At 60.8% G+C, this 46,179-nt stretch carries 34 protein-coding genes; 19 read left to right on the forward strand and 15 right to left on the reverse strand.

The features are described 5' to 3' along the window. The first annotated feature begins 96 nt into the window (after positions 1–96). Positions 97–384, forward strand: a complete 288-nt coding sequence (locus I2I05_RS20500) for a 1-deoxy-D-xylulose-5-phosphate synthase (protein WP_196284136.1) — start codon at positions 97–99, stop codon at positions 382–384. Positions 385–432: 48 nt separating this feature from the next. Here I2I05_RS20500 and I2I05_RS20505 read toward each other — a convergent pair whose 3' ends face one another. Next, positions 433–768, reverse strand: coding sequence for a hypothetical protein (locus I2I05_RS20505; protein WP_196284137.1), 336 nt, complete (start codon positions 766–768; stop codon positions 433–435). On the opposite strand from I2I05_RS20505, the gene I2I05_RS20510 reads away from it, so the two are divergent. Beyond that, complete coding sequence (locus I2I05_RS20510) at positions 751–1,350, forward strand: SMI1/KNR4 family protein (RefSeq protein WP_196284138.1); 600 nt, start codon at positions 751–753, stop codon at positions 1,348–1,350. The two genes, I2I05_RS20505 and I2I05_RS20510, sit on opposite strands and share 18 nt — an antisense overlap. A gap of 376 nt (positions 1,351–1,726) precedes the next feature. Here I2I05_RS20510 and I2I05_RS20515 read toward each other — a convergent pair whose 3' ends face one another. Continuing rightward, positions 1,727–1,987, reverse strand: a complete 261-nt coding sequence (locus I2I05_RS20515; RefSeq protein WP_196284139.1) for a hypothetical protein — start codon at positions 1,985–1,987, stop codon at positions 1,727–1,729. 213 nt (positions 1,988–2,200) lie between these two features. On the opposite strand from I2I05_RS20515, the gene I2I05_RS20520 reads away from it, so the two are divergent. From I2I05_RS20520 to I2I05_RS20545, 6 genes are all read left to right on the forward strand, one after another. Further along, on the forward strand, positions 2,201–2,656 hold the full coding sequence (locus tag I2I05_RS20520) for a hypothetical protein (protein ID WP_196284140.1): 456 nt from the start codon (positions 2,201–2,203) through the stop codon (positions 2,654–2,656). A gap of 1,731 nt (positions 2,657–4,387) precedes the next feature. After that, positions 4,388–6,007, forward strand: a complete 1,620-nt coding sequence (locus tag I2I05_RS20525; protein WP_196284141.1) for a type I restriction-modification system subunit M — start codon at positions 4,388–4,390, stop codon at positions 6,005–6,007. Then, on the forward strand, positions 6,004–7,263 hold the full coding sequence (locus tag I2I05_RS20530) for a restriction endonuclease subunit S (RefSeq protein WP_196284142.1): 1,260 nt from the start codon (positions 6,004–6,006) through the stop codon (positions 7,261–7,263). Before I2I05_RS20525 ends, I2I05_RS20530 begins: the two co-directional genes overlap by 4 nt. A gap of 186 nt (positions 7,264–7,449) precedes the next feature. After that, complete coding sequence (locus I2I05_RS20535) at positions 7,450–9,063, forward strand: T9SS type A sorting domain-containing protein (RefSeq protein WP_196284143.1); 1,614 nt, start codon at positions 7,450–7,452, stop codon at positions 9,061–9,063. A 55-nt stretch (positions 9,064–9,118) separates the two neighbouring features. Then, complete coding sequence (locus tag I2I05_RS22405) at positions 9,119–12,352, forward strand: type I restriction endonuclease subunit R (RefSeq protein WP_196284144.1); 3,234 nt, start codon at positions 9,119–9,121, stop codon at positions 12,350–12,352. 4 nt (positions 12,353–12,356) lie between these two features. Continuing rightward, positions 12,357–13,049, forward strand: coding sequence for a M48 family metallopeptidase (locus tag I2I05_RS20545; RefSeq protein WP_196284145.1), 693 nt, complete (start codon positions 12,357–12,359; stop codon positions 13,047–13,049). 100 nt (positions 13,050–13,149) lie between these two features. Here I2I05_RS20545 and I2I05_RS20550 read toward each other — a convergent pair whose 3' ends face one another. The 3 genes from I2I05_RS20550 to I2I05_RS20560 form a co-directional block, all read right to left on the reverse strand. Beyond that, positions 13,150–13,611 (reverse strand): hypothetical protein, encoded by a 462-nt coding sequence (locus I2I05_RS20550; RefSeq protein ID WP_196284146.1) that lies wholly within the window; start codon positions 13,609–13,611, stop codon positions 13,150–13,152. A 275-nt stretch (positions 13,612–13,886) separates the two neighbouring features. After that, positions 13,887–14,846 carry a tyrosine-type recombinase/integrase gene (locus I2I05_RS20555; protein ID WP_317192388.1) on the reverse strand — a complete coding sequence of 320 codons (960 nt, stop codon included), beginning with the start codon at positions 14,844–14,846 and terminating at the stop codon, positions 13,887–13,889. A gap of 245 nt (positions 14,847–15,091) precedes the next feature. Further along, positions 15,092–15,955 carry a sigma-70 family RNA polymerase sigma factor gene (locus tag I2I05_RS20560; RefSeq protein ID WP_196284147.1) on the reverse strand — a complete coding sequence of 288 codons (864 nt, stop codon included), beginning with the start codon at positions 15,953–15,955 and terminating at the stop codon, positions 15,092–15,094. An 857-nt stretch (positions 15,956–16,812) separates the two neighbouring features. On the opposite strand from I2I05_RS20560, the gene I2I05_RS20565 reads away from it, so the two are divergent. The 5 genes from I2I05_RS20565 (at position 16,813) to I2I05_RS20585 (ending at position 21,166) form a co-directional block, all read left to right on the forward strand. After that, positions 16,813–17,604: a ParA family protein gene (locus tag I2I05_RS20565; RefSeq protein ID WP_196284148.1), complete on the forward strand. Its 792-nt coding sequence runs from the start codon at positions 16,813–16,815 to the stop codon at positions 17,602–17,604. 47 nt (positions 17,605–17,651) lie between these two features. Beyond that, positions 17,652–17,933 (forward strand): hypothetical protein, encoded by a 282-nt coding sequence (locus I2I05_RS20570; RefSeq protein WP_196284149.1) that lies wholly within the window; start codon positions 17,652–17,654, stop codon positions 17,931–17,933. 370 nt (positions 17,934–18,303) lie between these two features. Further along, positions 18,304–19,479, forward strand: a complete 1,176-nt coding sequence (locus tag I2I05_RS20575; RefSeq protein ID WP_196284150.1) for a replication initiation protein — start codon at positions 18,304–18,306, stop codon at positions 19,477–19,479. Between the two features lie 11 nt (positions 19,480–19,490). Continuing rightward, positions 19,491–20,447 carry an alpha/beta hydrolase gene (locus I2I05_RS20580; protein ID WP_196284151.1) on the forward strand — a complete coding sequence of 319 codons (957 nt, stop codon included), beginning with the start codon at positions 19,491–19,493 and terminating at the stop codon, positions 20,445–20,447. Between the two features lie 440 nt (positions 20,448–20,887). Continuing rightward, positions 20,888–21,166 carry a hypothetical protein gene (locus tag I2I05_RS20585; protein WP_196284152.1) on the forward strand — a complete coding sequence of 93 codons (279 nt, stop codon included), beginning with the start codon at positions 20,888–20,890 and terminating at the stop codon, positions 21,164–21,166. A 97-nt stretch (positions 21,167–21,263) separates the two neighbouring features. Here I2I05_RS20585 and I2I05_RS20590 read toward each other — a convergent pair whose 3' ends face one another. The 3 genes from I2I05_RS20590 to I2I05_RS20600 form a co-directional block, all read right to left on the reverse strand. After that, complete coding sequence (locus I2I05_RS20590) at positions 21,264–22,730, reverse strand: FG-GAP repeat domain-containing protein (RefSeq protein ID WP_196284153.1); 1,467 nt, start codon at positions 22,728–22,730, stop codon at positions 21,264–21,266. A 197-nt stretch (positions 22,731–22,927) separates the two neighbouring features. After that, positions 22,928–24,103 carry a hypothetical protein gene (locus tag I2I05_RS20595; RefSeq protein WP_196284154.1) on the reverse strand — a complete coding sequence of 392 codons (1,176 nt, stop codon included), beginning with the start codon at positions 24,101–24,103 and terminating at the stop codon, positions 22,928–22,930. Between the two features lie 417 nt (positions 24,104–24,520). Continuing rightward, positions 24,521–27,397 carry a T9SS type A sorting domain-containing protein gene (locus I2I05_RS20600; protein ID WP_196284155.1) on the reverse strand — a complete coding sequence of 959 codons (2,877 nt, stop codon included), beginning with the start codon at positions 27,395–27,397 and terminating at the stop codon, positions 24,521–24,523. 504 nt (positions 27,398–27,901) lie between these two features. On the opposite strand from I2I05_RS20600, the gene I2I05_RS20605 reads away from it, so the two are divergent. Beyond that, complete coding sequence (locus I2I05_RS20605) at positions 27,902–28,237, forward strand: hypothetical protein (protein ID WP_196284156.1); 336 nt, start codon at positions 27,902–27,904, stop codon at positions 28,235–28,237. Between the two features lie 1,288 nt (positions 28,238–29,525). Here the strand turns inward: I2I05_RS20605 and I2I05_RS20610 are convergent. The 5 genes from I2I05_RS20610 to I2I05_RS20630 form a co-directional block, all read right to left on the reverse strand. After that, entirely contained in the window at positions 29,526–31,016 is a 1,491-nt protein-coding gene (locus I2I05_RS20610; protein ID WP_196284157.1) for a T9SS type A sorting domain-containing protein, read from the reverse strand. A 265-nt stretch (positions 31,017–31,281) separates the two neighbouring features. Then, complete coding sequence (locus I2I05_RS20615; protein ID WP_196284158.1) at positions 31,282–32,010, reverse strand: transposase; 729 nt, start codon at positions 32,008–32,010, stop codon at positions 31,282–31,284. A 465-nt stretch (positions 32,011–32,475) separates the two neighbouring features. Continuing rightward, positions 32,476–35,862: a beta strand repeat-containing protein gene (locus I2I05_RS20620; RefSeq protein ID WP_196284159.1), complete on the reverse strand. Its 3,387-nt coding sequence runs from the start codon at positions 35,860–35,862 to the stop codon at positions 32,476–32,478. Between the two features lie 162 nt (positions 35,863–36,024). Further along, positions 36,025–38,910 carry an FG-GAP-like repeat-containing protein gene (locus tag I2I05_RS20625; RefSeq protein ID WP_196284160.1) on the reverse strand — a complete coding sequence of 962 codons (2,886 nt, stop codon included), beginning with the start codon at positions 38,908–38,910 and terminating at the stop codon, positions 36,025–36,027. A gap of 821 nt (positions 38,911–39,731) precedes the next feature. Further along, a complete protein-coding gene (locus I2I05_RS20630) occupies positions 39,732–40,037 on the reverse strand; it encodes a hypothetical protein (RefSeq protein WP_196284161.1) in 306 nt (101 codons plus the stop codon). A 109-nt stretch (positions 40,038–40,146) separates the two neighbouring features. Between I2I05_RS20630 and I2I05_RS20635 the strand changes: the two genes are divergently transcribed. Beyond that, entirely contained in the window at positions 40,147–40,554 is a 408-nt protein-coding gene (locus tag I2I05_RS20635) for a hypothetical protein (RefSeq protein ID WP_196284162.1), read from the forward strand. Between the two features lie 296 nt (positions 40,555–40,850). Here I2I05_RS20635 and I2I05_RS20640 read toward each other — a convergent pair whose 3' ends face one another. After that, positions 40,851–42,263: an RCC1 domain-containing protein gene (locus tag I2I05_RS20640; RefSeq protein ID WP_196284163.1), complete on the reverse strand. Its 1,413-nt coding sequence runs from the start codon at positions 42,261–42,263 to the stop codon at positions 40,851–40,853. Between the two features lie 415 nt (positions 42,264–42,678). On the opposite strand from I2I05_RS20640, the gene I2I05_RS20645 reads away from it, so the two are divergent. The 3 genes from I2I05_RS20645 (at position 42,679) to I2I05_RS20655 (ending at position 44,581) form a co-directional block, all read left to right on the forward strand. Continuing rightward, positions 42,679–43,428: a DUF6843 domain-containing protein gene (locus I2I05_RS20645; protein ID WP_196284164.1), complete on the forward strand. Its 750-nt coding sequence runs from the start codon at positions 42,679–42,681 to the stop codon at positions 43,426–43,428. A 212-nt stretch (positions 43,429–43,640) separates the two neighbouring features. After that, a complete protein-coding gene (locus tag I2I05_RS20650) occupies positions 43,641–44,099 on the forward strand; it encodes a hypothetical protein (protein ID WP_196284165.1) in 459 nt (152 codons plus the stop codon). A gap of 137 nt (positions 44,100–44,236) precedes the next feature. Continuing rightward, positions 44,237–44,581: a hypothetical protein gene (locus tag I2I05_RS20655; protein WP_196284166.1), complete on the forward strand. Its 345-nt coding sequence runs from the start codon at positions 44,237–44,239 to the stop codon at positions 44,579–44,581. Positions 44,582–45,142: 561 nt separating this feature from the next. Here I2I05_RS20655 and I2I05_RS20660 read toward each other — a convergent pair. Beyond that, entirely contained in the window at positions 45,143–45,604 is a 462-nt protein-coding gene (locus tag I2I05_RS20660) for a hypothetical protein (RefSeq protein ID WP_196284167.1), read from the reverse strand. 215 nt (positions 45,605–45,819) lie between these two features. Between I2I05_RS20660 and I2I05_RS20665 the strand changes: the two genes are divergently transcribed. Continuing rightward, entirely contained in the window at positions 45,820–46,080 is a 261-nt protein-coding gene (locus I2I05_RS20665) for a hypothetical protein (RefSeq protein WP_196284168.1), read from the forward strand. Positions 46,081–46,179: the final 99 nt, after the last annotated feature.

A 46,179-nucleotide genomic window follows, 5' to 3' on the forward strand; every position in this document is an offset into this window, starting at 1 on the left:
GTAGCGGGCTTGTGGACAAGCCCATGTGAAATCAAGGACCGCATTCACCTGTTCAGCAAAAGGGTCCGAAAAGTAAAACGAGCGTTAATATGCGCTATGAAAACGCGGATTATGTACATCGAAAACAAGGAAACGGGCGAAGCACACATCGGCCGGGTCACGTTTTCGCGCACGATGCAGACGGTTTATTACCAAGACAAAGTCTTGCAGCGGGGCGGGAGTGAGAGCATCAAAGGCAATTTTTTCGACGTCGCTACCAATGAAGAATACTGGGTGTCTGGCCCCAAAAAGCGTGGGGGCGACGCGCATTATGAACGAGTAACCCTGCTCATCGACGAGGACGTGAAAGAAGAGTACTGGACCACCATTCGCGCTCCTCAGTAAAAATCGGGCCTTGCGCGTTCAGCAAAACGGTGGATTAACGCACTGTATTTATTCAGTCCCCAGCAGCCAGTTGGGCAGGTGCACGAACAGGGCGTAGTCCGTCAGTTTTTCCGCCTCCTCGGGGCCGAAGTGCTCGGCGTACAGGATCTGGTTGCGCGTGGTGTTGTAGGTCAGCTCGGCGAAGAAACCACTCGGCATTTGGTACAGGTGCACGGCCTCGTCGACTTCCTGCCAGCGCCGGGCCAGGTAGCGGCCGTGGGCCACGACGGCGGCGATTTGGTCCTCTTCCGACAAGGCGTGGAATAGCGCACGGTTCATGCCGCCAAAGTACGGCCCGCCCAGCAAAACGAGCGTTACTTTAACACCATGAGTAATGATGGACAAACACTCGTTCGAGAATACGTAGACGCGGCCTTAGCCTATTTGGCCGCCCACGAGTTGATGCGGGAGCCCGCATTTATCGTGGATGCCGCTATGCTGGACTCTTCGCAACCGATAACGGCGGGCTTGTTGGGCGACATGGTTGCCTGGAAGCCTATCGCCAGCACCGCTACCGAGGCGGATATCCACGAGTTGGAAGCCGCCATCGGCCACTCCTTCCCGGCGCTGTACGTCGCATTCCTGCGGTACCGCCACTTTTATGAACTGGATGAAGCGGCGGGCATCTCGTTCATCATGCACGACGTCAAAGAGTGGAAAGCAGGCCTGTGGGACCACTACTTCTTTTTACATGAACCGGGCACCCTGCGGCAGCAGGGGTACATTCAGTTCGCGTACGACCTGGACTTGAAGCCCATTTGCTTTGACTTTGCCCACTGCACACCGGACGGGCAGGATTGCGCCGTGGTTCGCGTGCTGGATCTCTACCAAGACCCAGCGCCTACGCAGCGGCTATATGGTTCGTTTTTCGACCTGCTGCTGGACATGCGTGCTGCACAAGTGCAACGAGACGCACTTGACAAGTAAGCTGGCAACTTTCCGAAGGGTGTTCACCTAAACGGTCGTACCGGTAGGCAGAACCGTTTGGTAGCCGCTTCTAAGCGTTTCTAAACGGTTACCCGAACGGTTTACGCGGGGGTATTCTCCCAATTGGGCGGGCGGGCGAACACCTCTTAGTGAGCGGCACCGGTCAGTTAAACGGTCCGAAGCGAAACGCGCTCCGATCAGGGAAAGAAGCTTTATTCAAAATCCTTGGATTTTAGTCGGCGGCTGATGCTTCGGGGAAGTGGCCCCCCACTCCGGTAGGCGCGGTCGGCCTCGTCCTCCTTATTCTCGTTGAAGCGTATTTTCTTGCCAATGCCAATGGCGGCAGGAATGCCGCCGAACACGGCATACGTGAGGGCTACCCGGTGGCGTTGTTCCCCGTGCCCCCAGCAAGTACCCCCCGTGTGATGGCTCCGGTGAAAGCAACGCCAAGGATTATCCACCGGTTACCGCCACGGCGCCGGCGGTCGTACATGTTGCCAAGGGCTTTTAGGGTGTCGCGGCGGCCGACTGACAGTTCCCCAGGAACAGGGCGGGGCGTAGCCAGCGGGGGGGGCGTTTGGGCGTGGGCAGACAACGAGAATAGGCTCAGCAGCAACAGCAGGTAATATTTGGTCATTCTTTCTTGAAAGTAGTAAACGGTTCGGCTGACGAAAGTAGAGGGTGGTTGTCCATCGTAGGCCAGGCAAGGCAGCAACAAGGTATCCGTAACCGAGGCATACAACCAGGCCTAGACGACGCCATGTTTAAGCAAACGGTCCGAATAGTAAAACGAGCGTTCCTTTGATTGCGGTGAATGGGCTGGCCGGGCCCAAACCGCTCGACCAATCCCATGCGCCTTTACGTTGTCTACCTGCTGGCGGCTTTTTTGAGTGTCTGGCTGGTGCTTTTCTACCGCGGCCTCTCGGCTGGATTGGTCAATCCCCTCCCCCTTATTGCGTTCGTCGGGGGCGTGCTGCTCTCGGCCGGGGCGGCCCCGGTCCTCGTCTACCGGGCCCGGGCGGGGCTCTGGCTCGGCACCCTGGGCTATGTCTTGCTGCTGCCCTACAGCGCCGTGTTGTGGGCGTACGTGCTGGTGGACTGGAAGGGGCACTGGCTGTCGCCCGTGGTCCTGCTGCCCGGCGTGCTCGTCTTGGTCAGCAGCTATGCCACGGCCCGGTCCTTGCACCGGCCCTCTACATACTGGTTGCGTTTTCCCGCTGCTGCGTGGGGCAAGCGCGGCCTGGCGCTGCTGCCCTTGCTGCTATGGGGAAGCTATTGCCTGAGCACGTGGGCGTTCTGGTTGTAACGCCCACGCGGCGCGGCTCTCCAGTAGTGAATTCATCTACGACTTCTGTTCAGCCAAACGGTCGGAAATGCAAACCGAGCTAGTGGAACGGCGACACCCGTTCACCCTTGTTCGCCACGACGTGCGGGGGTATTCTCCCACCTCCCCCGGGAGAATACCCCCGCACGTCGTGGCGAACAAGGGTGGCGTGTTGAAAAAAAAGCTTATGTACTATAAAATATTGATAAGCAAACGGTTAACTTGGACTCAAATAGAGGGCAAGCGTCGGCGCATATCAGGGTGATTCCGATAACAATAATTTGCTAATCAATGATTTATGACCTGGTGGCACCGAACTGGACGGATGCGTAGGGATTCGGGCATGTTACCGCTGCGCGCGAAACGCCGTTTCTTATGTAGGATAACGCACTGATTATCAAGGTTCCCAGGCACTTAAGAACCGCCGTTTGGCCGTGTTCGCCGGGCTGTTTCTTATGTGCTGTATCGTCCTGATTACGTACAGTTTACTGTTAATAGAACGAGGCAACGGCAGGCGTTGAAACGCCCGGGGAAACGGACGCGCCGTAGAACACGGTCTAAACCCACGGTTCTTAAGTGGCTGTAGGCCCTGATTACAAGCGCGTTATCCTACTTAAGAAACGGCGCTGCGGCGCGCATGGCCCAACGGGCGACGTATTGTGCGCCACAACCCGTTTCTTACGTGCCGGTAGCCCTTCACTACCAGGACGTTAGGCTACTTAAGAAACGTGCCGTGGCGCGCGGTTCCGGAAAAAACCCGTTTGGCGTCCCTTTCGGACGGTTGTTAAGTGGCTGGGGAGCTTGACCACCAGCGCGTTATCCTACTTAAGAAACGCGCCCCCCAACGCCCCGGTTGGAGGGCCCGAACGGCGTTTCTTAAGTGCCTGGAAGGCCTGATTGCCAACGCGTTATCCTACTTAAGAAAAGACGTCTGGCGTGCCCTGAAAACGAACTTTTCGCTGCACGAAGTAGGGCCACTAGCTGATAGCCAAGTGGTTACCCGTTGTTATTTCGGTTAAAGCAGCCGATTGCATCCACCCGAAATGCCCGTTTTTTGCGTGTATTTATTGATTGCAAACTACTGATAATCAAAATATTATGCCACTTAAGCGCGTGTGGCGTGGTCGTACACCGCAAAAAGGAGAAAATAGCGCCGGCGTTTGCGTTCGCCACCGACGGGCGGGGGGATCCAACTGAAAACACACGTCGTTTTTTCGTTCGATTCCCCGGCGTGCCCCAGACAGCGGCCCTTTCGGGCGTCGTACCTCTGCCGACCACTGGGATACCGAAAGAGGCCTGCCACCACCGTTCGCAAAACCCTTTCGCCGAACGCCCCGAAAATACGGGTTGTTGAGGCCTTTGGCGGGGGTAGCGGGACGGTTCGGGAATGGGTAGAATTTCGAACGAACCATGATGACAGGTCTTTTTATTAACCCATGGAAGCTGGGCGTTTTTGCGGTGGCCAGTGCTGTAAAAACTCAGACAGCAATACCTAATCTTGCTGCAACCCGGTTCGCAAGCGGTGAACGAATACTTTTTGGATACTACCGTTACACGGTGCCTTTGGAAGGGAAATGGCTGGCACTCTACTGCCTGTAGAACCTGTGGCCGCATCTGGCTTCCTTTATTAGTCAGCAGGGGTTACATCCCGGCAGTGACGGCGTTACTTTTGGTAAATTGCCCAAGTCAGCCCCGGGCTGAATGACTTCCCCTATGTCCCAACTGGATTTCTTCGCCAGCGCCCCGACGCCGGCGATTCCTAAGCCTGCTACCACCGTGCCCCAACTTGACCTGAAAACCCTCGAATCCTGGCTCTGGGATTCGGCCAACATCCTGCGCGGCAGCATCGACAGCTCCGACTTCAAGAACTACATCTTCGGGCTGCTCTTCCTCAAGCGGGCCAACGATGTGTTTGAGGAGGAAGTGGACGCCATTGTGGCCCGCGACGGGGTGAGCCGCGAAGACGCCGAGGAAGACACCTACTTCCACATTCCGGCCGAAGCCCGCTGGGCCGAGGTGAAGAAGGCCACCGAAAACATCGGCGTGGTGCTAGACAAGGCCTTTGCCGCCATCGAGCGCGACAACACCCAGCTGGAGGGTGTGATGACGGCCACCAAGTTCGGCGACAAGGAAAAGCTCTCCGACCACACGCTGCAACGGCTGCTGAGCCACTTCAACCGCCACTCGCTGCGCAACGCCGACCTCTACACCCCCGACCTGCTCGGCGATGCCTACGAATACCTCATCAAGCAGTTTGCTGACGACGCGGGCAAGAAGGGCGGCGAGTTCTACACCCCGCGCGGGGTGGTGAAGCTGGTGGTTGGCCTCATCAAGCCCGAGGCCAAGAACCGGGTGTACGACCCCACCTGCGGCTCGGGCGGCATGCTGATTGAGGCGGCGCGCTACATTGCCGAGCAGCCGAACGGCAAGGTGGGCAACAATATCAACGTGTCGCTCTACGGGCAGGAGAAAAACCTGGGCACCTGGGCCATTGCCAAGCTCAACATGCTGCTGCACAATTTCGACAGCGCCGACCTGCGCAAGGGCGACACCCTGGTGAGCCCCGCACACAAGAACGGCGACAACGAGCTGATGCTCTTCGACCGGGTGATTGCCAACCCACCCTTCTCGCAGGACCGGTGGTGGACGCCCGCCGAGGTGAGCCAGGAAAAGAAGCTCGACAAGCACGGCAAGGAGAAGGAAATTGCGCCGAACTACGCCAGCGTGGTGGTCGACAACTTTGGGCGGCTGCACTACGGCATTCCGCCGCGCGGCTACGCCGACATGGCCTTTCTACAGCACATGCTGGCCGTGCTGAAGCAGGACGGCCGCATGGGCGTGGTGCTGCCCCACGGCACACTGTTTCGGGGCGGGGCCGAGGGCAGCATCCGCCAGAAGCTGCTCGAAGCCGACCTCGTGGAAGGCATCGTGGGCCTGCCCTCGGCGCTGTTTTACAACACGGGCATTCCGGCGGCCATCTGGGTGCTGGCCAAAACCAAGACGCCCGCCCGGCGCGGCAACGTGCTGCTGCTCGATGCCAGCCAGGAATTCAAGCCTGGCAAAAACCAGAACGAGTTGGAAGACCACCACGTCGAGCGCGTGTTGGCAGCATACAATGCGGGCCAGGACGAAGATAAGTATATGCGAGTGGTATCGCTGGCTGAAATCAAAGCCAATGATTACAACCTGAACGTCTCTCGATACATTGACCGTAGCGAAGAAGCAGGAAGCATTGACTTGGATTTTGTTAAAGCCTCTTTACAGGAATTGGAAGAAAAGGAAGCAGAAGTTGATGCTAAGCTTAATGCTCTGTTGGAGGAACTAGGGATATGATGAGCTCTAATAATAAGCTTCCGGAGGGTTGGGCATGCGTCACCCTTGGTGAGCTGACCAAAAACGTCAGTATCAAAAACGCAGATAAGAAAGTGGAGCACGTTGTTTCTGTGACTAAGCATAGAGGCATCGTCAACTCACTGGATTTCTTCAAAAAGCAGGTTTATAGTAAAGAACTATCGACTTATAAAATCATCAAGAAGGAGCAATTTGCCTACGCAACCATTCATCTAGATGAAGGCTCGATTGGTTTCCTAGCAGATTACGATGAGGCTGTTTTGAGCCCCATGTACACTGTTTTTGAGGCAAAGAAGAATAAAGTTGATACCCAGTTTCTATTCACTGTGCTTAAATCGGAGCGCCTCATAAATATTTATAACCACATAGGGTTGGGTAGCATAAATCGTCGTAAATCCATTCCTTACTCTGTATTCGCTAAGATTGAAATCCTGCTTCCTCCGCTTTCCGAGCAGCGGAAAATAGCCGAAATCCTATCAACGGTGGATGAGAAAATGGCCGTAATTGACGAACAGCTAGCGCAAACCCAGGAGCTGAAAAAGGGCCTGATGCAGCGCCTGCTGACGAAAGGCATCGGGCATACCGCGTTTAAAGATTCGCCGCTGGGGGAGATACCGGAGAGTTGGGAAGTCAAGCGAATAAGTGAGGTGTCAAGCTATGTTGATTACCGTGGCAAAACCCCTCCTAAAGTGGATTCTGGTGTGTTTCTGGTCACAGCTAGAAATATTAAGAATGGGAAAATCGACTACTCTCTGTCAAAGGAGTTTGTGCCTATCGATGAGTATGATGAGATTATGAGCCGTGGCAAACCTCAAATTGGTGACGTGCTAATTACAACTGAAGCACCAATGGGAGAAGTTGCTGCAATTGATAGAGAAGATATTGCCTTGGCGCAACGCGTTATCAAGTACCGGGCCGATAGTTCACAACTTGATAGCGGGTATTTCAAGTATTTTCTACTTGGACCTCAGTTCCAAACAGCCTTAGATAAAGAATCAACAGGTTCAACAGTGAAAGGCATCAAAGGAAGTAGACTGCACAAAATGCAGTTAATAATTCCTTCTTCCTTGGCAGAGCAGCGCCAAATAGCCGAAATCCTGACCACCGTCGACGACAAGCTGCAAGTCCTCACCGACAAGAAAGCCCAGTACCAGGAGCTCAAGCGCGGGCTGATGCAGCAGCTGCTCACGGGGCAGCGGCGGGTGCGGGTGGCGCAGCCGGAAGCAGCGCTGGCGTAAGCACGCCTTCTAGCCCGGGCGTGCTTCAATCAAGGTTGGACCCAAGCCTTGCGAACCTACAGTTTACCTTAAGCCTCTATGAAGCTACCACTACCCCTTTCTTATGTTGGTGCACTAGGTTGGTGCGTGTTTGCTGGATTGTCACTCGGGTTGGGAGCAACTGTCCGAGCGCAGACCTTTGGGCCAATGACCCCCTATTCGGTTGGGGTTGGCCATGCGCCGTTGGGCATTGCGCTGGCCGATATCAACAACGATGGCCACCTGGACCTCTTGACTGCCAATGACCCAACCCATACCGTGAGCGTACTGCTCGGGCTGGGCAAGGGCTCACTGGGCTCAGCCGCCGCTTTCCCTACCGGGACAGCCGGCGCCGTGGCCCTGAAAGTGGGCGACATCAACCGCGACGGTCGCCCCGATGTGGTGATGGCGGGCAGCACCACGGGCGGTCTGCTGCTGGGCATGCCCAACGGCACGCTCACGCCCCCTATGGCTCAGTTTCCCTTGAACATGACCAGCAATCCTGGCGCCCTGGCCTTGGGCGACGTAGACGGGGACGGCTTTCTGGATATCGTCACGGCGTACGGCGCCAGCACCACCAGCGGCAATTTCGACCAAGCCACGGTGTTGTTGGGCCGCGAGTTTAATGCGTTTGCTCCGGCTGTGGCGTACCCGCTGGCCCCGGGCAGCCGGCCCGAAGCCGTGGCCTTGGGCGACGTAAACAACGACGGTTGGCTGGACATTGCCACGGCCAATGCCAATGGCGATGCCGTTGGGTTGTTGCTGGGCCACGGCAACGGCACGTTCGGCCCCGCGTCGAGCCTCTCGGTGGGGGCAGGCACCGGGCCGCTGGGCATCGCGGTGGTCGACGTAAACGGCGACCTTCGGCCCGACTTGGTCACCGCCAACCACGCCGGGACCGTGAGCGTGCTCCTGAACGCCGGCGGCGGCACGTTTAGCCCCGTGGCCACGTACCCGGTCGGCTCCTTCCCCGTGGGCATCGTGCTGGGCGACGTGAACAACGACGGCTACCCAGACGTCGTGACGGCCGGCTTCGGCAGCAACCAGTTATCGGTGTTGCTTGGCAAGGGCACCGGCGCGTTTGGCCCGGTGACCACTTACGCCACGGGCCCCACGAGCGGCCCGCTCAGCGCTGCCATTGGCGATGTAAATGGTGATGGGGCAGCAGACCTTGTTTCGGCCAACTTTAACGCGGGCAATGCCGGGGTATTCGTGAGCGCAGTGCCCGTGCTCACGCTCACGGGTTCATCCAGCAGCAGCGCGGGCGCACCGCTTACGCTGCAAGGAACCCGTTTGGCCGGTGCCACCCAGGTCACCTTCACCAATCTGGCGCAAGTGGTGACGGCCGTGCCCGCCACCCAATTTACCAGTACCAACTTCACCGGCACACCCAATACCATCGGGCTTACGGTGCCGGCCAGCCTGACGGTTGGCTCCTATCGGGTGGCCGTTGCTACGCCGCGCGGCAATAGTCCCACTGCCAGCTTCACCGTGACTGCTCCGCTGGGGGTGAACAAACGCTTATTAGGGAATTTAATTGATATTTTCCCGAGCCCAGCTCACGCGAGGGTGACCGTGCGGGTGCAACCCCTGACGGGGGTAAGCACCGTTCGCTTAAGTCTGCGCGACGCGCTGGGGCAAACCGTGCGTTTGCAAAATGCGACGCTGTCCCCTGCCGGTCTGCGGCAAGAATTTGACCTGCAGGGTTTGGCTCCCGGGGTGTACCTGTTGCAAGTGCAGGCCGGCACGGCCCTGACGACGCGTCGATTCTTGGTGCATTAGACCGCTTCACTTTCCCTAAAGCCAGATTTGTCACGACCTCTATTCTTTCCACTGCGTGTCTTCTACCCCTGAGTTTCTTACTTCCGAGCAACCGGCGTTGGTGCTGCTGCAAAAGCTGGGCTACCAGCACCTGAGCGGTGCGGCCCTGGCGGCCGAGCGGCCCGATATCACGCAGGTCGTGCTGCCCCAGCGCCTGCGGGCTGCCATTGCCCGCCTCAACCCGCTGCTCGATGCGCATAACCAGCAAAAGGCCTACGACCGGGTAACGTCCGGGCCGGGCTCCTCGCTGATGGAGGTAAACGAAGAAGTGTGGAAGCTGCTGCGGGGCAATGCTGAGTGGTCGCTGAAGCAGGATGTAGCTGGCAAGCCCGAAGACCTGCCCATCCGCTACCTCGACTACCAGACGCCCGCCAACAACGACTGGCTGGTGGTGAACCAGCTCAAGTTTCACGGCAAGGCCGGCAATTCCATCCCCGACCTGGTGGTGTATGTCAACGGCCTGCCGCTGGCCGTGGTGGAGTGCAAGGCCAGCGGCGTTATCAAGGAGCCCATCAGCAGCACCTGGAGCGAGCTGAACTTTTACCAGGGCAATTCCGAGCGGCTGTTTCACTACAACCAACTGTGCGTGGGCGCCTGGGGCGTGGGCGGGCGCTACGGGGCCATTGGCACGCCGCAGCCGTTTTACTCCCGGTTTCGCGCCCCCGACGACGAGCCCGAACTGCTGGCCCTGCTGGGCGGTACTCAGCCCACGGCGCAGGACCAGCTGCTCTTCCACCTCTTCGAGCCCACGCGGTTGCTCGACCTCGTGCGCCACTTCGTGCTGTTCGAACTGGAAGAGGGCGGGCGCGTGGTGAAGAAACTGCCGCGCTACCAGCAGGTGCGGGCCGTGAACAAGACCATCGCCAAGCTCCGGGCCCACCAGCAAGGCGGCGTGGTGTGGCACACCCAGGGCAGCGGCAAATCGCTCACCATGGCCTACCTCACGCGCAAGCTGCAAGCCCAGGAGTACGGCTTCGACAACCCCACGGTGCTCATCCTGACCGACCGCCAGGAATTGGACCGGCAGATTACGAAAACCTTTCGCAACGTCGGCTTCAAGCGCGTGCAGCAGGCCACGTCGGTGCGCCACCTCGACATGCTGCTCCGCAACGACTACGGCGGCATCATCACCAGCACGCTCCAGAAGTTCCAGCAAGCTGACCAAGACGCCCCCGATACCGCCGACGCCTCAGTTGAGTCGGATGACTTGACCACGCCCGTCGATGCCACCGCGCCCGCCCCACGCCCGGGACGCACTTCCCAAGCCATCGAAGGCAATAGCCTCGTCACGGTGGAGGAAGAATTGGTAGCTGGCAAATGGCGGGAAGTCAGCCGCACCACCATCGAACTGGTGCCGCTGAGCCGCAAGCAGAACCTGTACGTGCTGGTGGACGAGGCCCACCGCAGCCACTACGGTTTCCTGGCCGCGTTCATGCGCACGGTGCTGCCGGAAGCCAAGTTCATCGCCTTCACCGGCACGCCCATTTCCAAAGAAGACAAGTCGACGCTGGCTGAGTTCTACGGCCAGGACTATCTCGACGTGTACACCATCGTGGAGTCGGTGGCCGACGGCGCCACCGTGCCCTTGCTCTACGACGCCGGCATTGCCCGCCTCGACGTGAAAAAGGAAGCGCTGGACCAGGAATTTGAAGAGCGGTTCGGACACGAATCCGAGGAGAAGAAGGACAAGCTAAAAGACGAGGCGCTGCTGAAATACCAGCGCTCCGCCGGCCGCATCCGCGACATCAGCCTGCACCTGCTGGAGCACTTTAAGGGCAAGATTTACCCCGATGGGCACAAGGCCCTGCTGGTGTGCTCGGGCCGGCAGGCTGCCCTTGATTACCAGCAAAACATGCTGGCGCTCCGGCAGTCCGGCTTCCACGATTTCACCACGAAAGTGGTGGTCAGCCTGGGCTCGCCCAAGTCGGACCCCATTGCCCGCGATTATTTCGAGCGCCTGGCCTGGAACCGCGAAAACCCGCACGACCCGCTGCCCTTGCTCGTCACGCCCACCGAGGACATCAAAGGCGTCACCGAGGATTTTAAGCTGCCCTTCGGCGATGAGTCGCAAATGGACCAGTCGGGCAAGCGCAAGAAGCACGACAACACGGCCATCCTCATCGTGTCGGACATGCTGCTCACGGGCTACGACGCGCCCATCGCCGCCTGCCTCTACCTCGACAAGCCCTTGAAAGAGCACAACCTGCTCCAGGCCATTGCCCGCGTCAACCGCACTTACAAGAGCAAGGCGGCCGGTTACATCATCGACTACAACGGCGTCACCCAGCACCTCATCAAGGCCCTGGAGATTTTCAGCGGCGACCTGCGCCCCGACGACCTCCTGCGCAACCTGAGCGAGGAAATCCCCCAGCTGGAGCTAAACCACGCCAAGCTGCTGGCCTTCTGCAAGCCCCTCAAGGCCAACAAGGGCTACCAGCGCGAGGCCTTCATCGAAGAGTGCATCCGGTTCATTGAGCCCTTCCACCGCCGCGACGAGTTCAAGGCCTTGCTGCGGGTCTTCAACAAGTCGGTGAACATCGTGCTGCCCCATAAAGCAGCGCTGCGGTACGAAGGCGACTTCAAGCTTTTCAACGAAATCAAGGTGCGCGCCCGCAACACCTACCCCGATGACGAAGAGCTAAAGGTGAGCCCCGACGAGAGCAAGATGCTGCAACAACTCATCAACGACCACCTCACCTCTCAAGGCGTACAAAACCTGCTGGCCGAGCCCGTCAGCATCATCGACCGGGAGCAGTTCAAGCAGGAAATCCTGAACGCCTCGCCCGGCACCAAAATGCTGAAGATGCGCAATCAGCTCAAGCACGTCATCCGGCTGGGCATGGACCGCAACCCCGATTACTACAAGCCCCTGGCCCAGCGCCTCGAAGAGCTGCTGAAAGAATACGAAGCCCAGCGCATCGACCAAGCGCAGCTATTGCTGGCATTCACGCAGTTGCAGGACGACGTTATCAACGAAAACCAGGAGGGCAACGCCCACGGCTTCCTCACCGAAGGCCAGGTGGCCGTATTCAATTCGATGAAAACCGTCTTCGACGGCGAGGCCGCCACTGCCACCACCAAGCTGTTTGAGCTGGTGAGCGGCGAGCTGGAAATCGTGGGCTGGCGCGACAAAGGCGAAGTCCGGAACGACATGGAAAGTAAAATCCGCAAGCTGCTCGTGGGCAAGCTGGATCGTTCGGAAGCGCGCCTGAAAGCCCGCGACTTGGTCGAAATCCTCCGTAAAAATTAGCCAAATGCGCAGCGTACAATACGGCGACCGCACCATTGCTTACTCCGTGCAGGAGCGCCCCGACCTCAAGGCCCACTACCTCAGCGTCGATAAAGACCAGGGCGTGGTGCTGAAAGGCTTGCGCCTGCCCGCCCCCCAGTCCGATAAACTAGTGCTCCGCAAAGCCCGCTGGATTCTGGAGAAGTTGGCCCTGGTACAAGCCGTAGCCGCGGAAGACATCGTAACGGGCTCCCGCATCACCTACCTGGGCCGGCAGTACTACACCGAAGTCGTGGTTGATGAAGCCGAGCCCAAGGCACGCATCACCTTCAACCACTCGCGCTTCCGCATTCACGTCAGCCCGGCTGTTGCCGACCGGCAAGCCGCCATTCAACAGGCGCTCACCGCCTTTTTTCGAGCCAAAGCCGAGGAGAAGCTTACGCCTCGGGTGCGGCAATGGGCGGCTAAAACGGGGTTGGCTTACGCTGATTTCAAGGTTCGCACGATGGAAAAGCGTTGGGGCAGCTGCACCGGTGCCAATACCATTTTGCTGAACCCGAATGTGGTAAAACTGCCCTATACATTGATTGACTACGTCATCGTGCACGAGTTGTGCCACACCAAGGTTAAGGACCACTCCAAAACCTTCTGGACGGAACTGAGCCAGCATTTGCCCCAATGGAAGCAATTAGACGCGCAGTTACAACTATTTAAGTAGCAGAAGGAGGAAATAGTCGATGTAAGAATTTGAGTAAGCGGGTAATTAACCTGTTTTACGTGCTGTAAACGTCCTGTCAAATAACAATTACTTCAACTCCCTATAAACGAAAACCTCCATCGTTGCCGGTGGAGGTTGTTTTCGTGTAGATTATTTCGTGTTTGCTCTTCTCGATCGTGTAGTTTGGTAGATTCAGGTACTTGGAATAAAGTTTGAATCGTTCTTCAACCGAATGCGGTTGTTTGATGAAATGCAATACAATGTCAGGTTTTATTTCTTCAAAAAACTTCCTTTTGACGGAAAACACAATTTGCCAAAGTGCCGCTTTGATTGCTTTTGGATACCTGCTAAGATTGCTAGGTATTTTCCGTCCCTTCTTGAAGAAGAGGAACTCACTACCATAAACCAACCGGCCTTCAAAGTCCACTGATTCTACTGTGTACGACTGAATTAGCACATCAAAATCTGGGTGCAAATCACTTATATCGTATTCAAGGCTGCCGCCACTTACATCCCAATCACATGCTAGGATGCGTTCTTCTAAAAATACAAGCTCGCTCATGCGTTCGTCAATAGGCGAAGAGCTTGCTTTTGGATTCGTTCGGCACCATTCAGCCCAGTGTCCTTACGCAACTTTTCATAGCGACTTACTACGCTAGCAGCAGCGTATTTACGCCTTGCTTCTCGTAAAGCCTGCTCGTTTTCTGGGAATAATTTCTCAGTATTCTTCATTTTCGGTCTCCTTATGACAGGCATAGCCTTCTCCTGAACGAAGGGAAGCTGCGAAAAGTTAATCACTTACTTACGAAGTTACAAACAACAAAGTAAATTGGTGATTTACAGGCCCAGTTCCTTGGCCGCGTTGTGCTGGCGGACGTTATCCAGGCGGGTGTAGCGGCGGATCATGGCCGAGGTCTTGTGCTTGGTCTGGTTCATGACCTTGGAGTCGTCGGCCCCGTTGAGCTTGGACACCGTCACGAACGAGGCCCGGAGCGAGTGGGCCGTGTAGGGCGCCCCCAGGTGCTGCTGGACAATGAGGTTGATGTACTTGGTCGTCATCCGGCGGGTGGTCAGGCGCTGGTGTTTGCGCAGGGAGACGAACACACATCCCGCGTCCCGGTCCAGCACCCGCAACCAAGCTTGGAGCGCGCGAATCGGGCACAGGGCCGGGTCGGGGGAGTAAAAGATGGCCTTCTCTTCGGCCTGGCCCAGCTGGTTGGTTTTGCTCTTGTCCAGTGACACGACGAGGCCCTCCTCGTCGAAGGCCAAATCCTCGATGTTCAAGGCTTCCAACTCGGACCGGCGAAAGGCCCCGGTAAAGCCCAGCAGCAGCAGCGCCCGGTTGCGCAGCCCGGTGGGCGTCGAGACGTCGATGGCGCGGATGGTGCGCTTGAAGCTGGCCAGCGTAAAGGCCGCCGCTTGCTTGATGCGGGTCTTTTTCTCCCGGGCGATGCCTTTCAGCAGCACCTTGATCTTCTTATCCGCGGTGGGCGAGTCGTGGCCGGCCAGCGCGTGGGCCTTGGCGATGGCCGCGGCGTGGCGCTGAATGGTGGCCACCTTTTTGCCGGCGTCGGCCAACTCGGTCAAGAAACCGGCCAACGCGTCGACCGGCGCGGGCAAGGACGCCAGCTGGTGGAGCGCGCACCAACTGGTAAACCGTTTCCAGTCCCCGGCGTAGGCGCGGACGGTGTTGGCCGCCCCGCGCAGGCCGGTTTCGACGTAGCGGGTGGAGGAAGCGAGCAGGTGCGCCGGGAGCTGGGCGTTGGGCAGGGATGGTGCAAGAACTTCGGACGACACGGAGCAGGCAAAACAGCCCGCAAGTGTCGGGCTTTTCGGGGGCAAGATAGGGAACGATAATGGGGTGTTATCAGGCCTTATTAGCCCAATCAAAGTAGCGCCCCCCTCTACTTATCGCTCCCTGTCTGAAGCTTAGTTGCTGTAGTTCCTTATGTGCTGCTTTGGCAAGAGGGACCGGCTGCCCCATGCCGGAGTTGTCAGGCTTCCGCCTGGACGGGGCGATGAACGGAAAGCGGACAACAGGACTAGCCCAGGTACGATTTCAGCGACTGCGAGCGCGAGGTGTGCTGCAGGCGCCGAATGGCCTTCTCCTTGATCTGCCGGACTCGCTCGCGGGTCAAGCCAAACTGCTCGCCGACTTCCTCGAGCGTGCGCGCGGCCTGGCCATTGAGCCCGAAATGGAGCGTGAGGACGTCGGCCTCCCGCCGGGTCAGGGTCGAGAGCGCGCGCTGCACCTCCCGGCGCAGGGAGTCCCGCAGCAAGCCGGCGTCCGGCGTGTCCGCCGCCTCGTCCCCCAGCACATCGAGCAAGCCATTTTCCTCGCCCTGCACGAAGGGCGCATCCATCGAGACGTGGCGGCCCGAGATTTTCATGGTGTCCGTCACTTCGGCGGTGCTCAACTCCAGCAGCTCGGCAATCTCGTCAGCCGAGGGCTCGCGCTCGAACTTTTGCTCCAGCTCGGCGAACGAGCGGCTGATTTTGTTGAGCGAGCCCACCCGGTTCAGGGGCAGGCGCACGATGCGGCTCTGCTCGGCCAGGGCTTGCAGGATGCTCTGGCGAATCCACCACACGGCGTAGGAGATGAACTTGAAGCCCTTGGTTTCATCGAAGCGCTTGGCCGCCTTGATCAGCCCCAGGTTGCCCTCGTTGATGAGGTCGCCCAGCGTCAGGCCCTGGTTCTGGTACTGCTTGGACACCGACACCACGAAGCGCAGGTTGGCCTTGGTCAGCTTTTCGAGGGCCATCTGGTCGCCCTCGCGGATGCGCTGGGCCAGCTCGACTTCCTCGTCAATCGACACCAGGCTCACTTTGCCAATCTCCTGGAGGTACTTGTCCAGCGACTGGCTTTCGCGGTTGGTGATCTGTTTGCTGATTTTGAGCTGTCTCATGCGGGAACGGTGCGGCTTAGGAGGGGAAGAGCCCCCTATAACTCCCGGTGTGGCGGCTTGGTTCGACGGCCCTGGCGGCGATGCTTCGCTGAAGGGAGTCCGTTTGGGGCAAAAGCCTGACCGACTGAGGTCATTCAGGATGAATCAACTGCTATTTAGCGCTACCCACGTAACATTGGCGGAGCCACGTTTAACTAACGTTATAATCTTTTTCCTTGAGCCATTCAACCGAGCAGCACCTAGCGCCGGAACGCTTGGCGGACCCTGTGGCTGTGCTGCGGCGGGCCCATCCCCATTTCCTCGTAACTTATACTGGCCCCTCCCCACCCCAGCCGCGTAATGGGTCAAATTCTCCGGCCCTTCTTGGCATAAGTTTTTCGAACCATTGATTATGCGTTCAACAGCGCATGTATTCAGCTTTTCTTCCCTGTGTGCAGCTATGTAGATTGACTACAGTTCTAGGATACCAATCATTCGAGTATGAGCTATGGCCTGTTTATGGAAGGTTTTGCCGAGGCAAACAATATTCGTCTTCCCTATGGACCGCTTTGCATGTATGTTCAGTAAACTCGAATTCCAACATAACTAGTGCTTTTCGCTTCGATTAATGACTTACAGGCAGGAACCAGTTTCTGCCTGCATTTTTGAAAAGACCATAAATGCGTGTTCTGAAGGATTCAGGGTCTTTTCAGTTCTTGCAAGTAATAAAATAATTACTTGAAGCACATGTATAACATTTATTACATGAATTGCTTTTATTACATGTAATAAATGTACTTATTTTATTACTTGTTTTAGAAGCAGTGCTTTGCATACATTTGTTGCTGTCAATACTTCTACAGTAAGCACTGCAATCTATGAAAGCAAAAAAGACCGGCCCGCCGCCAATGCGGGTGTTGGCCATAACTAATAACAAGGGGGGGGTTGGGAAGACCACCAGTGCCGTCAGCATCGGCGCAGCGCTGCAACGTCAGGGAGCCCGAGTGCTGATGGTGGACCTAGACATGCAAGCTAATCTAACCAACAACCTTGGCGGCGAGTTGGAATTGGCTTTGCACGTGGGGGACGCACTGGTAGGGGCGGTGCCATTGGCTGAAGTGATTCTCACCACTGAGGCCGGATTGGATTTGGTGCCGGCCGATTTCCGTCTAGCCAGCTACGAGCCTATCATCTACAAGCAGAAGGACTACCATACGCGGCTAGCTACGGCCTTGGCAACAGTGCAGGGTACTTACGACTACGTGGTGGTCGATTGCCCGCCTTCGCTGCAGACTTTTACCTATATGGCTTTGGCGGCGGCCGACGCATACCTGATTCCCACAGAGCCGGAGAAGTTTGCCTTCGATGGTCTGCGCTTGGTAAAGGAATTAGCTGACCAAATTGAACGACGTATCAACCCTGGGCTGCAGTTCCTGGGCGTATTCTTCACCCGCTACAACGCCAAGCAACGCAATTCCATGCACGCGGCAGTGGTGCAGGCCGTGCGGGAGGAGTACGGTGAGGAATCGCTGCTGCCCAGTGTGCGGCGCGACGCAGCTGTAGTGCAGTCTCAAGTACACGTAAAGACCATTTATGACCACAAACCGGACTCTAATGCAGCGATGGATTATGCTGCTTTGGCCGAAATCGTCCGGGCCAAGCTGGCCTAATTCATGACCAGCCTCCATTATCTATCCCACCTCATTTCAAAATTCTAATGAACACGCCTCCCAAAGCCACTCAGGATGCTGTCTCCATGCTCCGCAAACCGGGCACCAAGGCCCAGCCCTCGCACCAAGCGCCGATAGGCTCGCCTAAGCCCGGAAAACGGGTTTATTCGCCTTTTAGCTCGCGCATTACAGCTGAGAACCAACTGTGTCTAGAGCAACTGGCCTATTGGAGCCGCGAAGCGAAGGTGGATATCCTCAACGATGCACTTGAAGCCTATTTTGCTTCGCGGCCGGACAGCCATGAGGCAATACCTGCCAAGCAACGGTAACAGTAAGGAAGCTAACACATTGTTTTACAGTAGAAAATGGTATAAAAAGCGCCGGCGAAAATTTCACTTTTGTGCTTTTTTTTACCTTAAAAGCTTCTCTTATCTGCTACAAAAAAGACGTAGTCTTAAAAAAATAAAGCTGCTTTATTCTTATTAGTTTACTATTATAAAGTATTATAGGTGCCGTAACTACTTGATTGCCAATGCACCCAGAGGGTCATCTGCTACAAAAAAGACGTGTATCTGCTACAAAAAAGACGTTGTGAGCAGTATATCTGCTACAAAAAAGACGTGTATCTGCTACAAAAAAGACGTTGTGACAAATTCACCTGCTACAAAAAAGACGTGCTGCTACAAAAAAGACGTTTAAATGGAAAGTCTTGATAAAACTGTGGCGCAACACAATGCGCTCATAAACGCCCGTTTCAGCTTTGTGCCGCTACAGATGCGCCTGTTTTTGGGGCTGCTGTCGCGTATTAGGCCCGATGACACCGACTTTAAGGAGCACTTCGTTCCCTTGAACGAGCTGGTGTTTGACCGTCGGGGCGGGTCGGCCTATGAGCAGGTAGATGACATGTGCAAGAAGCTAGCATCATTCACGCTATACATCGAGGACTTGGAGGAAGGTACCCGGCGCCGACGCCGCAAGCCCAGCTTTACCTACATCCCGCTGATGTCAGAGGCCCGCTACACGGCTGAGCAGGGGGGAGTGCTAGCAAGTTTCAACCCCAAGATTATGCCCTATCTGCTTCAATTGCGGGAAAGCGGCAACTTCACCACCGCAGATTTGAAGGAGGTGCTAAAGCTGAAAAGCCCACACGCGTTGCGGATTTACTGGCTGCTGAAAGAGTACGCGGACTTTGGCCGGCGCACAATGACGGTGGAGCAGTTGCGCTTTGTGCTGGACGTGCAGGAAGGAGAGTACCCCCGTTTCAGCAACTTTAAGGCTCGCATCTTGGACAAGGCACAAAACGAACTCGCGGAAACCGACATGCCGTTTACGTTCGAGCTAGAACGGGAAGGGAAGGTAGTAGAACGCATCAAGTTTTTGTTTCATCTGGCGCTATCTGCTACAAAAGAGACGTTGCCCACGGCGGAGGCGGAGTGGGGCGCGGCACTCGCCCAAATTGGGCTCAATGCCCGTAGCATCGCTCGCATCGGGCAGCAACTAGCGGAGGGCGACTACGACCTTGGATACGTCGATTTTGTTCTTGACCGCATCCAGAAGCAACATCAATTGGGCAAGGTCAAGCGCATGGCTGGAGCTATTTATAAAGCTTTGGTGGAGAAGTACTTGTTGGAGGACTATCAAGAATTGCTGAAAGCAAGGGAAACGAAGAAAAAGCCCAAAGCAGTGGCCGCTAAACCGGTAGAAGTGGCTGCTTACAGAATTGCCGAAGTGCGAGAAATGTATGATAACCCCGGGCCGTATGCAAAGCTGTTGGAGCGCGCCCCAACATTTGAAGAGCACCTGCAGCAAATCTATTTCAACCAAGGATTCGCGTACGAACAACGGGACGGTGAAGAGTGGCTGGTGAAGCAATAGACCGGACTATTATGCATACCACATCCTACCATCCCGACGTTCTCGGCTTACCTTTTGAGCAACTGGTATTGCCACAATTGCCCGACTACGAAGGCGCCGTGCAAAGCACGCTGGTCCGGCTCAGAAACTCGACTCATGGTACGAAGGCAGTGCTATACCTGCATGGTTTCAACGATTATTTCTTTCAGGAGGAAATGGCTCGGCGTTACCAGGAACATGGGTACCGGTTCTACGCCCTAGACTTGCGCAAGTACGGGCGCTCATTGCTGCCACACCAACTCGCCAATAACGTCCGCGACTTGCGCGAATACTACGCCGATATCGACGCTGCTCTGGCCGTATTGCGTGCGGAAGGCTGTGCAATGGTGATTCTCAGCGGCCACTCCACTGGAGGCCTGATAGCGGCGCTATATGCGCAGGAAGGGTCCCAACGTCACACCTTAGCAGCACTGGTACTCAACAGCCCGTTCTTGGCCTTCGCTCAAGGCTGGATGGCCCGGCACCTGGCAGTACCGTTTGCGGCGGCGGTGGGTCGGTTAGCGCCCAACTTAAAAGTGCCGGGCAGCTTGCCCATCCATTACGGCGCCAGCTTGCACCGGCAGTACCGGGGCGAATGGGGGTACGACTTGGCGTGGAAGCCTGTGAAAGTATTTCCCATTACCATGGGCTGGTTACGGGCCATTCACACTGCCCACCGACGCCTTCAACGCGGCGAAGAACTCACTCTACCAGTACTGGTGCTGCACTCTGACCGCTCCGTGCGCGGGAACGGTTGGAGTGAGGAATACTTCTGCGCCGACGGCGTGCTCAGAGTGCGCGACATTGAAACGCTTTCCCCTCGGCTCGGCAAGCGCGTTACCGTAACCAGCATTGCAGGCGGCATTCATGACTTAGTGCTCTCGCCTTTACTAGTGCGTGAACAGGTATATGAGAAGATGTTCACTTGGCTCACGCACACACTTGGATAGGATAATCTAGCTTATGTCCGCCCGGGCTTGGGCTCAGCATCGGCCACGTTGGGAAGTGCCACGGCCCGGGCGCAGCGGGCCCATGAGCCAGTAGGGGAGGAGCGAGGAGCCGTACTATCATGTCTGGTACGCTGCTTCCGATGGAGCCTGACAATGCGCACCCGTACGGAATGTCGAGGTAGCAGAATAATAGAACTAAGCGCTTTAAGCCAATTTTCAATCAACTGTAATCACAGTTGATTGAAAATTGACGATAGTAAACCGAATCGACCCTTTCGCTGTACCATTTTCCTGCTCGTGCTAGTTTTGTCGAGGGGGCTGGCGACTGCCGCCCTGTTCCCGTACCCGTCCACAAAGGCCCCCACGCACCATCCCTTCCGATGCTTCGTCGACTCGTGCGACCCCGTTTTTGGGGGTGGTTAATTCTTCCATTCCTCTTTGTGCAGACCCGGGGCTTTTACACGAGCACGCCGGCCACCCGCGTTCCGTATCACTTGTTCGACAACGGCGGCGCGCACCTGGTCCAGCCCTGGGGGGCCATCGCCCCGCTTCGGCGAATGCTGCCGTATTACATCAACCACTACGGGGCGTTCGGCCTCAACTTCAGCCCGCAGGCCTTCGGCGTCGTGGAGGACACCATGCTGGCCCTGCCGTTGGTGGTACTGGTCATCTACGCCCACAAGTACCTGTGGCCGCGGTTCCTCCGCTGGAATCCATGAACTTGCCCCAAGGGGCACACATCGAGCCGGCCGAGCACCTGACGTGGGCAGGTAAGGGTGTTCAGACAATGTGCTCGTTTGGGTAAACCGGGTGAGACTAGAGCACTTGCAGACGCTGGGTGGGCAACGTGCCCACAGCAGCGCTTTGGGCATCGCGGGCGTGCAACCGCAGCAGGTAAAGGCCCGTTGCCAGCCCCGCTGTGGGCAGTTCGGCGCGGGCGGCGCCCTGCGCAACGGGGGCCGTGACGCGGTTCACGACTTGCCCCAGTTGGTTGAGCAAGGTGGCTTCGACGCTCCGTATCCCGGCGGGCAGGCCCGTGACGAGGAACGCCGACGCCTTCGATGCGGGGTTGGGGCAAAGTTGCACGTCGGCGAGCAGGGCCACCTGGGTGGCGAGGAAGATGGCCGTGTTGCGCAGCACCGATACCGTATTGGTGCTGACGTTGGCCGTGACGATGTCGGGCTTGCCGTCGCCACTCACGTCGGCCGCTACCACGTCGTAGGGGGCGGGAATGCCACTGCCCGCCGAAACGGTTTGCACGGCAGCAAACGTGCCGTTGCCGTTGTTTGTCAGCACACCGACCGTATAGTTGCCCGGGTTGGCCGACACGAGGTCCGGCCAGCCGTCGCCGCTCACATCGGCCACGGCCACGCCGTTGGGGAGGGTGTTGCTGCCCGTGGCATAGCTCACGGCGGCGGCAAACGCACCGGTGCCGCTGCCCAGCAGCACGCCCACCGAGCCGCTGCCGTCGTCGCTGACCGTAACGACGTCGAGCCGGCCGTCGGCGTTCACGTCGGCCAGGGCCAGCTTGCGGGGCGAGTTGCTCACCGCTGTGGTGGCGAGGGCTTGGAAGGTGCCGTTGCCGTTGCCCAGCAGCACCCCTACCGCGCCGCTAAGCGCGGCGACAATGTCTGGCCGGCCATCGGCATTCACGTCGCCCACGGCAACCGCGGTGGAAGATTGGGTGCCTGTCGTGTAGGAAACCACGGCGGCAAACGTGCCGTTGCCGTTACCCAGCAGCACCCCCACCCCGTACGTGAAGGTGTTGGCCGAGATGATGTCTGGCCGGCCGTCGGCGTTGACGTCGGCTACGGCCAGGTCAAACGGCTGGCTTCCGGGGCCCGTGGAGTAGGCCACGGCCGTCCTAAACGTACCGTTGCCGTTGCCTAGCAGCACCCCTACCGAACTGGTGCCGTAGTTGGCTGTTAGCACGTCGGGCCGGCCGTCGGCGTTGACGTCGGCAACCTCCACGCCGTAGGGCTGACTGCCGGTGCCGGCCGAGGGGGTGGCCACGGCCTGAAAGGCACCGGTGCCGCTGCCCAGCAGCACCCCCACTGTGCTGCTGCCGTTATTGGCCGTGAGGATGTCGGGCTTGCCGTCGGCGTTAACGTCGGCCACAGCCAGACTAAGCGGGTTGGCGTTGCTGCCGGCGTTGTAGGCGACGGCCGGCGCAAAGTTCTGGCCGGCAACGGCAGGGACCAGGCCCAAGAGGACCCCGGCGAGGCCGCCAAAGCGCAGCAATGGGGCACGGAAATGGGTCAAAGACAGTACGGGTTGTTTCATGCGGAATACTACGCAGCGGGGCCACACGTTTGTGAGGCTCTGCAAGATATAAGGTATAGCACGGTTAGCGCGGCGGCTAACGGCATCGAATTGTACACACCCGCCGCATTCGGCGGTTACGATTGGTACAAGTCCTTAAAAGCTGCAAAGCCCCGACCGGTTGGTCGGGGCTTTTTTAAAGTGCTTGACAATCGGACCTAGCCCTTTTTGTTCGCCGCGAAGCGGGTGCGTTGGTCCTGCACCAGCGTTTCCAGTTCTTTGGCCGCGGTGTTGTAGCGGGAAATGTCCAGCAGTTTGAGGCGGGCCAGCAGCATCTCGGCTTCGTCGAAGTTGTTCATCCACAGGTTGGCTTCGGCGTCGTTGAGCAGTGTCACGGCGGTCACCTTCTCGTCGATGCGGGCCTTTTTGTCTTTGGGATTCGATTCGGTCAGGGCCTTGTCCCACAGCGCCACGCCGTCGCCGAGGTTCTTGCGGGCATCGGCCGCGCGGCTGCCGTCGGCCAGCAGCTTGTAGCCCATTAAGGCCTTGATATAGGCCTGGGCGTACTCGTCGTAGTTGATTTTCTTGTCGGTCACGACCCAGATGGCGGTGGTGCGCGTGATGGGGCGCTGGCCGAACTTGCTGTCCAGGTACTCGGTCACCAGTTTCATGTTGGTCTTCAGAATGTCCTCGTCCAACCGGCGCAGAAAGGCGGGCTGGGTGGCGCTGCCGTATTCCTGGGTGACCAGGGTCGCGTAGGAGGTGGAGGCTTCCAGCAGCTCGTCGGAGAGCACCGTGCCGTCCTTGGTGGCCACCTTGATGGACACGGGGGATTTGTAGGACACTTCGTAGGCCTGCTTCACGCCGTCTTTGACCAGGTTGGGGTCGACCTTCTTGCCGTCGCGCACCGTGACGGAAGTCGTCGGGCCCAGCGTAAAGCCGTCCAGGCTCACGGTCACGCGCAGGTCGCCGTCGGCCCCTTGGGCCCGCTGCAGGCCGCTAACGGTCACGTACGTGGAGGCGAGCGCCTTGCTGTCGAACACCTGGGCCGTGTAGTTGGCCGGGGGAATGACGGCCTCGCCGGGCTTGCGCTCGTCGAGCAGGAGGCGGTTCAGGGCCTTGTCCTTCAACGAGAGGGCCTTGTAGTCCTGCTTGTCTTTTTCGGCCTTGGCTTTGGCCTCGGACACGGCCGTGACGCGGTCGGCTTTCTGCTGCTCGACCTCGCTTTGGTAGCGCAGCACGACTTCCGGCGAGAACGACTTGGTGCTGGCCGGCAGCGGCAGCAAGGGCAGGCGCACGTAGTCGAAGGTAACTTTTTGGGCGTCGATGCTTTGCCCGTGGGCGGCAACGGCGAGGAGCACCGCGGCTCCGAGCAAGGGTAAGGAATGGCGCATGCGCGTAACAAACAGGGATAAAAGGATAAAAAATGGAACTGGGCCCACTGCGGGCTCCGAAAGGTACAACTATTTATTTATCAAATATCATAATAGTGCTAACTGCTTCTTCCGGCGCGGTGTGGGGTGACTTGCAGGGGGCGCGCCTCGTGTTGGCGTTCAAGCGGGCTAACCGCCAGGGCGATACCTGAAACCCAGGGGCCTTGTTGTAGGCCAGGACGAGGAGGCTCACCCGGGCCAGTGAGATTAACGGGGCGTTGGGGAATACTCGGCAGTGGAACATGCAACCACAACCATTGGGGGCCGGCGCCCGTGGGATTGGAGCGCCGAGGCGTCGGCCGGGGCCGAACGGCCCTTCCCGCCTACCGTAGGCGCGGCTCCCTCCCGCCCGCGACCAGCCCAGCGCACCGGGCCGCCTTATTCCACCACGACCCGGGCGCTGGCCGTGCCCGTTATCCCCTGCACCCGCACCACGTACAGACCCGGCGCCAGGCCCCGGACGGACACGGTCACGCCAACGGCGTCGGCCGCCACCGCCGCGGTGCGCACCGCCTGGCCCGTGGCGCCGTAAAGCGTGAGCGTGCCGGGGCCCAGACCGGCCGGCAGCGCCAGCTCGAACGCCTCCCGGGCCGGGTTGGGATACAGGCCCAGCGCGCGCGGCCGGGCCGGGGCCGCCGCCGTCGGCGTGCCGATGGCAAAGCGCACGGCGTTGCTGGTGCCGGCCGGCCCCGTCACCGTGACCAGGCCGGTGGCCGCCCCGGCCGGCACGACCACGCCGCGGAGCTCCGTGCCCGCGGCGTTGACGGCGAAGCCGCTGCGCACCACGTTGTCGTGCGTCCCCCCGAAGGTGACGGCCGTGGCGCCGGTGAAGTTCGTGCCCGTCAGCGTGACCGCGCGGCCCACCGCCCCGGGCCCGGGCGCCACCGCGGTCAACGTGGGCGCCGCGGCGGGGCGGCGGTAGAAACCGAACTGGCCCAGGCCGGTGGCGCCGTCGCCCGTGGCCAGGAAGCGCCCGCCCGCGACCACGTCGCCGGAGGCCGGGGCGGCCACGGCGATCACGTAATTGTCCAGCCCGCTGCCCAGCGGGTGCCAGGCCGTGCCGTCCCAGCGGGCGATGTGGGCCGTGCCGGCCACGCCCCCGGCCAGGGTGAAGATGCCGCCGACCACGACGTCCCCGTTCGGGGCCACGGCCAGCGCGTAGCCCCGTGCGTTCCGGCTCAGGCCGGTGCCGAGCGGGTGCCAGGCCGTGCCGTCCCAGCGGGCCACCCCGTCGGCGGCGGGGTCCCCCCCGGCGTCGGTAAAGGTGCCGGTGGCGTACAGGTCCCCCCCCGCGCCCCGGGCCAGCGCGTGGACGGTGTTGTTCAGCCCCGGGCCCAGCGGGTGCCAAGCCGTGCCGTCCCAGCGGGCCACCATGTCGGCGTTGGGCACCCCGCCCATCCGCCGGAACAAGCCCCCGGCCAGCACGTCCCCGTTCGGGGCCACGAGCAGGTCGTAGACGCTCCCCCCCCCGCTCGTCAGCAGGCCGGTGCCCACGGCCTGCCAGGCCCCGCCGGTCCAGCGGGCCACGCCACAAATGGTGACGTCGTTGCCCACCCGCGAGAAATCGCCCCCGATCCAGACCTCGCCGTCCGGGCCCTCGGCCACCGCGTGGACGATGCCCCAGACGACGCCCGGGCCCACGGCCCGCCAGCGCGTGCCGTCCCAGCGGGCCACCCCGTCGGCGGCGGGGTCCCCGCCCGCGTCGCTGAAGTTGCCGCCGGCCAGCACGTCGCCGTTGGCGGCCAGGAACAGGCTCACCACCGCGCCGGCCAGGCCGGCCCCGAGCGGCTGCCAGGCCGCGCCGTCCCAGCGGGCGATGTAATCGGCGGCCGGGGTGCCCCCCGCGTTTTGAAAGAGGCCGCTGGCGATCACGTCGCCGTTGGGCAGCACGAGCAGCGCCTGAACCGCGTCGGACGCGATGTCCGGCCCCAGGCCCGCCCCCAGGCCCCGCCAGGCCGTGCCGTCCCAGCGGGCCAGGCGGTCGAGCAGGCCGCTGCCGCCCGCGTCGAGGAAGACCCCCCCGGCCAGCACGTCCCCCCCGGGCAGTTCGGCGACGGCCGGCACGACGGACTTGAGCCCCCCGCCCAGGCTTTGCCAACGCGTGCCGTCCCAACGGGCCACCATGTCGGCGTCCAGGTTTCCGGCGACGTTGGCAAACGAGCCGCCGATGAGCAGGTCCCCGTTGGCGGTCAGGTCCAGCGCCCGCACGCTGCCGATGAGCGGCTGGTCAAACCCGGTGCGCCCGCCGCTTTCCAAGGGCGCGCCGTAGGGGCCCCAGGCCGTGCCGTCCCAGCGGGCCAGGAAATCGGCGTCCGGGTTGCCCCCCGCGTCGTCAAAACGGCCGCCGACCAGCACGTCGCCGTTGGGCAGCGCGAGCAGGACGTTGACGGCCCGGTTCAGGCCGGTGCCGAGCGGGTGCCAGGCCGTGCCGTCCCAGCGGGCGATGTAGCCCGTGCCGGCCACGCCGGCCACTCCATCGAAATCGCCGCCCACGACCACGTCGCCGGTGGGCAGCACCTGCAGCGCGTAGACGTAGCTGAGGATGCCCGTCCCCATCGCCTGCCAGGCCGTGCCGTCCCAGCGGGCCAGGTAGTCGGCGGCGGGGTTGCCCCCCACGTTGTTAAAGGAGCCCCCGGCCACCACGTCGCCGTTGGGCGCCACGTCCAGGGCGTAGACGTCCCGGTTCAGCCCGGCCCCGAGCGGCTGCCAGGCCGTGCCGTTCCAGCGGGCGACGTGATTGACGGCCAAGGCGCCGGCCTGGGTAAATCGCCCGCCGGCAATCAGGTCCCCGTTGGGGGCCAGGGCCAGGGTCGACACCTCGTCGTTGAGGCCCGGGCCCAACGCTTTCCAGCCCGCGCCGCTCCAGCGCGCCACCCGGTTGGCGTTGCGCGCGCCGCCCACCGCCGTAAAGGCCCCGCCAATGTAGACGTCGCCGGTGGGGGCCACCACCACGGCGTACACCCCGCCGTTGGCCCCGCCGGCACCGAAGCGGCCGTCCCAGTTCTCGTCGCCGGCCGCGGCGGGCCGAAACGTGGGCTGGCCCGAGGCCGGGTCCGTGCCGAGGCGGTAGTTGCGCGCGTCAAACGTCCCGCGGCTGCCCGGGCGCAAGGTGCCGTCGGGGTTCAGGGCCGCTTGCAGCGGCACCGCGGCCGCGGAAGCGGTTTTGCGGGACTGAGCGGGGGCTTGAACCGAGGACAGTACCAAGGCAAAGAACAGGAAGAGGCAACGGCTTGGGAAGCGGTAGCGGTCGGACATCAGCGGCGGGGTGAGGGAAGAGGGGACGAACAAAAAAGGAAACAGCAATAGCACGGGACCCAGGCAGAAAGCACCGGCCTGGAGCCTAGGGAGCGGTCGGAGCACCATCCTGGCGGGGGCAATACGTGGGTGCGAACGTTCGAATACTTAATGAATTAGAGACACATAACGGTCGTAACAGGCGCTAAGGCCTTGGATATGCAAGCCTATACATATCGTTGGCGTTCGCCGTTCCATCCGGCCCACTTGCACGCTGGTCTGGACCGCCCCAGAATAAGAAGCAGGGCCCTGGCCAAAGATACAGCGGTGGGCAGGGCAGTCGAGGTGACGGTGTTGATTCTCCTCCAAAACGCGCTCGGCTGGTAGCACCCGGATATGGCTACTCTGCTTGACCTGCCATCTGTCTTATTTCAGCACCGTTTCCGTGAACGCCACTGGCCTGGTGGCGGAGTGTACCTTTCCGCTTTCTTGGCCCGTTCCCGGTACACGCCCGCATCCCCTTCCATGGCCAGCTTTTATCGCCTAGATATCAACTGTGATACGGCCCAGCGGCCCGCGTTGGAGCGGCTGCTGGGGCCCTCGAGTAGCGGCCCGGACCTGCCGTGGGAGTGGCAAATCGATGAGGAGTCGCCCCGCTTCGTGCGCGCCCTGCCGCTGTTTCTCGCCTTGCTCACCCGCCACAAGGACGCCTTGGCGCAGCTCGGCGTTTCCGGCCAGGACCTGTCGCTGTGGTACATCTACGCCTATGAACAGCAGTGCAACATGGAGTTTGGGCCCGCGCTGATGAAGCGCATGGGGGAGCTGGGGGTCACGCTCTGCATCAGCTGCTACGAAAAATGAGCCCTGGGCGCAGTTCATAAAGCAACAGCGCTTCTTCCACTTTTCCGACCGTTTTCTTGAACGAACGGGTAAGAAATATTGGGGCGCGAAGGCTTAGACCACATCAGGAGGTGCCAGTGTCGTTCCGCAGATTGCGCGCTCTCAGTGCCCGTTTTCGTCGGAAACCAAGTTGCTAGGGTATAGCCTGCTGAATGCACGGGTTATCTCGAAACAGCGTTCACCGGAGACTTTTTTTACCGGAGGCACAAGGTGCCCGCGCCGGACCGCATCGCCTTGTGGGGCGTAGTGCACCCGGCACATTTCCCCTTTCCTAATGACAAATTCGCTACTCTGAACCAGGGTAGTAAGTGGGCCTCCCGGTAGGTAGGAAAGGATGAGTGTGTCGCCACACAACTGCGCGCTCCCCGATTCAGCCGGCAGGCCGTCGTGTGCCATGACGTACTCGAAGCCGTCGAATATTGTTAGCACCGACGTGTGGGTACCCTGCCGCCCCACGGCCACGAACAGTTTTTCATTGTGAGCAGCGGTGGGGGCTTCACACCCCCAAAGGCCAGCGGCTACGAGCACGTAAACAACTTTCATTCGCGAGTAATTGTCCCGGTTTGCGCTCGCCCGCTTCCGAAAGCACGGAAAAGGCAAGACGGTATAGTGTGCCCGTTTGATAAGTGAACAATGAGTACAAATAACGCTCCTTCAACTAAACAGCCGCCTACTGGTGAGTCCCGCCTGTGGTGTTAGCAGGCCAGGTAGGCCCGTACGTCTGCCACTAAGAACCCGACGGCGAGCCACGCACAGCCCTTCTCTGCGGCTGACCGACCTAGCCCGTGCCCACCCAAAGGCCCTGCGCTTGCTCTCGGGCGGCGTACTGGCCTGGATAGGGCTGTGCTTTGCCTTGGGCTACCGCCTGCCTTGGTTTGACCGTCACCCCGACGGGGGCTATTTTCCTAAGCTGAGCAACCCGCGCCTGGTCGTGGAGGAGATTCCGGACTCGGTTTTCCGTGCCCGCTACGGACAACGCTTTCCTTATCCAGACGGGGTAGACGGTACGGGGAGAACGATTGAGGTGTATGATGACTCCCGCATTAATGTCAAACATGTACGCTCGGTTGGCTACCAAGTGACCTACAATGACTTCGATGATGACATTTACGTCGACCTGTATCCAGGTCCTAACGGCTCCGCCACAAATGACCCCAGCCTGTGGCGCCCGCATTTTCGCAATAGGGGATACCAGCTTGTGAAGCCGCTGGATGAAGTTGGACCCTCGTTGGGGAGTGGCCCGGTTTCCTTACTCCACCGTGAGGCGGCCGATGGCTCCGGCGCAACGAACCAGATACAGGCCGGCTGGCAGGCTGGCTATATCGAGAGCCGCTGTAGCGCGGCCCGCTGGTATTGGCAGCTGCTGCACCAGGCGCCCTACTGCATCAAACACCTCCACCACGGCCGGCTGCGCCTGCGGGGCTGCCAGCGTTAGGGTCGTGGTCGTGTAGTGGTGGGTAGGATTGGGAGACAGCTTAAAGGCTGACCGGGGCGACGCACTGCCAGGTCGGGCGGCCAGAACCAGAAAGGTTCCACTATTGAGCAATACGCCCAGCGTGTTGGCGGACCTGTTGGCCGTCAGCACGTCGGCCCGGCCGTCGCCGTTGAGGTCGGCCACGGCTACGCTCCCTGGAGAAGCGCCCGTGGCGAAGGCTACGGCTGGCTGAAACGTGCCGTTGCCGTTGCCAGGCAGCACGGCCACCTCGCCGGTGTTGAAAATCGTGGTCAGGAAGTCGGGCCGACCATCGCCGGTCACGTCGGCCAGGGCCGCGCTGGTTGGCTGGTTGCCGCTTGGCAGTGGGTAGCTCATGGCTGGCAGAAAGGCACCGCTGCCGTTGTTCAGTAGCACACCCACCGAAGCCGTTCCGTTGTTGGCCGTCACGATGTCGACCCGGGCATCGCCGTTTACATCGGCCACGGCCACGGCGAAGGGCCGGCTGCCTGCGCCCAGCGCGTACTCGACGCCCTGCTGAAAGCCGTTGTTGGCACTATTCAGTAGGACGTTGGCCGCACCTCGTCCGGGCGTTTCCGTCACGATGTCGAGCCGCCCGTCGCGGTTAACGTCAGCCATAACGAGGTCGCGGGGAGCTATCAGGCCCGCCGAGAAAGTCCGGGCCGAGCCAAACGTGCCGTTGCTCAGGCCCGGCAATACCTTCGCAAAGGCTTCGGTGGTCCCTGCGAATACAAATGTACCGACCACGACAATATCGAGGCGGCGGTCGCCGTCGGTGTCGGCAATGGCCACCCCCGTCGGGAAGCTGTATGCCCCCACCGGGTACGACACGGCCGCCCGGAACGTGCCGTTGCCGTTGCCCAGCAGGACGCTTACCCCAAAATTAAGCACGTTGTTGGCCGTTACGATGTCCGGCCACGAATCGCCATTGACGTCGGCCACGGCCACACTGTAGGGCAGTCGGTTAGCTCCCACCGAGTACGTGGTAACGGTCCGAAAGGTGCCATCGCCGTTGCCCAGCAGCACTCCTACGGTGCTCGTGGTGCTGTTGGCCACGATGGCATCGGGCCGGCCGTCGCCGTTTACGTCGGCGGCCACCACTTTGTAAGGGGTGCCGGCCCCGCCCGTCGGGTAAGCAACTACTGGAGCGAACGTTTGGCCAACCGCGCTTGAGGCCATTCCGGTCAGGCTCATTGCCAGCAGCAGCCGGCTGTTGCTGGCAATGAGCCTGGCAACCGAGGCTATAGTCGCGGTGAGGGTGGGGTGGGGAGCGTAGTGGTGTAACATTCTCAATGAAACAAATGGAAAATAAGCTACTTAACGCAACAAAGATGGGGCAGTAAATTCTTTCTATGCCCCTATACAAAAGTCGGTCTCCGGGCATGGCAAATAGTATGGTCAGAAAAGATGGCGTCTCTGAGAGGGAGTAGCCGGCGCTGCAGACCGGTGAGCAGTCGGGGTAGGTGCAAGCTGTCGCGGCGGTCGGCGAAGTCGGCTTGCACCTGGCTGATGACGCCGTGGGCGGTGTCCACAGCCAGGCTGCAGAGGTAATTCAGGGCCCGGGCTTTGCCGGGTTTGATGGAAATGCGCGCGTCGGGGTCAGTCGGGCTGTAGTGGGTTTTGTTGCGAAGCAGCCGCGCCTTGGGGTGCTGGGGCCGGGCGCGCTGGAGTGGGCGACGAGCCGGGCCTGGTGGGCGGCCAGGGTGCGCAGCTGGTGGGCCGGGGCCGTCACCACCGACGCGGCCGGGGCCACGGCAGCTGGCTCGTCCGTGACCAAACGAGACCCTGTCAGCCCTGCGGGCTGCTTTTCCCGCACCGTTTCCAAGGAAGCGTTGGCCTTGACCGGGGCCGAATCCACGGCTTGCCGGTCACCGGCTACCAGGCCCCGGGCCACGCACTGGGCAAAGACGTGGTCAAACAGGCGCTCGAAGACGGCAGCCAGAAACAGCTGGCGCGTGCGGCTCACGGTCGAGTGCCAGGGCAATTCCTCGTCCACTTCGTAGCCCAGGAACCAGAGGATGTCCAGCCGCAAGGCGCAGTGCGCGACTAGGCGCCGGTCGCTGACCAGGTTTTCCAGCCGGCCCACCAGCACGAGCTTGAAGAACACCACCGGGTCGAGTGAGGGCTGGCCCGTGCGGCTGTACAGCGCCTGGGTTTCCGCGTAGAGAAAGTCCCAGTTGACCAACTCGGCCAGCCGGCGGTACAGATTATGGGGTGGAACTCGCTCCGAGAGCCGAAAGCGCACCACCTCTTTGTCGAGAAACGGCTTCTTGCCTTGCATCTAACCGCTACGAAGCTCGCGCCGAGCTGGCTACGACTTCTGCAACAGCCACGCTCCTTTCTCTGAACCGCCCACCACTGTCTGGCACCAGCCAAAAAAGTGCGCTCTGTAGGACTGGTTGAGTTTACGAAACTCGTCTACGATTCCCCGTTTACGAAATGCGCTGAAGGGATTAGTTTCGTAAACTCCAAACTAGAGCCTCGCCCCCTGCCAATGCACCAAGATTTGAGGCCTGGTTCAGAGAGGATGAAAATCACCACTATTTCAGGGGTGGGTTTATAAACCACCAATTTTTAAAGAGCTTATACCAAGACACAGAAGCTACTTTGCTTCCACTATAGCTTCTATCTCCCTGCTCGTGCGCTTGCTTCCCTGGTAGCAGTCGCTGTGAATTCTGCTCGTGAAAAAGCCCCCAGTCATTGACTGGGGCTTTTGTTGTCATTAATCAACCTATGCAACCTGCTCTTACTCCACCATGAGGCGCACGGTGCGGGTGCCGGCGCGCACCATGTACACGCCCGTCGGCAGCCCGACCGGCAGCGCCAGTGTGGCCGTGCCCGCTGCATCAGCGGTGGTGTGGGCTACCGGGCGACCCAGCGCGTCGAGCAGTTGCACAGCCTGCCGGGGTAACAGCCCCACAAGTCGGGTGCTGGTGCGGGCGGGGTTAGGATGGAGGTTCAGAGCCGCCACACCGCCATGAGTGGCTGCCGTGGCCAGCGCGTTACCGCCATTGAGGCGTACGCTCACGGTGCTGGCGGCGACGTTGGCCGTGAGCACATCTAGGTCGCCGTCGCCGTCCACATCGGCCAGGGCTACGCCCTGGGGCGAACCCTGCACAGCCACTGGGGCACCGGGCGTGAAGGCGGCCGTGCCATTGTTGAGCAGCAGGCCGGCTGTATTGGCCAAGGAATTAGCCACCACTAGGTCGAGGTCACCGTCAGCATCGAGGTCGCCCACGGCCAGGCCGGTCGGCTCGCCGACAGTCGGCACGTTAACGGGGTTACCAAAGTTGCCAACCCCGTCGTTGAGGCTGATGCTGACTTGATTGCCGGCTTTGCTTGCCGTCGCCACATCCAGATCACCGTCACCGTCGAAGTCGCCTACGGCTAGACTCTGCGGGGTGCCGGTTACCGCCATCTGGCCTGTGCCGCCGAATGCGCCCGTGTTGCTGCCGCTGGCATCGCCGCCATTCAAGCGCACGCTCACAGTACTACTGCCAGCGTTCACGGCCAGTAAGTCGAGGTCGCCGTCATTGTCCACGTCACCCAGTGCCACCTGCACCGGGTCAGTGCCCACGGCCAAGCGCTGCTCCGCGCCAAAGGTACCCCTGCCATTGTTGAAGCGCACGCCCACGGTATTGTCGGTTTGGTTGGCCGTCACCAAGTCCAGGTCGCCGTCCGCGTCCACGTCGCCCACCGCTAGGTGGCGCACGCCGCTGGCACTAGCAAGCGTCTGCGTGCTGCTGAACGTGCCGGTGCCGTTGTTAAAGCTCACACTCACGGTATTGTCCGAGAAGTTGGCCGTGAGCACATCTAGGTCGCCGTCGCCGTCGACGTCGGCAAGCACCGCGTGCGTCGGGCCGTTGCCCACGGTTACCAACTGCGTACCGCCGAACGCGCCAGGGTTGGAGCCGCTGGCATTGCCGCCGTTCAGGCTCACGCTTGCGGTGTTGCCCCCAACATTGGCCACCACTAAATCCAGGTCGCCGTCGCCGTCCACGTCGCCCGCCACCACGCTGCGCGGGCTGCTGCCCACGGCCGGGTCAGTGCCGGCCGTGAAGGTGCCCCGGCCCGTGCCCCGCACCGCCGTGGTAAACTGCCACACCCGGGGCTGCGCGGCCAAGCTGTAGCGGCTGCGCACGGTGGACGGAATGGTCACTTGCACCAACTCGCCGGGGCGGAAAGCCAGGCGCGGCACAGCCAAGGTGCTGGTGTAGCGCACGACGTTGGCAGTGGCCGTCAGCAGGCCGGGCTTGCGGCCCCCCACCTGCGCCGAATATACCGCGATGCCCGTGAGGTAACCACCGGCCACATCCTCGGTGAATGTAGCCGTTACGGCCGAGTTAGCTACGGGAGCCGCCTTGGCGTTGGCGGCGGGCATGGTAGTAGCTAGCAGCTTCACCGTGAAGTTGGGGACGGTGGCCGTGCCACCGGCGGTCACCAGGCGGATGTCGCCTGTGGCTGAGGCGCCGGCCGGCACCAAGAAGGTGAGGCTGGTGGGGCTATTGTTGGTAATGGTAGCCCTGTTTACGGAAGCCCCGTTCACGGTCACCGACATAACAAAGTCCAGATTGGTGCCCGTGAGGGTGACGCTGGTACCGGCGGTAGCCACCAGGGGCGACGCAGCCGCGATAACTGGCTGCGGGTAGGGCTCCCGGTTGTAAGCCACGGCGATAAAGTTGACGAAGTGATTGGTCACCACCATATCCAGGTCCTGGTCATTGTCCATGTCGGCCAGGGTCATTTGCGTAGGGTTTGAGCCAACGCTCTGTCTTTCCGTGCCGCTGAAGGTGCCCGTTCCGTTGTTACGGCGGATGTCTACCACCCCGTAGCCACTGGCGACGGAAAACAAATCCAGGTCGCCGTCGGCATCCACGTCGCCCAGCGCCACGCCGAAGGGCTCTGAGCTCACCGCCACCGCTTGGGTGCCGCTAAAGCTGCCGCTGCCGTTGTTGAGGCGCACCTGCACCGTATTGGAAGAACGGTTGCTGAACACTAGATCGGCATCGCCGTCGCCGTCTACATCGCCGGCCGCCAGCCCGTAGGAATAGCCGGTGGAAGCCACCGCCTGGGTGCCGCTGAAGGTGCCGCTGCCGCTATTAAGGCGCACGCTTACCGGTCCGTTGAGCGCTGCGCTGCCGCTCAGTAAATCCAGGTCGCCGTCGTTGTCCAAGTCGCTTAGCACCAGCGTGCGGGGTGTAGAATTGACGCTTACCGGGCTGCCGCTGGCGAAGGTGCCGCTGCCGTTATTAGTCCACACCGTCACAACGCCTGTCGTCGTGCCGGTAGCCACTAGCAGGTCGCGGTCGCCGTCGCCGTCCACATCGCCTAGCACGAAGCCGCTGGCCGCCCCAGTCGCTAGTTCCTGCGCGCCGCCGAAAACGGCACTGCCGTTGTTAAGGCGCACGCTCACGCTGGTGGTATTGCCTGTGTAGTAGGCCGTGGTAATGGTCAGTAAATCCAGGTCGCCGTCGCCGTCCACATCGGCCAGGTTAGCAGCGCGGGGGTTGCCGCCCATCGTCACGGTGGGGCCAGCGGTGTAAGTGGCGGTGCCGTTGCCCAGCCATACGTACACCTCGTTGGTGCTGGCGTTATTGGGGGTATTCACCACGTCCAGGTTGCCGTCGCCGTTGAGGTCGCCTACCGCCGAACTAGAGGGCGAGTAGTTGGTGCGAATGCCGTAGTTGTTGTTGCCGTAGATGAACACCCCCCGCCCCGAGCCGCCCACGGCCGTCGTGAACTGCCGCACCTGTGCCCGCGCTAGGCTGCCACTGCTACTGGCCGCCGCGCGGGTAGTAGTCACGTCAACGGTTTCGCCCGCTCCAAACGGGCTGGCTGCACTAGGCGTATAGGTGAGCGTATTACCGCTCACCGTAGTAGTCCCGGAAGCTGCCCCACGCCGCCCTCCACGTTGCGCCGGGTACACCTGCAACGCGGCGGCCGAAGCAGCCGTGAGCGGCTGGCTGAAAGTAGTCGAAACCGGCCCCGCCACGGGAGCCGCCTTGGCATTAGCCGCCGGCGAAACGGCCGTGATGGTGGGCTGGGCCAGTGCCGCGCCTGCTGGGAGCAGGCCGGCCAGCAGCAGGCCGCACCGAGTTAGGTGAGTAGTAAGCGAGGGTAAGGTGATACGCATAGCGAACGGGTACCCGGCGAGTGACGGCGGGTTATCAGGAATAAAAGGGATGAAAATATTGATTTGAATGGTTTGGTGGCTTGTAGTACCGTTCGGCCTCGGCTGCGCTAAGCAATATGTTCGTTTTTCACCGCCAGCTGCTGGCATAAAACGGGTACCGACCTACTCCACCACCAAGCGGGTAGTGCGGGTGCCGCAGCGCAACACGTATATACCCGGCACTACGGCTATCAGGGGTAGGGAAGGGCCAGCCGGCTGGCGCAGCACCTCCCTGCCCAGTAGGTCGAACAGCACCAGCGGGCCGGTGCTGCCAGGACCGTCCACGCGCACGGTACCGCGGGCCGGGTTGGGATACGCTTGCAGAGCCGCCACTTCGGCGGGCAGCGTGGCTGGGCGCACCGGCAGCACCGAGCCGGCGTAGTACGACCCGTTGAGGCGCACCGTCACGCTGGGGTCGCCCCCGTTGGAGAGCAGCAAATCCAGGTCGCCGTCGCCGTCCAGGTCATAAAGTTGTGGGCCGCTGGGAGTGCTGCCCACCGTGATAAGGCCGCGAACGGCCTGTGGCCTAAAGCTACCGGCGCCATCGCCCAGCAGCACGGCCACCCGGTTACCATACTGGTTACCGCTGATAATGGCATCAAGCTTGCCGTCGCCATTCACGTCCCCTAAGGTTACCCCCGATGGGTACTGCAACGCCAGTCGGGTATCGGCGACGGCCACAAATGCCCCGGTCCCACTACCCAGGCGTACCGATAGGAAGTCCCCCGCCTGGATGGTGGTTGCCACAAAGTCTAGCTTCCCGTCGTTATTCACATCACCCACGGCCAGCCCGGTCAGGTAGTCATAGCCCAGCAATATTTCGGCCGCCACTGGCGCGGGCGGGACGCTGAAATCACCGGCCCCGTTGCCCAGGCGCACCGACACGGCGGCCCGGTTGCTGCTGCTGCTGTAGTCACCCACCAGCAAATCCAACTTGTCGTCGCCATTCACGTCACCCACCGTTATCGCGCGGGGCCCGGTGCCGGGGCGGGCGCTCACGAAGGACGACGCCCCCGGCCCGGCCATGAACTTGCCCGTGCCGTCGCCCACCAATACCCGTACAAACTCGGTGCTCGGAAATACGGTGCTCACCAGCAGGTCTAGCTTGCCATCGCCAGTGATGTCCACCAGGCGCATCGAGCGGACATTAAGTTCGATGTGGCTAGAGGCAACGGGGGTTTGGAGTGTGAAGCCTCCCTGCCCGTTACCCAAGTATGTAGTGGGCAGAACCAGCCCGCCAATGAAAGCATACGACACAAAGTCAAGCTTGCGGTCGTTATTTACGTCGCCCACCGCTAAGGTATTGGGGTAGGTACCTACGCCCGTCACTTCGGCCGGAATGGGCGCGACTGGCGCACGAAAAGCCCCTGTGCCGGTACCCAGGCGCACACTCACACCTCCTACGCCGCTGACCGAGTACAGGGCCAGCAGGTCGGGGCGGCCGTCGTTATTTACGTCTGCTACGGTAGTACTGCCCGGGCCGCCCACTTGCACCCGGGGCGCAGGTACCCGCCCAAAGCCGCCGACCCCGTTGCCCAGGCGCACCGACACCGTGCTGAAATCTCCCACCATTACCGAACCGCCAGGGTCTCCCGTGTTGCCGGCCAGCAGGTCGGTCTGCCCATCCCTGTTGAAGTCGGCCAGGGCCAGCCCGTTGGGAGCAAGCCCTACCGTTAGGTCGGACGGGGCATTGCTAAAGTTGCCCGCCCCATCGCCTAGGCGCAGCGCCACCGTGGTGCTGGTGCGGCCATTCAGGGTGGCGGCCAAGTCGAGCTTGCCGTCGCGGTTCAGGTCGACCAGTGCCACTTTGCGCGGGGCCGCACCGATGCTGATGTCGGGGGCAGTGGTGAAGCCTCCGCCCCCGTCGCCGAGGCGCACCGACACCGCGTTGCCGGCGTTGCTGGCCGTCACCACGTCCAGCTTGTTGTCGTTGTTGAGGTCGCCCACAGCCACGGCCACGGCCCCACTCGTCACGGCCACCTGGCTAACGGTAGGGGTGCTGAACAGGCCGGCCCCGTTGCCTAGGCGCACGGCCACCGCGTTGGGGCTAACGGCTACAATGTCGAGCTTGCCGTCGCGGTTCATGTCGGCTAGCGCCAGGGCGTTGTTGTAGCCGGTCGGCACATCTTGAGCGCTAGTAAATCCTCCCTGCGCATTGCTCAGCAGCACTAGCACCTTGGCTGAGCGGGCCGGCGAGGTGAGCAGGTCGGCGTTACCATCGCCGTTCACATCGCCCACGGCTAGGCCGTTGAGGCTGTCGCCGCTATAGTAGCTAGCCTCGAATACCGCCGTGAAGCGCCCCGTACCGTCGCCTAGCATCGTCCCGTACCGACCTGATATAGAGCCGCCTATAACGAATATATCCAAGTTTCCGTCGTTGTTGGCATCGGCCAGAGCGATAGCACTAGGATTGGAAAGCCCCGCGCCAATCTGGGACGGAATGGGGGCGGGGGGCGGCAGAAAGCCCCCCCTACCGTCACCCAGCCGAATCCGTACTATGCTGCTAGAGTTGTCGCTTACCACGAAGTCGGGGTTGCCATCGTTGTTGATATCACCCGCCGCAATGGAAGTCGGGTTGCCCCCCACTGCCACATCCTCATCCAGAAACTGCCCATTCCCCCCCGCTGAGGCCGCCCAGAATTGGTAAGTAGTAGCGGTCGTCGGGGCCACACCGGCCTGACTAGTAGCCTGTGTCGTCACAGTCACTTGCACCTGCTCGCCCGGTTGCAGGGCGCTGGCCGGGGTAAATTGCACAGTAGTGGTGCCGGCCCCCGAGTAGGTGCCGTCCAGCGGCCCGCGCCACCCGCTCACCACCCGCATCCCCGTGGCCGAAGCCGCTTGGGCGCTCATAGGTTGTGAAAACGTAAGCTGTACGGCGGTAGTAGGGGCCGCAAAGGCAGTATTGGCCTGGGGCGAGCGGCTTAGCAGCACCGGGGATTGGGCGCGGAGGACGAGCGCGACCAGCAGCAGAGCAGCCGTGAGCAGAAAAGAAGGGTAGCGTTGGAACATAGGCACGGGCTAATGAAATAATACAATCAATAAAATAAACGCGAGCGAGTTAATTCCACGAAAATAAGCATAGTATAGCATCTGCCTAGGCAATGGCATATAAGAATTTGTCCCAATTGTGATGATCCTCGTCGGTAGTCATGACTACGAGTCGTCTTTTGATAGTTTTGAGAGCATCTTTTTCCCATCTAAAAGAGCCCAACTTGGCTCACTATGAACAGGAGTCTTAGCCTGTAGCTTTATTTCGCGAACAGGGCTAAAGGATCCACTGTCCCGCGTTACAGGCCAACGTGTGGATGACGCACAGCTGAGTTTACGAAACTCATCCCTTCGGCCCATTTCTTAAACTAGGAATCGTAGACTAGTTTCGTAAACTCCACCGGTCCAATAGAGGGCTCTTTGCCGCTGGGCTCAGGCCTGCAGGCGTAGTTTGCTTAAAGGAGCGGATGTTCGAACGACCTCCTCCTTTAGTTTTTCTTTTTCGATGGAGCAAACGGGGGGAGTTCCCGGGCTCTGGTTCGGATGGCGTCAGTGGGGCGTCCGGAGCGACGAAAGGCCGCGGTGTCCATTTTCACGGCCGACGTCGACGCCTTGCGCGTTGGCGCAGCGGCCCTTTTGGGGTGAGGGACGCCTTTGCCCGGGGGGTTAGGTACAGGCGTTGGCGTTGTTTGGGCGTAAGCAGGACCACCTAGGGCCACTAGCGTCATGCCAAGCAGGAAAATGGGGTTGGGTTTCATAGCCAGGGAAAAGGTGAAAGGGTGAAGATACTGACCATGAACTGTATTAACGTTCAAGAAAACGGTCCCAAGGTAAACGAGCGTTTACTCATCAACGAGTTCCGAGATAACCCATTCGCCTCCCTTTGTGGCTCGGGTGGCCGCGGCTCCCCTCGGCAGGTCGGACACTTCTACGACGGTCCCATCCAGAGCTACCACCTCTTCCAAGCACAAGACGAGGTAGTCGTCGTCTGGCAACCCTTGCTCGTGGCCCTCTCCGCCCGAGAATTGCCAATAGCCATCGTCAAAATGTGCCACAAACAGAATCGGTGATGCCTGGCGAACGACGTACACTGTGGTGATGACGGCCGTGTCAGGGGCGTCCGTAAAGCATTTTTGGGGCGTGCTCATAAACCTCTAAAAGTAAGGGTCTGTCCAATACAGGCCCGCTAAGCTTTACAGTTCAGCCAAACGGTCCGAAACGCAAAATGAGCGCGTTATTGCACCTTTCCGCCCCATTATGCCCTCCCTGGCTACATTGCTCCATTCCCTCGATTCGTTTCAGCCGCAGGATTCGTGGGTGCAAGCGGAAGACCTGTTGGCGGAGCTGTGGGAGCACGGCCCGCCCGCAGATGCTTTGGTGCCGCTGTTTCGGTTCTTGGAGCGCTTTCCCGTAGATGAGAGCGGGGGCGTGTTGATGGGGCTCATGCACGGCATTGAATCCTTTCCCGCGTACGAGACCGAGTTGTTGGACTCCCTGCACCGCCAACCCACGGAAATAACGCTGCTCTTGGTGCGGCGAATCGCCAACACGGGGCAAAAGTCAATTGCCCAACATCCGGTAGCAAGTGTGTATCGGGCGGTTTATGCCCATCCCACTGCGCCCCTGGAGGTGAAGCAAATGGCGCAAGAATTACTCGCGAAATGAGCCTGACGCGTTTAGCCAAACGGTGGCTGTTGCAGAACCCTTGGTGGCGCCCTATATCAATGGTCATGGCGGCATCTGGGAGCACACAAGCCTCCAAAACGGCCGTTGTTGAGGTTCGTTCGGTGCAATAACTTGGGGCGCTAGCTCGTCGAGGGGTTCTGCAACCGCCACGGTCCGAATACGAAAACGAGCATTCGCTAAACCCTCCGCTTGGCTGCGGCCCAAGCGACGATTTAAGGGGCTAGGGCTCCCCCTAACCGGCCCGCCACCGCCCCCAGAACCGGCCGGTGCCCCGTTCAGTCCACCTGGAGGCGGGCCGAGCGCGTGGGCGCGCCGAGGGCCGGGGCGTGGAGGAGGTACAGGCCGGGAGCGAGCCCCTCGAGCCCCAACACCGGCCCGGTGCCCTGGCGCACAAGGCGGCTCTGCGCATCGAGTAAGCGCCACGGCGCGGCGGGCCCCAGTTCCGGGACCTGCACGCGGCCCCGGGCCGGGTTGGGCACGAGGTGCAGGGCGGCGGGGGCGGCCCGGCCAGCAGACGTGGCCAGCGGGCCCGCGCCGGCCAGGACGAGGACCGGCACGGTGCTGCCGGCCAGTGTGCCCGTGCCGAGCTGCCCGTACGTGTTGTCGCCCCAGGCCCAGAGGCTGCCGTCAACCTGGAGGGCCACGGTGTGGGCAAAACCGGCGGCCACGGCTTGCCAGGTGTTCACCGTGCCCACTTGTGCGGGCACGGTCCGGGTGGCCGTCGTGCCGGTGCCAAGCTGGCCCGATTCGTTTTTGCCCCAGGTCCACAACGTGCCGTCCGTGCGCAACACGGCCGTGTGGCTGTTGGCGCCGTAAGCGGCCGTCTCCCAGGTAGTGGCTGTTCCGACCGGGACGGGGCCGTACCGGTCCGTGGTGGTGCCGTCGCCCACAGAGCCGAAAAGGTTGGTGCCCCAACCCCAGAGCGTACCGTCCGTGCGCAGCGCCAGGCTGTGGCCGTAACCGGCGGCTACGCGGCGCCACGTCGTTGCCGGGCCCACCTGCTCGGGGAAGCGGTGGTAAAAGCTCGCGCCGGTGCCCGCCGCGCCGGTAAAGTCCTTGCCCCAGGCCCAGAGCGTGCCGTCGGCGCGCACGGCCAGCGAGTGGGAATACCCTGCGGCAATGCTTTGCCAGGTGCTGCCGGCGGCCACGGCCACGGGGGCCCGCCGGTTGACGGAGGAGCCGTCGCCGAGCTGGCGGTCGAAGTTGTTGCCCCAGGCCCACAAGCTGCCGTCGGTGCGCAGGGCCAGCACGTGGTAGGTGCCGGCCGCCACGGTTTGCCAGTTGGCACCGGTGCCCACGCGCTGCGGCACCAAGCGGGTGGTCGCCGTGCCGTCGGCGAGTTCGCCGTGGCTGTTGCTGCCCCAGCCCCAGAGCGTGCCGTCGGCGCGCAGGGCCAGGCTGTAGTCGTCGCCGGCCGCCACCTGGCGCCAGGTGCTGCCCGTGCCGATTTGCACCGGGGCCAGGCGGTTGGTGGTGGTGCCGTCGCCGAGCTGGCCGTCGCTGTTGCGGCCCCAGGCCCAGAGCGTGCCGTCGGGGCGCACCCACAGGGTGTGGTGGCCGCCGGTGGCCAGGCGCTGGGCGCGGGCCGGGGCGACCAACCCGCCGAGCAGCAGCAGCAGCGCGAGCAACAGGCCGCGGCAAACCAGACGGGGGGCGGACGCGAGAAAAAGGAGGGTAGGAGTCGGCATGGGGAACGGGGGAAAGGAGACCGGGGTAGACGCAGCCAAAGGTAGGCCCGAAACCGAACCCGTCGAGCGCCCGGCACGGAGGGGCGGACCGCCTGACTCTCGGCCAGGGCCGGCGCCTAGCGGCCTGTCGGTAGGCCGCCGGCCCTGGCCGAGAGGGCGAGTGGCCACCCACCCCGACGACGGGTAGAGGGGCCGCATGACTTCACGCTTTTGAGCGACGAGGGTTCGCGGGCTATGAAACCCCTTTTCGTTTGCCAAAACGGTTCGAACTGTAAAACGAGCCTTTCTTTGGGGTGAGGCCGTCCGCTTCAAGTTTGCCCCGCCCTTGCCCTTCTTGGGAACACCCACCCGCCTTGGAGCGACCTGAGATGCCTTTGGCGTCGGGCCATTTCACCCGTCTTTTCTTTCCCTACCCATGTACCCCCGCGAATCCTCCTGGCGCACCCTCGGCTTTTGGGTCGGGCCCGTTCTTTTACTGGGCAGCCTGCTGCTGGCCGGGCTAATCTGCATGATTGGCGCCTACATTCCCCCGTTGTTGCTGCTCTTGCTGCTGCCGGCCGGCGGGCTGCTGCTGGGGGTCGGGCTCATCGTGCAAGGCACCCAGCCGCTCTGGGCCAAGCTCCTGGCCCTGTCCCCCGTGCTCGGGCCCGTGCTGCTCGTGCTGCTCGTGACGGGGGCGAAATGGTTGCCCCCCCACAACCGCCTGGTCTTCCTGATTCCGGAAGGCTTCCGCGGCCGAGTGATACTGTACCGGCAATACGACCGGCAGGACCTGTTCACAAAGGTGGACGGCCGTGCCATCCTCCGCGTCCCGCCGGACGGCTCGATTAGCACCTCGGCGCCGCTCGGCGCCGACGATTTAGCCGATGCCGAATACTACCTCGTGGACGCAACAGGACAGCGCCTGCGCCCCTTGCGGCGGTTAGACGAACGGGCATTTGCCAAGAGCAAACGGCGCGACGAGGCGGTGGAGCCCGTCGACCCGCAGCAAGTTGGGGTATTTGCGGCGGGTCTCCGCCATAAACGTCCGTACCAGGCAACCCCTTTTGAGACGTATTACCCCAGCGAGATACATTATACTCCTGACAACGAGGTAGTTGAGTTAATTTTCACCGTTTCCTGTCACGACAGCCTGGCGGTGCTGTTGCGCCGGTCTGACTTTTAGGCAACTCCGCGTTGGGGGGGTGGCAAATGGCTGCCGAGTCGGCAACTCCCACCAATTAAACTGTTCAAATGGTTCAGTGAAACGGTCCGAATACTAAAAGGAGCAATTTCTGCACGCCTCGGAAACGGACGGTATCCGGCGGGGCCGCAAGCGCGTGCAACCTTCCCGTCGCGTGGCCGGTCATCCGGAAGAACCCTTACCCCGTGCGTGTGATGAAGAAGTCCCTCCTGTGCTGCCTGTTCTTGCTGGGGCTGGCCGCGGCGGTCGCCTGCCGCAAAGCCAGCCCGGCCCCCGCGGCCCCCGACGCGGCCCGGGCGGCCGCTTACCCCCAAACCTGGCAGCTGGTGGAACTAACGGGCCAACGCGTGGGCGCCCGCTGGACCGGGGCGGAGCTGCCGTGGCAGGAAACGTACGTCTTCCGGGCCGACGGCACCTTCCTAAAAACGCGCCGGCACGGCGCTGAGCGCGCCGAGGCCCGCGGCACGTTTGCCGTGCAGGCCGGGCCCGACGGCCGGTACGCCGTGCTGGCCTACGAGGCGGCCAGCCCGCTGATCGGCTCGTGCGCGGCCAACGCGCTCACCGAGACGCTGGCCTTCCAGGCCGACGGGACCCTGGCCAGCACATGGCAGGTGTGCGACGGCCCGGGACTCGCCTACCGGCAAGTGCATTAGCGCGGGCGGGGCCAGCCCAGCGCGGGCCCGCGCAATAACGCTCCAGTGAATAAACACGCACCATTTATTCACTGGAGCTTAATTCTGTTATGGTGGCGAACTTGCGCCCAATGACGCGGTACCTCGGTCTCTTTCTTGTGCACCTGCTCCTGTTGGGGTGCCAGCGCCCTGCGTTGGGCACGTACGCCGATTCCTGCACGGCTTACCACCGCCCCGGGGTCGTGCTGACGCTGCATCCAGACCACACGTTTGCGTACCGCTTCCAGTACCTGGATACCCTCGTCACCGGCACGTGGCGCCAAGCACACGACACGCTAACGCTGCGTTCCGCCTTTTTCCTGCGGATCCCACCGCCGCTAGCACCCGCTGTCAAATACACCGCGCAGCCAGGAGTGGACCAATTTGCGAAGCGCGGGAATCGACTGGTTCCGTTAACGGACGCCACCGACCCCAAAAAGCAGTGCTTCTTGCAACGCCACTAGGCACCTCGAAAGCCAAGGAGGACTGCGTTGTAGTACTGCGTTCATAAAAACGGTCCTGACGTGAACGCGCATAGTTCAGAGTAAGGAGCGTTATACTATTGCTTCAGTGTCCCTTCGTTAGTCCTCCATCCCCGACAGGCAAAGTCCATGGAAACCAGAGCATACACACTCTTAGAAACGTACTTTGACGGCGTATGGTCATCAGGCTTCAATACGGAAACCCATGTGTCCATCTTGTGTTGGATCGCGGACTCTTTGATGACGTTAGAGCACATCAAGGAAATGCCCATAGTAGTCGATGTTATCATTGCCTATTACGTAGGTCCTTTTCCATGCATCGCCATTCATTACGAAGATAAAAGCTTCCGAAATGTGTATGATGAGCTAGAGGCTGAGTGCTACAAAGTGTATAAAGAGCGGTCGTTTAAAGAGTTCTATGACTACGTGGCTAATAACAGCAACCGAATCAATAAGAAAATAAAGGAGCTGAAGGATTATCAGCCCCGATAGCTTCGCGTTCAGCTAAGGGTTTACTTTAACGGTCCGAAAAGTAAAAGGAGCCTATTTCTTCAGGGCTCTCACGGGTAAGTATTCGTCTGCCCGGGGGATGAATCCTCGGATGAGGTGCTTCAACTCGTTGTCCAGCGTGTAGAGCCGCTGGCCGTAGAGCAGGGTGCGGCCTTGTGCCAGGTAAATCGAGCGGGTTCCGCCGTCGCGGTAATACACCTTGAAAAAGAACCGCACAAAGTTGCCCCGGAAGGTGTGCACAGCGATGGTGTCGCGTTGGTCGAGGGCTTGCTCGAGCGCCGCCAGAAACGTCGCGGCGTGTTTTACAGTGGTTTTAAGGGCCGCTGCGTACGCCAGTTGGGTCGTGTCCACACCGATGAGGGTGGAACTGGAATACGGGTACGCATGGAGCCGGATTTTTCTCACCGGCCTGCCGGTCTGCGCATACAGACCGGCAGGAAGGAGCCCGAGGGCCAGCAGGGCAGCGAGCAGCGGCGCGACAGTCGACTTATTCATGGCAGCTGCGGAAAGGAAAAGTTCCGACGTGCCCCCCTCGGAGCAGCCGCACAAGGTAACGACCGTAGTTCACGCAAACGGTCCGAAGGTAAACGCTGGCTGTTTAGTTTGAGGAGGGGTTGGGTCACTTTAGTACTGAACTTGCCAAAGGCCTTTGCGGCGTATCTGTCGGCTACAGCCCTGCGCCTTTCCCTTTTCTCTTCTCTGCTTCCCGGATGCTGATTCTGTTGCTGGATACGAATTATTCGGACATTCTGAATTTGTTCATGTTCCTCGCGTTTCTACCGCTGGCGGCGGGCATCTGGGTCTTACTCTGGAGCGCGCACCGGGCCGCGCGGTGGGCCAAGGCACAGCAAGCGCTCAGACCGGGCCACGCTGTGATTGGATGGCTGGGGGTCGCGGCTCTGTGGCTGTTGGCACTAGGATTACTACTGCTGGCACTCGATTTCAATTATGACTTTTTAGGCCTTTATTGACCTTATCAAGTAGTGTTCACAAAAAGGGTCTGATGGTAAACTCTGCTGATTCAGTGCAAAAGGGTTTGCCTGATTTTAGATGCTTTGTCATCCAGTTCC

It is taken from the genome of Hymenobacter jeongseonensis (assembly GCF_015694725.1).
Classification (GTDB): Bacteria; Bacteroidota; Bacteroidia; order Cytophagales; family Hymenobacteraceae; genus Hymenobacter; species Hymenobacter jeongseonensis.

Excerpts from the sequence above, each read along its gene's own strand:
- I2I05_RS20500 (WP_196284136.1), top strand. The coding sequence starts at position 97 with ATGAAAACGCGGATTATGTACATCGAAAACAAGGAAACGGGCGAAGCA.
- I2I05_RS20510 (WP_196284138.1), top strand. The coding sequence starts at position 751 with ATGAGTAATGATGGACAAACACTCGTTCGAGAATACGTAGACGCGGCC.
- I2I05_RS20515 (WP_196284139.1), bottom strand. The coding sequence starts at position 1,987 with ATGACCAAATATTACCTGCTGTTGCTGCTGAGCCTATTCTCGTTGTCT.
- I2I05_RS20520 (WP_196284140.1), top strand. The coding sequence starts at position 2,201 with ATGCGCCTTTACGTTGTCTACCTGCTGGCGGCTTTTTTGAGTGTCTGG.
- I2I05_RS20525 (WP_196284141.1), top strand. The coding sequence starts at position 4,388 with ATGTCCCAACTGGATTTCTTCGCCAGCGCCCCGACGCCGGCGATTCCT.
- I2I05_RS20530 (WP_196284142.1), top strand. The coding sequence starts at position 6,004 with ATGATGAGCTCTAATAATAAGCTTCCGGAGGGTTGGGCATGCGTCACC.
- I2I05_RS20535 (WP_196284143.1), top strand. The coding sequence starts at position 7,450 with ATGACCCCCTATTCGGTTGGGGTTGGCCATGCGCCGTTGGGCATTGCG.
- I2I05_RS20545 (WP_196284145.1), top strand. The coding sequence starts at position 12,357 with ATGCGCAGCGTACAATACGGCGACCGCACCATTGCTTACTCCGTGCAG.
- I2I05_RS20550 (WP_196284146.1), bottom strand. The coding sequence starts at position 13,611 with ATGAGCGAGCTTGTATTTTTAGAAGAACGCATCCTAGCATGTGATTGG.
- I2I05_RS20560 (WP_196284147.1), bottom strand. The coding sequence starts at position 15,955 with ATGAGACAGCTCAAAATCAGCAAACAGATCACCAACCGCGAAAGCCAG.
- I2I05_RS20565 (WP_196284148.1), top strand. The coding sequence starts at position 16,813 with ATGAAAGCAAAAAAGACCGGCCCGCCGCCAATGCGGGTGTTGGCCATA.
- I2I05_RS20570 (WP_196284149.1), top strand. The coding sequence starts at position 17,652 with ATGAACACGCCTCCCAAAGCCACTCAGGATGCTGTCTCCATGCTCCGC.
- I2I05_RS20575 (WP_196284150.1), top strand. The coding sequence starts at position 18,304 with ATGGAAAGTCTTGATAAAACTGTGGCGCAACACAATGCGCTCATAAAC.
- I2I05_RS20580 (WP_196284151.1), top strand. The coding sequence starts at position 19,491 with ATGCATACCACATCCTACCATCCCGACGTTCTCGGCTTACCTTTTGAG.
- I2I05_RS20590 (WP_196284153.1), bottom strand. The coding sequence starts at position 22,730 with ATGAAACAACCCGTACTGTCTTTGACCCATTTCCGTGCCCCATTGCTG.
- I2I05_RS20595 (WP_196284154.1), bottom strand. The coding sequence starts at position 24,103 with ATGCGCCATTCCTTACCCTTGCTCGGAGCCGCGGTGCTCCTCGCCGTT.
- I2I05_RS20600 (WP_196284155.1), bottom strand. The coding sequence starts at position 27,397 with ATGTCCGACCGCTACCGCTTCCCAAGCCGTTGCCTCTTCCTGTTCTTT.
- I2I05_RS20605 (WP_196284156.1), top strand. The coding sequence starts at position 27,902 with ATGGCCAGCTTTTATCGCCTAGATATCAACTGTGATACGGCCCAGCGG.
- I2I05_RS20610 (WP_196284157.1), bottom strand. The coding sequence starts at position 31,016 with ATGTTACACCACTACGCTCCCCACCCCACCCTCACCGCGACTATAGCC.
- I2I05_RS20615 (WP_196284158.1), bottom strand. The coding sequence starts at position 32,010 with ATGCAAGGCAAGAAGCCGTTTCTCGACAAAGAGGTGGTGCGCTTTCGG.
- I2I05_RS20620 (WP_196284159.1), bottom strand. The coding sequence starts at position 35,862 with ATGCGTATCACCTTACCCTCGCTTACTACTCACCTAACTCGGTGCGGC.
- I2I05_RS20625 (WP_196284160.1), bottom strand. The coding sequence starts at position 38,910 with ATGTTCCAACGCTACCCTTCTTTTCTGCTCACGGCTGCTCTGCTGCTG.
- I2I05_RS20630 (WP_196284161.1), bottom strand. The coding sequence starts at position 40,037 with ATGAGCACGCCCCAAAAATGCTTTACGGACGCCCCTGACACGGCCGTC.
- I2I05_RS20635 (WP_196284162.1), top strand. The coding sequence starts at position 40,147 with ATGCCCTCCCTGGCTACATTGCTCCATTCCCTCGATTCGTTTCAGCCG.
- I2I05_RS20640 (WP_196284163.1), bottom strand. The coding sequence starts at position 42,263 with ATGCCGACTCCTACCCTCCTTTTTCTCGCGTCCGCCCCCCGTCTGGTT.
- I2I05_RS20645 (WP_196284164.1), top strand. The coding sequence starts at position 42,679 with ATGTACCCCCGCGAATCCTCCTGGCGCACCCTCGGCTTTTGGGTCGGG.
- I2I05_RS20650 (WP_196284165.1), top strand. The coding sequence starts at position 43,641 with ATGAAGAAGTCCCTCCTGTGCTGCCTGTTCTTGCTGGGGCTGGCCGCG.
- I2I05_RS20660 (WP_196284167.1), bottom strand. The coding sequence starts at position 45,604 with ATGAATAAGTCGACTGTCGCGCCGCTGCTCGCTGCCCTGCTGGCCCTC.
- I2I05_RS20665 (WP_196284168.1), top strand. The coding sequence starts at position 45,820 with ATGCTGATTCTGTTGCTGGATACGAATTATTCGGACATTCTGAATTTG.